43 protein-coding genes and 1 tRNA gene (1 of these 44 only partly in view) are annotated in these 57,671 nt (G+C 67.6%); 10 read left to right on the top strand and 34 right to left on the bottom strand.

All coding sequences use genetic code 11. The features are described from left to right. Positions 1-1,485, top strand: partial view of a DUF6020 family protein gene (locus GFD21_RS04125; RefSeq protein WP_225431646.1) — the 3' portion only. It extends 729 nt beyond the left edge of the window; 1,485 of the gene's 2,214 nt are visible here — the last part of the coding sequence; its start codon lies beyond the left edge, outside the window; its stop codon occupies positions 1,483-1,485. Positions 1,486-1,542: 57 nt separating this feature from the next. Continuing rightward, a complete protein-coding gene (locus GFD21_RS04120) occupies positions 1,543-2,349 on the top strand; it encodes a PucR family transcriptional regulator (protein ID WP_163196674.1) in 807 nt (268 codons plus the stop codon). A gap of 144 nt (positions 2,350-2,493) precedes the next feature. Here GFD21_RS04120 and rplA read toward each other — a convergent pair whose 3' ends face one another. The 8 genes from rplA to GFD21_RS04080 form a co-directional block, all read right to left on the bottom strand. Continuing rightward, positions 2,494-3,186, bottom strand: a complete 693-nt coding sequence (gene rplA / locus GFD21_RS04115; RefSeq protein WP_163196673.1) for a 50S ribosomal protein L1 — start codon at positions 3,184-3,186, stop codon at positions 2,494-2,496. 15 nt (positions 3,187-3,201) lie between these two features. After that, positions 3,202-3,633, bottom strand: a complete 432-nt coding sequence (rplK, locus tag GFD21_RS04110; RefSeq protein ID WP_163196672.1) for a 50S ribosomal protein L11 — start codon at positions 3,631-3,633, stop codon at positions 3,202-3,204. Positions 3,634-3,967: 334 nt separating this feature from the next. Continuing rightward, positions 3,968-4,303: a hypothetical protein gene (locus GFD21_RS04105; protein ID WP_163196671.1), complete on the bottom strand. Its 336-nt coding sequence runs from the start codon at positions 4,301-4,303 to the stop codon at positions 3,968-3,970. A 49-nt stretch (positions 4,304-4,352) separates the two neighbouring features. Continuing rightward, the gene (locus GFD21_RS04100; RefSeq protein ID WP_163196670.1) at positions 4,353-6,104 is read right to left on the bottom strand and encodes a sodium:solute symporter family protein; all 1,752 of its coding nucleotides are present in this window, start codon (positions 6,102-6,104) and stop codon (positions 4,353-4,355) included. 612 nt (positions 6,105-6,716) lie between these two features. Next, the gene (gene nusG, locus GFD21_RS04095) at positions 6,717-7,598 is read right to left on the bottom strand and encodes a transcription termination/antitermination protein NusG (protein ID WP_163196669.1); all 882 of its coding nucleotides are present in this window, start codon (positions 7,596-7,598) and stop codon (positions 6,717-6,719) included. 44 nt (positions 7,599-7,642) lie between these two features. Further along, positions 7,643-7,870 (bottom strand): preprotein translocase subunit SecE, encoded by a 228-nt coding sequence (gene secE / locus GFD21_RS04090; RefSeq protein WP_163196668.1) that lies wholly within the window; start codon positions 7,868-7,870, stop codon positions 7,643-7,645. Positions 7,871-7,904: 34 nt separating this feature from the next. Beyond that, a tRNA-Trp gene (locus GFD21_RS04085) sits at positions 7,905-7,980 on the bottom strand. 221 nt (positions 7,981-8,201) lie between these two features. Continuing rightward, positions 8,202-9,410 carry a pyridoxal phosphate-dependent aminotransferase gene (locus tag GFD21_RS04080; RefSeq protein WP_163196667.1) on the bottom strand — a complete coding sequence of 403 codons (1,209 nt, stop codon included), beginning with the start codon at positions 9,408-9,410 and terminating at the stop codon, positions 8,202-8,204. Positions 9,411-9,661: 251 nt separating this feature from the next. Between GFD21_RS04080 and GFD21_RS04070 the strand changes: the two genes are divergently transcribed. Then, positions 9,662-10,981, top strand: coding sequence for an immunoglobulin-like domain-containing protein (locus GFD21_RS04070; protein ID WP_225431643.1), 1,320 nt, complete (start codon positions 9,662-9,664; stop codon positions 10,979-10,981). Between the two features lie 80 nt (positions 10,982-11,061). Here the strand turns inward: GFD21_RS04070 and proB are convergent, their stop codons facing one another. From proB to dapE, 6 genes are all read right to left on the bottom strand, one after another. Then, the gene (gene proB / locus GFD21_RS04065) at positions 11,062-12,195 is read right to left on the bottom strand and encodes a glutamate 5-kinase (protein ID WP_163196665.1); all 1,134 of its coding nucleotides are present in this window, start codon (positions 12,193-12,195) and stop codon (positions 11,062-11,064) included. 46 nt (positions 12,196-12,241) lie between these two features. Continuing rightward, the gene (obgE, locus tag GFD21_RS04060) at positions 12,242-13,906 is read right to left on the bottom strand and encodes a GTPase ObgE (RefSeq protein ID WP_163196664.1); all 1,665 of its coding nucleotides are present in this window, start codon (positions 13,904-13,906) and stop codon (positions 12,242-12,244) included. A gap of 113 nt (positions 13,907-14,019) precedes the next feature. Further along, positions 14,020-14,271 (bottom strand): 50S ribosomal protein L27, encoded by a 252-nt coding sequence (gene rpmA, locus GFD21_RS04055; RefSeq protein WP_163196663.1) that lies wholly within the window; start codon positions 14,269-14,271, stop codon positions 14,020-14,022. A 39-nt stretch (positions 14,272-14,310) separates the two neighbouring features. Next, entirely contained in the window at positions 14,311-14,619 is a 309-nt protein-coding gene (rplU, locus tag GFD21_RS04050; RefSeq protein WP_163196662.1) for a 50S ribosomal protein L21, read from the bottom strand. Between the two features lie 170 nt (positions 14,620-14,789). Continuing rightward, entirely contained in the window at positions 14,790-17,810 is a 3,021-nt protein-coding gene (locus tag GFD21_RS04045) for an Rne/Rng family ribonuclease (RefSeq protein ID WP_163196661.1), read from the bottom strand. 264 nt (positions 17,811-18,074) lie between these two features. Further along, complete coding sequence (gene dapE, locus GFD21_RS04040) at positions 18,075-19,280, bottom strand: succinyl-diaminopimelate desuccinylase (RefSeq protein ID WP_163196660.1); 1,206 nt, start codon at positions 19,278-19,280, stop codon at positions 18,075-18,077. A gap of 141 nt (positions 19,281-19,421) precedes the next feature. Here dapE and GFD21_RS04035 point away from each other — a divergent pair, with 141 nt between their 5' ends. After that, on the top strand, positions 19,422-20,366 hold the full coding sequence (locus GFD21_RS04035; RefSeq protein WP_163196659.1) for an AEC family transporter: 945 nt from the start codon (positions 19,422-19,424) through the stop codon (positions 20,364-20,366). A gap of 341 nt (positions 20,367-20,707) precedes the next feature. Then, positions 20,708-23,488, top strand: a complete 2,781-nt coding sequence (locus GFD21_RS04030; RefSeq protein ID WP_163196658.1) for a coiled-coil domain-containing protein — start codon at positions 20,708-20,710, stop codon at positions 23,486-23,488. A gap of 133 nt (positions 23,489-23,621) precedes the next feature. Here the strand turns inward: GFD21_RS04030 and GFD21_RS04025 are convergent, their stop codons facing one another. The 3 genes from GFD21_RS04025 to GFD21_RS04015 all read right to left on the bottom strand — a co-directional run bounded on the left by GFD21_RS04025 (position 23,622) and on the right by GFD21_RS04015 (position 27,538). Further along, positions 23,622-25,097 (bottom strand): Maf family protein, encoded by a 1,476-nt coding sequence (locus tag GFD21_RS04025; protein ID WP_163196657.1) that lies wholly within the window; start codon positions 25,095-25,097, stop codon positions 23,622-23,624. Positions 25,098-25,184: 87 nt separating this feature from the next. Continuing rightward, positions 25,185-26,222, bottom strand: coding sequence for a homoserine kinase (locus GFD21_RS04020; RefSeq protein WP_163196656.1), 1,038 nt, complete (start codon positions 26,220-26,222; stop codon positions 25,185-25,187). Continuing rightward, positions 26,222-27,538, bottom strand: a complete 1,317-nt coding sequence (locus tag GFD21_RS04015) for a homoserine dehydrogenase (RefSeq protein ID WP_163196655.1) — start codon at positions 27,536-27,538, stop codon at positions 26,222-26,224. The genes GFD21_RS04020 and GFD21_RS04015 overlap by 1 nt, the downstream gene beginning before the upstream one ends. A gap of 370 nt (positions 27,539-27,908) precedes the next feature. Between GFD21_RS04015 and nagE the strand changes: the two genes are divergently transcribed. Further along, positions 27,909-29,456, top strand: coding sequence for an N-acetylglucosamine-specific PTS transporter subunit IIBC (gene nagE / locus GFD21_RS04010; RefSeq protein ID WP_163196654.1), 1,548 nt, complete (start codon positions 27,909-27,911; stop codon positions 29,454-29,456). Between the two features lie 252 nt (positions 29,457-29,708). Continuing rightward, positions 29,709-30,218 (top strand): PTS sugar transporter subunit IIA, encoded by a 510-nt coding sequence (locus GFD21_RS04005; RefSeq protein ID WP_163196653.1) that lies wholly within the window; start codon positions 29,709-29,711, stop codon positions 30,216-30,218. Positions 30,219-30,495: 277 nt separating this feature from the next. Here GFD21_RS04005 and GFD21_RS04000 read toward each other — a convergent pair whose 3' ends face one another. The 4 genes from GFD21_RS04000 to GFD21_RS03985 form a co-directional block, all read right to left on the bottom strand. Further along, positions 30,496-31,317: a fumarylacetoacetate hydrolase family protein gene (locus GFD21_RS04000; RefSeq protein ID WP_163196652.1), complete on the bottom strand. Its 822-nt coding sequence runs from the start codon at positions 31,315-31,317 to the stop codon at positions 30,496-30,498. A 10-nt stretch (positions 31,318-31,327) separates the two neighbouring features. Then, on the bottom strand, positions 31,328-31,717 hold the full coding sequence (locus GFD21_RS11415) for a hypothetical protein (RefSeq protein WP_191996845.1): 390 nt from the start codon (positions 31,715-31,717) through the stop codon (positions 31,328-31,330). 580 nt (positions 31,718-32,297) lie between these two features. Further along, positions 32,298-33,521 carry a SpaA isopeptide-forming pilin-related protein gene (locus GFD21_RS03990; RefSeq protein WP_163196651.1) on the bottom strand — a complete coding sequence of 408 codons (1,224 nt, stop codon included), beginning with the start codon at positions 33,519-33,521 and terminating at the stop codon, positions 32,298-32,300. Between the two features lie 219 nt (positions 33,522-33,740). Continuing rightward, a complete protein-coding gene (locus GFD21_RS03985) occupies positions 33,741-36,062 on the bottom strand; it encodes a DUF7604 domain-containing protein (protein ID WP_163196650.1) in 2,322 nt (773 codons plus the stop codon). Between the two features lie 359 nt (positions 36,063-36,421). On the opposite strand from GFD21_RS03985, the gene GFD21_RS03980 reads away from it, so the two are divergent. After that, the gene (locus tag GFD21_RS03980) at positions 36,422-36,973 is read left to right on the top strand and encodes a type 1 glutamine amidotransferase domain-containing protein (protein WP_163196649.1); all 552 of its coding nucleotides are present in this window, start codon (positions 36,422-36,424) and stop codon (positions 36,971-36,973) included. A gap of 36 nt (positions 36,974-37,009) precedes the next feature. Here the strand turns inward: GFD21_RS03980 and GFD21_RS03975 are convergent, their stop codons facing one another. From GFD21_RS03975 to GFD21_RS03930, 10 genes are all read right to left on the bottom strand, one after another. Next, positions 37,010-37,336, bottom strand: a complete 327-nt coding sequence (locus GFD21_RS03975; RefSeq protein WP_163196648.1) for an acylphosphatase — start codon at positions 37,334-37,336, stop codon at positions 37,010-37,012. Beyond that, entirely contained in the window at positions 37,336-38,124 is a 789-nt protein-coding gene (locus tag GFD21_RS03970; protein WP_163196647.1) for a YggS family pyridoxal phosphate-dependent enzyme, read from the bottom strand. The genes GFD21_RS03975 and GFD21_RS03970 overlap by 1 nt, the downstream gene beginning before the upstream one ends. Before the next feature lie 106 nt (positions 38,125-38,230). Continuing rightward, positions 38,231-39,364, bottom strand: a complete 1,134-nt coding sequence (locus GFD21_RS03965) for a LacI family DNA-binding transcriptional regulator (protein WP_163196646.1) — start codon at positions 39,362-39,364, stop codon at positions 38,231-38,233. A 98-nt stretch (positions 39,365-39,462) separates the two neighbouring features. After that, positions 39,463-40,491, bottom strand: a complete 1,029-nt coding sequence (locus tag GFD21_RS03960; protein ID WP_163196645.1) for a LacI family DNA-binding transcriptional regulator — start codon at positions 40,489-40,491, stop codon at positions 39,463-39,465. A 317-nt stretch (positions 40,492-40,808) separates the two neighbouring features. Further along, complete coding sequence (locus tag GFD21_RS03955) at positions 40,809-42,230, bottom strand: MFS transporter (protein WP_163196644.1); 1,422 nt, start codon at positions 42,228-42,230, stop codon at positions 40,809-40,811. Between the two features lie 171 nt (positions 42,231-42,401). Then, on the bottom strand, positions 42,402-44,399 hold the full coding sequence (locus GFD21_RS03950) for a glycoside hydrolase family 127 protein (RefSeq protein WP_163196643.1): 1,998 nt from the start codon (positions 44,397-44,399) through the stop codon (positions 42,402-42,404). A gap of 842 nt (positions 44,400-45,241) precedes the next feature. Further along, positions 45,242-46,270 (bottom strand): LacI family DNA-binding transcriptional regulator, encoded by a 1,029-nt coding sequence (locus tag GFD21_RS03945; protein WP_163196642.1) that lies wholly within the window; start codon positions 46,268-46,270, stop codon positions 45,242-45,244. A gap of 394 nt (positions 46,271-46,664) precedes the next feature. Next, complete coding sequence (locus GFD21_RS03940) at positions 46,665-47,549, bottom strand: carbohydrate ABC transporter permease (RefSeq protein WP_163196641.1); 885 nt, start codon at positions 47,547-47,549, stop codon at positions 46,665-46,667. Beyond that, positions 47,546-48,466, bottom strand: a complete 921-nt coding sequence (locus tag GFD21_RS03935; protein ID WP_163196640.1) for a carbohydrate ABC transporter permease — start codon at positions 48,464-48,466, stop codon at positions 47,546-47,548. The genes GFD21_RS03940 and GFD21_RS03935 overlap by 4 nt, the downstream gene beginning before the upstream one ends. A gap of 189 nt (positions 48,467-48,655) precedes the next feature. Then, entirely contained in the window at positions 48,656-50,005 is a 1,350-nt protein-coding gene (locus GFD21_RS03930; RefSeq protein WP_225431642.1) for an ABC transporter substrate-binding protein, read from the bottom strand. A gap of 421 nt (positions 50,006-50,426) precedes the next feature. Here GFD21_RS03930 and GFD21_RS03925 point away from each other — a divergent pair, with 421 nt between their 5' ends. Together GFD21_RS03925 and GFD21_RS03920 are read left to right on the top strand one after the other, a co-directional pair. Continuing rightward, a complete protein-coding gene (locus tag GFD21_RS03925; protein WP_163196639.1) occupies positions 50,427-52,634 on the top strand; it encodes an alpha-galactosidase in 2,208 nt (735 codons plus the stop codon). 106 nt (positions 52,635-52,740) lie between these two features. Beyond that, entirely contained in the window at positions 52,741-53,130 is a 390-nt protein-coding gene (locus GFD21_RS03920; RefSeq protein ID WP_163196638.1) for a type II toxin-antitoxin system HicB family antitoxin, read from the top strand. A 644-nt stretch (positions 53,131-53,774) separates the two neighbouring features. Here the strand turns inward: GFD21_RS03920 and GFD21_RS03915 are convergent. From GFD21_RS03915 to GFD21_RS03905, 3 genes are all read right to left on the bottom strand, one after another. Next, positions 53,775-54,737, bottom strand: a complete 963-nt coding sequence (locus GFD21_RS03915) for a hypothetical protein (protein WP_163196637.1) — start codon at positions 54,735-54,737, stop codon at positions 53,775-53,777. Positions 54,738-55,088: 351 nt separating this feature from the next. Then, positions 55,089-57,089, bottom strand: coding sequence for an ABC1 kinase family protein (locus GFD21_RS03910; protein WP_404801555.1), 2,001 nt, complete (start codon positions 57,087-57,089; stop codon positions 55,089-55,091). A 71-nt stretch (positions 57,090-57,160) separates the two neighbouring features. Next, positions 57,161-57,451: a phasin family protein gene (locus tag GFD21_RS03905; protein ID WP_163196635.1), complete on the bottom strand. Its 291-nt coding sequence runs from the start codon at positions 57,449-57,451 to the stop codon at positions 57,161-57,163. Positions 57,452-57,671: the final 220 nt, after the last annotated feature.

Below are 57,671 nucleotides of genomic sequence, written 5' to 3'. Positions count from 1 at the left end.
TACATCGGCTTCTTCTCGTTCGCCCCGATGGACATCTACCCCACCGCGCACTACCTGTGGCCGGCCGACCCCACGTACCTGACCGACCAGCACAACATCGTGCTCACCCTCTGGTACGGCTCGACGATGGCCGCGAGCCGCCATCTGACCGGCTCGAACGACTGGGGCGTCATCGTGCTCGCGGCCGTCCAGTTCCTGTTCGCCGTCTGCTGCACGGCCGCGACCGTGCACCGCTTCCTCAACCTGCCGTGGCTGCGGCGTTGGGACGTGCGCACGTCGCGCGACGATTTCGCGCATCCCGAGCGCGGCCTGTCCGTGCGGCCGCGGCGTTTCGCGCACCCGGAGATGGGCACGCGCCCGGCCCTGCCGCCGCAGGCCGCGCATGCCGGCGTGCGTCTGGCGGTCCTGCTGTTCTTCCTGGTCTGCCCGCTGCCCGTGTTCGCGACCATCTCCCTGACCAAGTCGCCGCTGTTCGCGTTCGCGTTCCTGTGGGCGTTCGGCATCTGGTACGAGCTGTACGCGACGGGCGTGCTGTCCGGTTCCCGCCGCACCGTGATCCGTCTGCCCCGCCGCACGTTCGCCGCGTTCGCCGCCGCGAACTGCGTGATGCTCATCTCCGCGAAATACGCGTGGTACGTGCTCGTGTTCGAATTCGTGCTCGCGATCCTCGCCGACCGTCGCCGCTGGGCCACGTACGTGGCCGCGCTGCTGCTGCCCACCGTGCTCATCCATGGCGGCATCTCGCTGGCCGTCTCCTCGGGCCGGATCATCGGCGGCGACCCGATCGAAAGCCGCGGCGTGCAATTGCAGATGATCGCCCGCGTCGCGCAGCGCGACCCCGATTCCATCCCCGATTCGGCGCGCGAGGAGCTCGCGCCGGTGTTCAACCTCGACCAGATGGCCGACGCCTACTTCCCGCAGGACGCCGATCCGGTGAAGTCCTCCGGCATCCAGTCGAAGAAGGTGAGCTACCGCTGGCGTTCGGTGAAGCCCGAGGACATGAAGGGCTTCAACCAGGCGTGGCTGGAGATCGTCAGGGCGAACCCGGTGGTGGCGATGGACGCGCTGATGGCGAAATGCTACGGCTACTTCGACATCGCCGACCTGCCGTACGTGTCGATGGACTACTACGTGAACAGCGACTACGTGCAGCACAATTCCACGTGGATCAAGTACGTGAACCACGATTGGCGCGACTGGGTGGCGTGTGTCGCGAAGTCGTGGGGTTCGATCCCGGTGCTCGGCTGGGTGACGCACGGCAACTGCTACGTGATCGCGACGCTGCTCATCGGCGCGGCCGAGGTGGTCCTGCGCCGTTGGCGCGCATTGGCCTGGCATCTGCCGCTGCTGCTGCTCATGGGCGTGATGATCACCGCCCCGGCGAACGACTTCGAACGCCACATGCTGCCGGTCGCGTTCTGCTTCGCCTTCCTGTGTCTGACGTTCCACCGCGATTCGCGCAAGGCGGCGGACGGCGACCGCTGACGGGTTTCCGGGTTCCGACCGTCCGCATCCCGAGCCCGGGTTACTACACTGGGGGCCATGACTGATTTCCTGGACCTGCTGACGCGCGACGCCTCCGCCGCGGACGACGACGGCGCGGCCGCGCGGCTGGCGAAGGTCGCGTTCGAATGCCTGGCGTCCGGCCTGTCCGACGACCGCGTGGCGTCGTTGCTGCGCGCGCTCGGCTTCGACGGCGCGTTCGCCTGTTTCGCGATCGCGGGACTGCCGGCGGCGACGGTCGAGGCGACGTCGCGCGACGTGACGCGCGCGGTCGTCGATCTGGGCGGCGACAAGCCGCTGATCGGGGTGCGCGACGGCGTCGTCGCCGCGCTAGTCCGCGTGGAGGCCGCCGCGAGCCCCGAGGTGACGTGCACGTCGGTCGCCGCGGCGTTCGACACGACGTCCACGCCGATCTGCCTCGGCCCGGTCCGTCACGGCGTGTCCGGCGCGGTCGCGACGCTGGGCGCCGCGTTGACGACGCTGCGGGCGGCGCCGGCGATGCCTCCCCGCCCGCGCGCGGCCACGCCGTTGCGCGCGGAGGAGGCGCTGCCGGAACGCGCCTTGCTCGGCGACGCGGACGCCCGCCGCGAACTCGTCGACGTGGTCTACGGTTCGCTCGCCGGCGACAATCCGGACGATCCGACGATGCTCACCGTCTCCACGTTCCTCGCCTCGGGGGGATCGCTGGAGACGACGGCGCGCACGCTCAACGTGCATCCGAACACGGTGCGCTACCGGTTGAAGCGCGCGGCCGACACGACCGGATGGGACGCGACGAACCCGCGCGAGGCGTACGTGCTCACCACGGCGATCGCGCTGGGGCGGATCCATGCGGCCCGAGGATGAGGGGGCGAACGAACGTTTGATGGATATGCGAAGACCCTCGGTTCCTTCGCGGAACCGAGGGTCTTCTGTGCGGCTTATGCGCAACGAGCTACGCTCGCGACGCTATCGCTGCTCGCTATTACACAAAGCCCACCGGGCTTTGCGTCAGGCGATCACGGACGGATCGACCGGGATGCCGGGGCCCATCGTGGAGGTGATGGTCGCCTTGGTGATGTAACGGCCCTTCACGGTGGCCGGCTTGAGGCGCTTGACCTCTTCGGCCACGGCGTGGAAGTTCTCGTCCAGCGCGTTCTCGGCGAAGGAGGCCTTGCCGATGAGGAAGGAGAGGTTGCCGTTCTTGTCCACGCGGAACTCGATCTTACCGGCCTTGATGTCCTTGACGGCCTTGGCGACGTCCATGGTCACGGTGCCGGTCTTCGGGTTCGGCATGAGGCCACGCGGGCCGAGCACGCGGCCCAGACGGCCGACCTTGCCCATCATGTCCGGGGTGGCGACGACGGAGTCGAAGTCGAGGAAGCCGCCCTGCACCTTGGCGATCAGGTCGTCGTCGCCGACGATGTCGGCGCCGGCCTCGGCGGCCGCGGTGGCCTGCGGGCCACGGGCGAAGACGAGGACCTTGACGGTCTTGCCGGTGCCGTGAGGCAGGCTCACGGTGCCGCGGACCAGCTGGTCGGCCTTGCGCGGGTCGACGTTCAGGCGGAGCACCGCTTCGACGGTCTCGTCGAAGTTGCGGGCCGGCATGCTCTTGAGCAGCGCGATGGCCTGGTCGGGGGTGTACAGGTTGTTACGATCGACCTTCTCGGCCGCTTCGCGGTACTTCTTGGAATGCTTAGCCATCTGTCCTTCTCCTTATCAGTCGGTCACCGTGATGCCCATGGAACGGGCGGTGCCTTCGATGATCTTCATGCCGGCTTCGATGTCGCGGGCGGAGAGATCGGCCATCTTGGTCTCGGCGATCTCACGGACCTGCGCCTTGGTGACGGAACCGACCTTGTGGGTCAGCGGGTTCTCGGTGCCCTTGTCGATGCCCGCGGCCTTCTTCAGCAGCGCGGCCGCCGGCGGGGTCTTCAGGATGAAGGTGAAGGAACGGTCTTCGTACACGGTGATCTCAACCGGGATCACCTGGCCCATCTTGTCCTTGGTCTTGTCGTTGTAGGCCTTGCAGAAGTCCATGATGTTGACGCCGTGCGAACCCAGCGCAGGACCCAGCGGCGGGGCCGGGTTGGCCTTGCCAGCCTGAATCTGCAGCTTGATCAGCGCGGAGACTTTCTTCTTGGGAGCCATGTTATGGTTCTTCTTTCTATAACGCGGTGCAGCCGGTCGCCGCCCGTCCGCTCGCATCCGCGACGGAACGCGCACGGTCGCGCGGTCTCCTCCCGCAACTTATATTGCTGTGCTGTGCTAGCGGGTCTCCCCTCCAGACACAAGCTTTCCCATTATGCCGAGCCACCACGACAAGGCCGCGCGTCCGTGCCGCCGGCGCGCCGCGGCGCGGGCGGACGCGAAAGGGGCCGCCAGGAGGAACTCCCGACGACCCCTCAGAACCGCTTTCCCGCGCGCCGTCACGCCATGCCGTCAGACGCCATGCATGTCACGCCGCCGCGCGGTGCCGGTCATCTCACTTCGAGCCTTCGTGCTGGACCTGCGCCTTGCGCACGGACTCCTCGGCGGAGGCGATGATGTCCTCGGCCGACAGCGGCTTGAAGCGGCACCACAGCTCGAACGCGATGCCGATGACCAGCATGACGATGCCGGTCCACAGGTTGATCGCGATGCCGTTGGTGTCGGCGCCGTTCATGTTCGGCGCGACGATGCCCACGATCGTGACGATCACGCCGTAGATGATGAACAGGATGGCGATGAGCCGGCGCAGATCGTTGTTGCGCGCCGCCTTGACCGCCTGGTCCTTCTCGGCCTGAGTCAGCAGGTCCTTGCCCTGAGTCTCTTCTGCCATTGCAAACTCCTTAAGACGTTCCTACGTACTATGGGTCAACCCGACGGGTTTAGAAGAACGGGATGTAGAAGACGAGGCCGAGCACGAAGATCACGGTGCCCAGGATGAGCGGCTTCTTGTACCACGGGACCTTCACGGTGGCGACGTCCTTTCCGGCTTCCTTCGCGGCGCGCTTGGCGTCCTCGAGCTCCTCGGCGGAGGCCTCCTTGAAGTACTTGATGCCGTTGGTGCCGAAGGTCAGGCCCTCGAGCTCCTTGTCGGACTTGGCCTTGGTGAACGGCGTGAGCACCGCCGCCACGATCCAGGTGGCCAGGCAGGAGATGATGGCGCCGTACCAGGTCTCGGCGGTGGCGGAGCCGAAGATCGGGCTGCCGGCGGCGACGGACTGCAGGTACAGGATGTAGGTGATGAGCGGGGCGATGATGCCGCACACGTAGCCGACGGTGCCGGCGACGTTGGAGACGCGCTTCCACACCAGGCCGAGGATGAACACGGCGAACAGCGGGGCGTTGAAGAAGCTGAACAGCGTTTGCAGGTACGTCATGATGTTGCCGAACTGCGACGCGATCCACGCGGTGAACACGGAGATGAAGACGCCGATCACGGTGATGATGCGGCCCATGTTCAGGTAGTACTTGTCGTTCTGGCCGGGCTTGACGTAGTCCTGCCACAGATCGTAGGTGAACACGGTGTTGAACGAGGAGACGTTCGCGGCCATGCCGGCCATGAAAGAGGCCATCATGCCGGTGATGGCGACGCCAAGGACGCCGTTCGGCAGGTACATCTTGAACAGGTACGGGATGGCTTCGTTGTACTGCAGGACCGGGTGGTCGCCGGCGAACAGGTTGCCGACGGTGGCGGCCGCGATCATGCCCGGGATGATGATGATGAGCCAGATGACCATCTTCGGGATGGCGCCGAGGATAGGCGTCATGCGGGCGGCGGTCATGCTCTTCGCGGCGAAGGCGCGCTGCACCTCGGTGAAGTTGGTGGTCCAGTAGCCGAAGCCGAGCACGAAGCCGAGGCCCATGAGGATGGAGAACCAGTCGCCGCCGACCGGGTTGGTCACGTTGCCGAGACCGGTGCCGGCCCAGGCGTGGATGGATCCGGACCAGCCCTGCATGCTGTCGAGCTTGGCGGTCAGGCCGCTCCAGCCGCCCACGTGGGACAGGCCGATGACGGTGACCGGGATGAGGGCCGCGACGATGACGAAGAACTGCATGACCTCGTTGTAGATGGCGGAGGTCAGGCCGCCGAGGGTGATGTAGGCGAGCACGAACACGGCGGACACGATGATGGCGGTCCACTGGCTCCAGCCGAGCATGGCCTGGAGGATCAGGGCCATGGCGTACAGGTTGATGCCGGCCTGCAGGATGGTGGACACGGCGAAGCACAGCGACACGATGATGTGCGCGCCCTTGCCGAAGCGCTGGTACATGAACTCAGGCACCGAGCGCACGCCGGAGCCGTAGTAGAACGGCATCATGAAGATGCCGAGGAACACCATGCCCGGCACGGCGCCGATCAGGTAGTAGTGGATGGTCGGCATGCCGATCTGGGCGCCGTTGGCGGCCATGCCCAGGATCTCGGTGGCGCCCAGGTTGGCGGCGCAGAACGCGAGGCCTGCGATCCAGGCCGGCATCGAACGACCGGCGAGCAGGAAGTCCTCGGAGGACTTCTGCTGCTTGTGGATCGAATATCCGATCCAGACGATCATGGCGAAGTAGATGATGAGGATAAGCCAATCCACCCAGCTCAGCGACAGGCGAATCGCGGATTCCCCGGCAGCAAGATCAATCATGCCGCTCCCTCTTTCCTAGAGTTGTTCTTCCTCGAACACAGGCACCGGCGATCAATGCCGATGTTTGCGTTAGCGAGATGCAATATAGGTCCGTCGATACGATTTTGCAACTCGAATCGAACATTTTTATAGGCCAAAATAACATTCCCAAACAAAGTAAAACCATTTGAGAACATTCCGGTTGTTCATTTCGCGCATCCCGCTTCACGATGATTACGTAATCGGGTATTCCCCGCGTATCCGTGGAACCGTTGCCGCGTGGGGCGCATCGCGCGGCGCCGCACCGCACGCATGCGGTCCGCCCCGCGCATCGGCATGTGCGCCGCGTCACATTCGGGCGACCCCCACGGTGTGCGGAGTACCCCGCGCGCCGTCACAGCCGGCCCCCGGATGTCCTCCATCAACCACCCAAAGCAATATGAAACGTTCCACCCCGGCGTGTCGCGCCGCCCCCGCCCGCATACGAAAAATCCCCGCCATCAAGGCGGGGATTCCCAAAGCATTTCGGTTACTGACGTGCGATAACGCGTGTGTCGGCAAAGCGCACCGAGGGAAGGCGTACGAAGGTACGTCGACCGAGGGGCAATGCCGCCGACACTCCGTTAGCGTGCGTCAGTCGAGGCGCTGGACCTGGTTGAAGCCAAGCTCCACCGGCGTATCGCGGCCGAAGATGGACACGAGCACGGTGAGCTTCTGGGTGGTGGGCTCGACGTCGGAGACGACGGCGGCCATGGTGGCGAAGGGGCCGTCGGTGACGGTGACCTGGTCGCCGATGGCGTAGGAGACCTCGACGGTGCGCTTCTTGGCGGCGGCGGGCTTGTCGCCGGCCTTCTTGAGCGCCTCGGAGGCGATCATCGGGGCCATCATCTGGACGACTTCCTTGCGGGAGAGCGGGGCCGGGTCCTTGGTGGGGCCGACGAAGCCGGTGACGCCTTCGGTCTCGCGCACGATGCGGCGGGCGTTCTCGTCGGGCCACATGCGGATGAGGACGTAGCCGGGGACGCGCACGCGGGTGATGACCTTCTTGCCCTTCTCGGTGTGCTTCTCGACCTCTTCCATCGGCACTTCGATCTGGAAGATCTTGTCTTCGAGGCCGAAGGACTGGATGCGGGATTCGACGTTGGTCTTGACGCGCTTCTCGTAGCCGGAGTACGTGTGGAGCACGTACCACTTGCCTTCGAGGGTGCGCAGCGACTTGGAGAACGCCTCGACGGCGGCCTGGCCGGCGTCGGTGGCCTCGGCCTGTTCGGATTCGTTGGTCTCGGTCTCCTCATCGTCGTCGAGGGAGAGCGGGGTTTCGTCGTCGAGGGACGCGACGGGGGCGGCGACCTCGACATCGGAGGTGTCGGCGGCGGGCGCTGCAGCGGTCTCGGGGGTCTCGGCGGCCTGGGATTCGTCGGCGGCCGGTGCGGTGGCGGCGGGGCCTTCGGCCGGCTCGGTCTCCGGCAGGTCGGGCAGCGCGTCGAGGTTCTCGAGATTCACTTCATCACTCATGCGTTATTCACCTTCGGGTTCGTGCGTTCGCTGTAACGGATGGATCAGCCGAACACCCACAGCGTGAGCTTGCTCAGACCGTAATCCATGCCGGTCACGAGAGCCATCAGCAGCAGGACGAAGATGAACACGGCCAGCGACCAGAAGAAGAGTTCCTTGGCGGTCGGGGTCACAACCTTGCGAAGCTCGTCGATGATCTGCTTGATGAACAGACCGATCTGCATGAAGACGTTCGGCTTGACGGCCTTTTCGCTCTTGCTAGCCTTCGCCATATCCATCCTTCGCTTAGGGGTATCCGGAGAAACTTGGCAGGGAAGGCGGGACTCGAACCCACAACCTACGGTTTTGGAGACCGTTGCGCTACCAATTGCGCCACTTCCCTAGGTGAACTTCACCTCGGTTCCGCGTCCCTAGAGAACGCTTCGCCACGGCGAAAACCGCCAAGCAGATATAGTAGCGACTCCCCGGGATTTCGTCAATTCATGGTGTCCATATACGGGAAATCCCGTGGCAAAACCACGGGATTCCAACGAAATCACGGCATGTCGCGCATCACGCGGATCACGCGGATCACGCCGACGCGCACGGGGCGACCGGCTCCGGTCACGCCTCGACGTAGGCCTTCATGCGGCGCATGCCCTCGGCGAGCTGGTCGTCGGCCAGCGCGTAGGAGAAACGCAGGTAGCCGGGGGCGCCGAACGCCTCGCCGGGCACGGCGGCGACGTGCGCCTCGTCGAGCAGGGCGGCGGCGAACTCGGAGGAGGAGTGCGACACGGTGCCGTTCGGGCCGAGCGGCCTGCCGAGCAGCGCGGTGATGTCGGCGAACGCGTAGAACGCGCCGGTCGGCGTCGGGCAGTTCACACCCTCGATGTCGTTCAAGGCGGCGACGATCGCCTGGCGGCGCACGTCGAACGCCTCGCGCATGCGGTACACGGCGTCGAGCGGGCCGGAGACGGCGGCGATGGCGGCGCGCTGGGAGACGTTCGCCACGTTGGAGGTCATGTGGCCCTGCAGCTTGGCGGCGGCCTTGGCGACCGGCCCGGGCGCGATGAGCCAGCCGACGCGCCAGCCGGGCATCGCGTAGGTCTTGGCCACGCCGTTGAGCACGATGAGCTGGTCGCGCACCTCGGGCACGGCGGCGCCGATGTACGTGGTGCGCGCGTCGTCGTAGTTGAGGTGCTCGTAGATCTCGTCGGAGACGACCCACACGTGGTGCTCGATCGCCCACTTGGCGATGCCTTCGATCGTCTCGGCGCTCCACACGGCGCCGGTCGGGTTGTTCGGGGAGGTCACGATGATCGCCTTGGTGCGTTCGGTGCGCGCCGCCTCGATCGCGGCGAGGTCCGGCTCGAAGCCGCGGTCGGCCCCGGCGAACACCTCGACCGGCTTGCCACCGGCGAGCTTGACGGCCTCCGGGTAGCTGGTCCAGTACGGGGTGGGGATGATGACCTCGTCGCCCTCGTCGAGCAGGATCTGGAACGTCGAGTAGACGGCCTGCTTGCCGCCGTTGGTCACGACGACCTGCTCGGGGGCCACCTCGTAGCCGGAGTCGCGCAGCGTCTTGTCGGCGATGGCGCGGCGCAGCTCGGGCAAGCCCGGCGTGGGCGTGTACTTGTAGTTCTTCGGGTCGCGGCAGGCGGCGGCCGCGGCGTCGACGACGTAGTCGGGCGTCGGGAAGTTCGGTTCGCCGGCGCCGAAGCCGATGACGTCGAGTCCGGCGGCCTTCATGGCCTTCGCCTTGGAGTCGACGGCGAGCGTGGCGCTCGGGGTCACGTGATTGATACGGTCGGAGAGAGTCTGCCAGTCAGCCATAGTCATGGCTCCCACAATAAACCCGACGCGCGAGAAGCGCCATACCCTCACGGGTCGCCGCACCGCCCACCGCATCACCCGCCGAAGCGCGTTCCGCATCGCCCGCAGCATCGCCTCGCACGCGCCGCCGCGGAACGCGCCGGACGTGCACGGCACGTGGTGAAATGGAGGCGGTAACCGGACACCGTCCGCCGGGATGTCGCAGGGCGCGGGGTGACCGCCGACGCCGTGGGAGACACCGAGGAGACGAGATGACCACACGAAGGGGTTCCGAAGGCAGGCGCGCGCCGTCGCGACGCGCACCGCGCACGGGCGACGGCGCGCACGAGGGCGTCATCGGCAACCGCATCGCCGCGGCCGGCGCGGAACACCGCCGCACCGCGGTCGCGGCGGAGGGCGCCGCCGCCAACATCGGCATGCACGTGAGCCGCAGGTCGCGCCGCGCGCTCGCGGCGGCACGCGCGCGGCGCATCGCCCTGGCGGCGCTGGCCGTGGTCGTGTTCGTCGCCGCCGTCGCGCTGCCGACGCTCGTCGTCCCCGCCCTGTCCGGCACGGGCGCGACGACCGCCGCCTCACGCGCCGCGACCGGCGCAACCGCCGCCTCCCCCGCGCACGGCGCGCTCGCGCGCAAGGCCGTGCCGGCGAACGATCCGGGCGACATCGTCATCGGCGTCAACGGCAGCGCCGTGACCACCGTGCTCAAGGGCGAGGCGTACGTGGAGGGCGGCGCGCACGCCATCGAACCGGAGGACGGCGTCCTCACCGGCGCGATCCGCACGAGCGGCGACGTGGACACGTCGCGCGCGGGCGACTACCCGGTGCGCTACACCGTGCGCGACTCGCACGGGCACGTCGCGTCCACGGTGCGCACGGTGAAGGTCGTCGACGCGATGGACCCGCAGACCGGCGGCCTGCCCGTGCTCATGTACCACTACATCTACGATCCGGCGAACCCGCCCGCGGACCTCAACGCGAACTACATCGCCGCCGACGCGCTCGAAAAGCAGCTGGAATACCTCGCCGGACACGGCTTCTACCAGCCGTCGTGGCCGGAGGTGCGCGCGTACGTCGACGGCACGCACACGCTGCCCGCGCACAGCGTCGTGCTCACGTTCGACGACGGCGAACCCGGGTTCTTCACGAACGGGTGCCCGCTGTTCACGAAATACCGGGTGGCGGCCACGTCGTTCGTCATCACGAGCGACGGCAACGCGCCACAGCGCATGAAGGACTGCAAATCCCCCTATCTGGAATACGAATCGCATTCGAACGACATGCACCGGGCCGGCGGCACCGTGGGCCACGGCGGGCGCATCAGCGCGATGAGCCGGCAGGAGATCGTCGACGACCTCGCCGCCTCGAAGCGCGTCACCGGATCGCTGCAGGCGTTCGCCTACCCATTCGGCGACACCACGGCGGACGCGCGTGCGGCCGTGAAGGACGCGGGCGCGCTCGTCGCGTTCACCACGCAATACGGCAGGGCGCAGCCGGGCGACGACCCGATGGACCTGCCGCGCGTGCGCGTGCAGGGCGACGAATCGCTGGACGCGTTCGTCGCGGCGGTGTCGTGAACACGTCCCGACGGCTTCCGGGCACAGCTTCCCGGGCACGTCATTCCAAGCACATCGGGGAACGACGCCGTCGGACCGCGTCAGACCAGCACGAGGTTGTCGCGGTGGACGAGGGGGTGGGCGTACTCCTCGCCGAGGATGCGCTTGAGCTGCGTGGTGTTGCGCCCCAGCATCTGCGGCACCTCCTCCGAATCGTAGCCGGCGAGGCCGCGCGCCAGATGCGTGCCGTCCTCGGCGTCGACCCACACCGGGTCGCCCGCGGAGAACGCGCCGCGCACCTCCACCGCGCCCGCGGCGAGCAGCGACGCGTGGCCGCCGCGCACGGCCTTCGCGGCGCCCTCGTCCACGATGATCGTGCCGCGCGGCTCGGCCGCGAACCCGATCCACAGGCGGCGCGTCGAGCCACGCTGCTTGACCGGAGCGAACACGGTGCCCACCGGGTCGCCCATCAGCGCCGGGCCCGCGAGGCCCGCGCGCGTGAGCACCGTGGGGATGCCGGAGACGGCCGCCACGCGCGCCGCCTCCAGTTTCGTGACCATGCCGCCGGTGCCGACCTTCGAGCCGGTGCCGCCGACCTTCACCTCGCCGAGCGCGTTCACCACGTTCGGCACATAGCCGATGCGACGCGAGCCGGGTTCGCTCGGCGGCGCCGTGTACAGCCCGTCCACATCGGTGAGCAGGACGAGCGCATCGGCGCGCACGAGGTTCGCGACCAGCGCGGACAGCCGGTCGTTGTCGCCGAAACGGATCTCGTTGGAGGCAAGGGAATCGTTCTCGTTGATGATCGGCACGACGCCCAGGTCGAGCAGGCGGTCCAGCGTGCGCTGCACGTTGCGGTACTGGGTGGCGCGGATCGTGTCCTCCGCGGTGATGAGGATCTGCCCCACGCGCACGCCGAAACGGCCGAACGCCGCCTCGTACTGCGCCATGAGCAGCCCTTGGCCGACGGCCGCGGTCGCCTGCTGCGTGGCCACGTCCGTGGGCCGCGCGTCGAAGCCGAGCGGGCCGAAGCCCGCCGCGATGGCGCCCGAGGAGACGAGCACGACGCGCGCGCCCATGAGATGCGTGGCCGCAAGCGCGCCGACCAGCGCGTTGAGCCTGTCGGCGTCAAGGTGGCCGCCCGCCTGCGTGAGCGAGCTCGAACCGACCTTGACGACGACGGTCTCCGCCTCCGCGATGCGCCTGCGGACCTGGCCTTCCGATGGTGTGGACATGGCTACCGTTCTACCGCCTTCGTATTTCCGATTCCCGCCCGACGGCTCACTCGCCGCGTCCGAACAGGCTCTTCTCGTCGTGGCGGTCGTCGTCGATGGAGGGGTCGGCCCAATGGCCGGCCTTGCGTTCGGCCATCATCGCCTCGCGGACGGCGGCCTTCGCGTCCATCATCTCGTGGTATTCGCGGCGGCGCTCCGCGTTCGTGCGGCGGCGGGCGCGGCCCTCGTCCTCCTCGAGGCGCAGGTCCTTGCCGCGCGCGCCCAGCGGCGCGTCGTCGAGACGCTCCGCGCCGGCGGCGATGGTCGGATCCCAGTCGAACGCGACCGCGCGGTCGCCCTTGCCGATGCGCACCTCGTCGCCCGGCTTGGCGCCCTTGCGGCGCAGCTCGTCCTCGACGCCCAGCTTGGCGAGACGGTCCGCCAGGTAGCCGACGGCCTCGTCGTTGTCGAAGTTGGTCTGCTGCACCCAGCGTTCCGGCTTGCGGCCGGTGACCTCGAACCAGAACTCGCCCAGGCCGTTCTCCTTGCGTTCGATGGAGAACTCGAGCGCGTTGCCGCCCTCGTCCGCCACGCGGCGGCGACGGGCCTGCCGTTCGAGCGGCTTGATGACCACGCGGGCCTCCTCCTCGGCCTGCTCGCGCCTGGCGACCTCCTCGCGCATCTCGGCGACCATTCCGGCCAGCGCGAAGTTGAGCTCCTTCAGGCCCTCGTGCGAGGCGGTGGAGATGATGAACGTCCTCATGCCCATCTTCTCGAATTCGGGCTTGACGAACTCGGCGAGCTCCTTGGCCTCGGGCACGTCGGCCTTGTTGAGGATCACGATGCGCGGGCGCTCCGGGATCGGGATGGCGCCGAGCGGCAGCTCCAGCGAGCCGGCGTATTCGGCGAGCTCGTACTCGAGCGCCTCGTAGTCGCTCATCGGGTCGCGGCCGTCCTCGAGGGTCGCGCAATCGATGACGTGCGCGATGATCTCGGTGCGCTCGATGTGGCGCAGGAACTCGAGGCCCAGGCCCTTGCCCTGGGAGGCGCCCGGAATCAGGCCCGGCACGTCGGCGATGGTGTAGCGGCGGTCGCCGGCGACGACCACGCCGAGGTTCGGCACGAGCGTGGTGAACGGGTAGTCGGCGATCTTCGGCTTGGCGGAGCTCATCGCGGCAATGAGGCTCGACTTGCCGGCGGACGGGAAGCCCACCAGCGCCACGTCGGCGATGGACTTGAGCTCGAGGATCACGTCGCGCTCCTCGCCGAGCTCGCCGAGCAGGGCGAAGCCGGGGGCGCGGCGCGTGCGGTTCGCCAGCGCGATGTTGCCCAGGCCGCCGGCGCCGCCGGCCGCGGCGACGAAACGGTCGCCCTCATGGCGCAGGTCGGCGAGCTGCTCGCCGGGGTGCTTCGGCCTGCCCTGGGGGCCGCGCGCCTCGAAGATCACGGTGCCGCACGGCACGGGCAGGATCAGGTCCCGCCCCTTGGTGCCGTCCTTGTTGTCGCCCAGGCCCATCGTGCCGCCGGGCGCCACGCGGTGCGGCATGAAACGGTAGTCCAGCAGGCTGGTCGCGTTGCGCGTCGCCTCGAAGATGACGGATCCGCCGTCACCGCCGTTGCCGCCGTTCGGGCCGGCCAACGGCTTGTACTTCTCGCGGCGGATGCCGGCCGAACCGTTGCCGCCGTCGCCGCCCTTCACATGGACGGTCACTCGATCCACAAAATCACTCATAACCCTTAACCCTATCCTGACCCTTGGTTCATGGTTTCGCCGGATACGAAAAAGCCGCGTCCTTGCGGGCGCGGCTTTCCGAAACGCTTGTCGCTGAGATCTCAGCTGGTCGCTCAGGCGGCGACGACGTCGACGACCTTGCGGTCACGACGGACGCCGAACTTCACGGAGCCGTCGGAGAGGGCGAACAGGGTGTGATCCTTGCCCATGCCGACGTTGTGGCCCGGGTGGAAGTTGGTGCCACGCTGGCGGACGATGATGTTGCCGGCGACGACGGCCTCGCCGCCGAACTTCTTCACGCCAAGGTACTGAGGCTGTGAATCGCGACCGTTGCGCGAGCTGGACGCGCCCTTCTTATGTGCCATGATCTGTTCCTTTCGGTCCTGTTAAGCTGTGGCGAAAACTCAGGCGATCGCCGTGACCTTGACGGCGGTCAGCTTCTGGCGGTGGCCCTTGCGACGGGCGACGCCGGTCTTGTTCTTGTACTTCTGGATGTTGATCTTCGGGCCCTTGGCCTCGTCGTCAACGACCTCGGCCTTGACGGACACCTTGGCCAGATCAGCGGCGGCCAGCGTGACGTTGGCGCCATCGACCACGAGCGCGACCGGGAATTCCACGGTATCGCCCTTCTTGGCGTCGAGACGGTTGACGAGGATGACGTCGCCGACCTCGACCTTTTCCTGATGGCCACCGGCCTTCACAATCGCGTACATAATCGTTCCTTTATTGAATTGGCAAGCTTCTTGCCTGACTCACCCGGATATGCCGGGCTCGCGGTCAGACACCAGCAATCAAACGTACACCGACGCGCGGACTAACGCAACCGTGTTTCGTCCGCGTGTCTGTGCCGCATATGTTATAGGGCCGGGGCGGGCCGGGCGGCTCAGTCCTCGTTGCCGGCGGCGACGGCCGCGGCGGCGATCTGGGCGAGCTTGGCCTTCACGTCCGGCGTGGAGCCGGCCGGCTCCGGCGCGGGAGTCGTGCCGCGGCCGTGCTTGTTCGTCTTGACGAACGGGTCGCCGCCCCTGAGCGCGTACGGGTCGTCGTATTCGGCGGACACGACCGGCTTGTCGTGCAGGATGAAGCCGCGGCCCTTGCAGGTCGGGCACTCCTCGGAGAACGCCTCCACCAGGCCCTGGCCGATGCGCTTGCGCGTCATCTGTACGAGGCCCAGCGAGGTGACCTCCGCCACCTGGTGCTTGGTGCGGTCGCGCGCCAGGCATTCGACGAGACGGCGCAGCACGAGGTCGCGGTTGGCGGGCATCACCATGTCGACGTAGTCGATCATGATCATGCCGCCGATGTCGCGCAGGCGCAGCTGGCGCGCGATCTCCTCGCTGGCCTCCAGGTTGCATCGGGTGACGGTCTCCTCGAGCGACTTGCCTCGGCCGATGAAACGGCCGGTGTTCACGTCGATCGTGGTCATCGCCTCGGTGCGGTCGATGACGATCGAGCCGCCGGAGGGCAGGTACACCTGACGCTCCATGCCCTTCCTGAGCTGCGAGTCGATCTGCCACTTGTCGAACACGTCCTTGCCCTCGTGCTCGGACGGGTCCCACTTCTCCAGCTTGTCCTTGAGGTCCGGCGCCATCGTGTCGAGGTACTCCTCGATGCGGTCGTACACCTTGTCGCCCTCGACGATGAGCTTGGTGAAGTCGTCGTTGAAGATGTCGCGCACGACGCGGATCGCCACGTCCGGCTCGCCCTGCAGCAGCTTCGGGCGCTTGCCGTGCCAGAACTCCTCGCGCTTGGCGTTGATGCGCTCCCACTGGCGCACGAGGCTTTCCAGGTCCTTGACGATCGCCTCCTCGCTCGCGCCCTCGGCGGCGGTGCGGATGATCACGCCCATGTCCTTCGGGGCGATCTTCGAGACGATGTTCTTCAGGCGGGAGCGCTCACGCTCGCTCAGCTTGCGGCTCACGCCGGTCATGCCGCCGGACGGCACCAGCACGAGGAAACGGCCCGCGAGCGTGACCTGCGAGGTCAGACGCGCGCCCTTGTGGCCGATCGGGTCCTTGGTGACCTGCACGAGCACCGGGTCGCCGGACTTGAACGCCAGCTCGATGCGGCGCGGCTGGCCCTCGAGGCGGGCGGCGTCCCAGTTCACCTCGCCGGCGTACAGCACGCCGTTGCGCGCCTGGCCGATGTCCACGAACGCGGCCTCCATGCTCGGCAGCACGTTCTGCACGCGGCCGAGGTACACGTTGCCGACGGTCTGCACCTCCTGGATGTCGGACACGTAATGCTCGACGAGCACGTTGTCCTCCACCACGGAGATCTGCGTGTGGTGCTCCTTCTCGCGCACGACCATGAGACGCTCGACGTTCTCGCGGCGCGCGAGGAAGTCCTGCTCCATGAGCTGCGACTGGCGGGAGCGTTCGCGGCGGTTGTCGCGGCGGCGCTGCTTCTTGGCCTCGAGTCGGGTCGAGCCCTCCACGTCGGTGATCTCGTCGATGTACTGCTGCTTGCGCGAGCGGCGCGCCACGACCTGCTCGTCGTCCGCGGACTTGCCGCGGCGGCGACGGCGGCGACGCGTGACGGTCTCCTCCTCGTCACGGTCCTCGCGCGCGTCGCGCGACTGCGAATCGCGGTCGGGGTCATGCTCCTCGGATTCACGGGAATCACGGCGCTCCTCGCCGGACGATTCGCCGGACTTGGCGCGCGAGCGGCGGCGGCGACGACGCGTGCGCGTCTCCTCGCCGGACGGCTCGCCGGATTCCTCCTCGTCGATCGGACGGTAGGAGATGTCGTCGAGCTCGAGGTCCTCCTCGATCTGCTCGACCTCGGCGGCGGCGCGGCGCTCCTGTGCGTTCAGGCGGCGGTTGCGGCCCCGGCGGGAACGGGTGGAGACGGACTCGTCGTCCTGCGCGTCGCGACCGGCGTCGTCACGCGCGTCGCGGTCGTCGTCGGCATCGCGGTTCCGGTCGTCGCGCTCGTCACGCCCCTGATCGTCGCGGTCCGCGCGCTCGCCGCGGCGACGGCGACGGGAACGCCCGCGACGCTCCTCGCGCGCCTCGTCGTCGCGGTCGTCGCGATCGTCGCGGGAACCGCGCCCGCGAACGGACTCGTCGTCGGCATCGTCCTCATCGTCGCGGTCGTCGCGCGTGCGCGCCGGGCCGACGGGAAGGACGGGCTCCTGGAACAGCAGGGAGGTCATCGGACGGGAACGGCGGTCGCCGCGGTCCGCGCGCTCGTGCATCGGCAGGCCGTCGAGCAGCTCCTCGGCGCGCTCAAGCTCGTCGTCGTCATCCTCGTCGCGGGGGACGCGGCGGGAACGGGAATACCGGTCGTCGAAATCATCGCGGTCGTCGCGCAGGGCCGAACGGCGGCGGCGCGAACGCACCGGACGGTCGTCCTCGTCATCGTCGTCACGGACCGCACGGCGGGAACGGCGCGGGGCGCGCGGCTCGTCGTCCTCCTCGTCGTCGGCGACACGGCTGCGACGGCGGCGGGTGCGCACGGGCATATCGTCCTCGTCGTCGTCATGGGAGTCGGCGCGGCGGCGGCGCGAACGCGCCGGACGGTCCTCATGGTCGTCACGGGCCTCGCGGTCGTCGTCCCCGCGGCCGACGGAATCGGCGGAGGGGGTCGCGGGCTCGTCGTCGAGGTCTTCGGCGGCATCCGCGGGAGAGGCCGGCAGCTTCGGTTCCTCGAACATCGGGGCGGCATGCTCCGAGACCTTCAGCTCGAGCGAGACGCCGGCGGCGCCGGCGCCACGGACCACGCGGCGGCCGCCACGGCGGCGGCGGGCGGGAGCGGACGGCTGCGCGGCCGGGGCCTGTGCCGGATCGGCGGCGTTCGCATCCTCGGCGGATGCGGCGGACTTGGGTACGTTGATGTTCTGGGCGTCGACCTCGTCGACCCCATCGTTGTTCACAGCGGGCACGATGCTCCTCGCCGGCATGCTGCATCATGCCAGCCTTACTCAGGCTCGCTGCGGCTGTCACACCACGCTCTCACCGTGGCCGCGCATCGATTGCGCCCGCAGAAGCAATTCCAGTCAAAGTCTGTGCGGCTCGGACGGCGGACACCGGCGCTCGCGCGGAAGTTCGGGAGAAACCCGATGCGAGGGGATCGACGCCATCTGGCACGTCGGCGGCTTGCAGAACCGCCGTGTTCCAGTATGCCACAACTTTGACGCGGCGCGTTCACCCTCGCGACACTTGATTCAGACGAGCCACGCCTGGAGGATGTCGGCGAGGAGGGTGAGGTCGGAGGCGGGGAGCTGTTCGTCGTGCTTGTGGGCGAGCAGCGGATCGCCGGCGCCGAGGTTCACCGCGGGGATGCCCAGCTGCGAGAAGCGCGCAACATCCGTCCAGCCGAGCTTCGCCAGGGGCTCGCGGCCGGTGCGTTCGCGCACGAGGCCGGCGAGCGAGACGGCGAGCGGCGCGTCCATGCCGGGGCGGGCGGACGGCGATTCGTCCTTCATCTCGATGCCGTATCCCTCGAACACGCCGCCGGTGGCGGCATGCTCGCCGTTGCCGAGCTCGGCGCCCGCGTCCGCGCCCATCATGAGGGCCTTGGCCTCGGCCAGCGTCTTGTCCGGGGCGAAGCGGTAGTTGACGTGCACGCGGCATTCGTCGGGGATGACGTTCGTGCCCTTGCCGCCGGAGATGAGCGTGGCGTTGAGCCCCTCGCGGTAGGTCAGGCCGTCCACCTCGACGTCAGCCGGCTCGTATGCGTTGAGGCGGTCGAGGATGCCCGCCGCCTTGTGGATGGCGTTCTCCCCCATCCATGCGCGGGCGGAGTGCGCGGCCACGCCGTGCGTGACCACGTCGAAGCGGATCGTGCCGTTGCAGCCGCCCTCGATGCCGCAGTTGGTCGGCTCGCCGATGATCGCGAAATCGCCCTGGATCCAGTCCGGGTGGGTTTCGACGACCTTGCGCAGGCCGTTCTTCTCGGCGGCGACCTCCTCGTGGTCGTAGAACACGTAGGTGAGGTCGACCTTCGGTGTGGCGGCCGGCGCGGAGCCGTCGAGCGTGGCGGCGAGGTGGAGCATGACCGCGTCGGAGGCCTTCATATCGGTGGCGCCGCGGCCCCACAGCACGCGTTCGCCGGGGTGCGCGGCGGCCACATCCTCGCGGATGAGCGGATCGCCGGGTTCGAGCCACTTCGGCGGGAAGTTGTCGATGACCGGCACCGTGTCGATATGTCCGGCGAGGATCACGCGGCCCGGCCTGCCGAAGGAGGTGGAGGCGACGACGGTGTCGCCGTGGCGGCGCACGTCGAGGTGCGGATAGGCCTTGAGGAACGCCTCGACGTCGTCGGCGAGCGCGGTCTCGTCGTCGCTGACGGAGTACACGTTCATGATCTGGTCGAGCAGGGATTCGAGCCGCGCGTCGCGCGCGGCGGTGGTGTCGAGGGAAATCGTCATGGCTTCATCCTAACGAAGGCGCGACGGGGACGGCCCGCACTACCATTGGGTGAGATTTCGGGGCGAGCGGCGGGGCGTTGTGCCACACTCGTGGTGACGATTCATTCATGTGGGACATATGGAAGAGGGGCTTGTTCGGGTATGCCGGGTCTGTTGAGCGCGATGCAGGGGTTCTGCGTCATCGGCATCGTGATTTTCGTGGGCTATGTTGCGGCGCGCATGCGCATCGGCGGCCCGAGCGCGCAGATGGTGCTCAACCGTTTCTCGTTCTTCGTGTCGAGCCCGTGCCTGATGTTCGCGATCCTGTCGAAGGAGCCGATCTTCGACATCTTCCACCCGTCGATCATCGTGGCGTTCCTGTCGGCGCTGCTCGTCGGCCTGGTGTTCCTCGCGCTCAACCGCATGTTCTTCCATCTCAAGGCCCCGGACGCGACGATCGGCGCGTTGAACTCGCTGTACCTCAATTCGAACAACATCGGCCTGCCGGTGGCCACGTACATCCTGGGCAACGGCGCGCTGGTGGCGCCGATCCTGGTCATGCAGCAGGCGCTGTTCACGCCGATCGGACTGACGGTGCTCGACGTGACCACGAAGGGCAAGGTGTCCCTCAAGGAGATCGCGAAGCAGCCGCTGCACCAGCCGCTGCTCATCGGCTCGCTGCTCGGCATCGTGGTCTCGGCGCTGAACGCGAGGCTGGGCTGGTTCCCCGTGCCGAACTACATCTACGACCCGATCAACATGATCGGCGAGTCCGCGGTGCCGATGATCCTCATGGCGTTCGGCATGTCCCTGCACGGCACGAAGCCGTTGCAGCAGAAGGGCGACCGTCCGGCGATCTTCACGGTGGCGGCGTTGAAGAACATCGTTATGCCGGTCATCGCGTTCCTGCTCGCCTATTTCATGATGGGCTTCCGCGGTGCGGAGCTATACGCGTGCGTGGTGCTCGCAGCATTGCCGACCGGCCAGAACGTGTACAACTACGCGGCCCGCTACAACGTGGGCCTCACGTTCGCCCGCGACGGCATCCTGATGAGCACGATGACCAGCCCGATCTTCATCGCCGTGATCGCGGCGTTGCTGAGCTGACGGCGGCGTCCTTCGTCGTCTTGGCGACGGCTCATCTCATTGACGGACTGTCCACCGTACGGACACCGAGCGGGCATCCGACGGACACCGGGCCATCCGTTCCGCGTTCGGCATCGCGGCCGTCGCGGTGCCGCCAAACCGAGTTCGGCATGCCGCATATGCGGCTTCGCGTGCGTGCGTACCCCCACGAAAAAGGTGGTATACCCCCTTGAGTACCCTATCTCGTGTCAATGATCCGGAACACCGACCCTGAACGGCAGGCCATATGTCATCTACGGCCCCGTAGATGACATGGACACATCGACAACCGGATCACCACCATGGAAGCGAAGAAGGTCCCGATGATGGAGAACACCCCTCACCACGCCAATACGTCGCCCGACGCCCTCAAGCGGGAGCACCGCAGGACCGTCCTTGCCAAGGGCGGCAGGAGCGTCGCCGCGCTGACCGTCGCAGTCGGCCTGTCGATGGCCCCGATGATGCAGACCGCCGCCTTCGCGACGGAGCATCAGGGCATGGACGCCGACCTGTACAACCGGTGCGCCGCCGGCGACCGCAGCGCGCTCGCCCAGTGCGAGGCCAACGTGAAGGCCGCCAAGCAGGCCCTCGACGAGGCCCGCGGCAACGCCGACCAAACCGCCAAGCAGGCAGCGGACGCCAAGACCGCGTTGGACGACGCCCAGCAGCGTCTGACCGACGCCGAGCAGGCGAAGGCCGAGGCCCAGGCCGCCTACGACGCCGCCCTCCAGGCCAAGAACGAGGCCGAGCAGGCCGCGAACGACGCCTCCGACGCCCAGGCCCAGGCCCACGTGACGCTCAACAACGCCCAGGCCGCCGCCGATGAGGCCGCCGCCAAGCTGGCCACGGCCACCGATGCCTACGACACGGCGAAGTCCGAGTTCGACAAGGCCCAGGCCGCGTATGAGGCCGCCGAGCAGGCCGCGAAGTGCGCCCGCGATCTCGCGGCCGCCGCCAAGGCCGTCTACGAGACCGCCCGGAAGACGTACGAGGCGCTGCAGGCCATCGCCGACGGCATCGATTCGGCGTACAACAAGGCCGTGGCGAACTACAACGCCGCCGTCAGCACCCAGCAGAAGGCCGGTCAGGTCCGCGACAACCTCCGCCAGGCGTATCTGACCGCCGTCGAGGTCAACCACAACGCCGGCGTCAAGTACAACGAGGCAAAGGCCGCGCTCGAGGCGGCCCAGGCCAGGCTGGACGCGCTGGAGGGCGAGCAGTCGGCGCTCCAACAGAAGGCCGACGAGACGAAGGCCTCTCACGAGACGGCCCTCAAGGCCAAGCAGGACGCCGACGCCGCCTACGCGCAGGCGAAGGCCAAGGCCGACGCCGCCCGGCAGGAGGTCGACGATCTCAACGCGAGGATCGCCGATCTCGAGGCGCAGATCGAGCAGGCCGGTTCGGCGGACGTCAACGAGCTTAAGTCCCAGCTCGCACAGGCCGAGGCCGATCTCAAGGTGGCCGACGACAAGGTCGAGGCCGCGAACGCGATGGTCGCCGAACTCCAGCCCGAGTACGACGCGGCCGCCGCGACGCTCGACCAGGCGACCGCGCTGTACAACGCCGTCGTCGACGCGCAGTCCAAGCTCGACGAGTCGGTCGACGCCCGGAACAGGATCGACGCCGCCAAGACCGCTTGGGACCAGGCCAAGGCCGAGGAGGCCGCCGCCCAGGCCGCCTACGACGCAATCCCGAACGACTTCTGGCACGCCGCGCAGAAGGCCGCCGCCCTGGCGAAGCTGGGCGCGGCCAAGACCAAGACCGCGGCGACCGAGGTCGCGTACAACGGCGCCAACACCCTCTACGGCCCGGCCGCCGCCGACAAGGACAACCGCCAGGCCGCGCTGGACGCCGCCAAGCAGGCGTACGCCGACTTCGGCACGACGCTTGAGGACGCGAAGGACGGCTTCAACAACATCGCCGGGCAGCTGGTCTCCGCGAAGCAGCAGGCCGACGAGGCCGCCGCCCGGCAGTCCCAGCTCAAGGAGACCGTCGCCTCCCTCGAGCAGCAGATCGGGAACGCGGAGAACGTCGACGAGCTCAGGCGGCAGCTCAGGGACGCGAAGGACGCCCTGCCGGGCAAGGAGGCCGCCGCCAAGGACGCCCAATCCGCGGCCGACGCCGCCAGGCGGCAGGCCGACGAGGCCTCCGTCGCCGAGCAGAACGCCAGGCAGGCGGCCGACGCCGCGGCCAAGGCCCTCAAGGAGTGGCAGGTCAGGAACACCGTCGCCTTGGGGTTGGCCAAGGCGGACGTCGCGACCAAGAAGATCATCGCCGACAGCGCCAAGGGCGCGTTCGACGCCACCACCGCGCTCAAGCAGACCGCCCGCAACGCGTGGCTGGCCGCCGAGGGCGCCTACGTGCTCGCCACCGGCAACGTGGTCGCCGCGAAGGCCGCCATGGACGGCCTCGGCGTCGCCAAGGACGCCGCGGACCGCATGGCCGAAGCAGCCCGCAAGGTGGCCGAGGCCGCCAAGGGCAAGAGCGACGATCTGCTCGACGCCGCGCAGCGCGCCGAAGCCGAGGCCCAGGCCGCCAAGGCCCTGCGCGACCAGAAGCAGGCCGAGGCCGAGGCCGCCAAGCAGGCCCTCGACCAGGCCGCCGCCGAGAACGAGACCGCGCAGCGCACCCTCGCCGAGGCCCAGGCCGCATGGGAGGCCGCCCGCGACAAGTCCGCGGAACTGACCCGGGCCTACTCCAAGGCCGTCGCCGCCTTCAACGCCGCGCAGCTCGCCCTCGCCAAGGCCCAGGGCGTCTACGCGGACGCCGAGCGCCAGGTGGAGGTCGCGCAGTCCGACTACGACGCCGCCCTCGAGGCCGACGAGCAGGCCAGGCAGGCGCTGGCCGACGCCCAGGCCGCCTACGAGAAGGCCGTGCGCGACTACAACACCTGCAAGGCCGTTGTGGACGCCTACGAGAAGGCGCAGCAGGACAAGAACAACCAGTCCTCGGACAAGTCCGACGCGGCCGGCAAGGCCGACAAGGACACGCTCGCCGCGACCGGCGACTCCTCCGAGTCCATGGCCTTCGCCCTGGCCGCCGCCAGCGCCGCGATGGGCGCCGTCGCCTTCGCCGGCTCCCGCGCCGCCCGCAGGCGCGGCTGACCGAATCAGACCGGTCCGACCAAAGAGGCCGTGTGTCGAGGAATCACGATGGATTCTTCGGCACACGGCCTCTTGCCATCTCCATGCGCCCGATACGGTCACACGGCATATGCGTTACGACCGCCGACCCGGCCTACCGTCCCCGCTTCGCCGCGTCCGCGGCGAGCGCGCGCAACCGCGCGTCGAAGCGCGGCCAGTCGGTCCTCATCGCGGTGAGGAGTCTGCGGTTCGGCACCTCGTCGATCGGCACCCATTCGATCTCGAGGCTTTCGTCGTCGTTGGCGCGCGGGTGCACCTCGTGCCCCGGCTTCTCGAACGCGAACACGGTGGTGTACGCCCACGGGCCGTGGTCCTCGCGGTAGGAGCCGACCACCTCGATGTCCTCGGGGGTGATGTTCGCCTCCTCGAAGCTCTCGCGCAGCGCGCCCTCGATCGGCGATTCGCCGTCGGCCGTGGCGCCGCCGGGGATGCCCCACGTGCCGCCTTCGGCGCTCCACACCGCGCGGTGCTGCATGACCACGTGCGTCACCTCGCCGCTCGTCCCGTCGCGGCGGGCGAGCAGCACGCCAGAGGCGCCGTTGACGCCCCAATGCTTGCGCCCGCACGCGCAGTCCACCCAGCCGTCGCCCGGCTGGTGCACGTTCTCCGTGGGCGGCAGCTTGTCCTTGCCGGCGGCGGCGATGCCCGCCGCGTCGGCCGCCTCGGGCGCGAGCTCGCCGCGCACCATGTTCCACAGGTCCGTCCACTCGACGCCGAGTTCGCCGACGAGCCTGCGCAGCAGCGGCAGGCTGATGCCGATGATGCCGTGCGGATCGCCGTCGATCGAATCGATGAACGCGCCGCCGAAGCCCTCCAGCGTGAACGAGCCGGCCACTTCGAGCGGCTCGCCTGTGGCGATGTAGCGTTCGATGTCGCGGTCGGTGAAGTCGCCGAACCGCACGGTGGCGTGGCTGGCGCCGCGCGCGACGCGCCCGGTCGCGAAGTCGATCACGCAATGCCCGGTCCACAGCTCGCCGACGGCCCCGCGCATGCGGCGCAGGCGTTCGCGCGCCACCTCCACGCTGTGCGGCTTGCCGTAGCATTCGCCGTCGAGCAGGAACATCGAGTCGCAGCCGACGATGAGCGGACCGACGGTCGAGCGCGTGAGCCCCGGCTGCATGGCGATGATGTTGGAGATCGGTTCGGTGACGGTGGGCATGTCCACGCCGGAGAAGTCGCGCGTGGTGGCGATCTCGTCCTTCGAATAGTCGATGGCGGCGGCCCCTGCGTCACCGGCGTCGACACCCGAATCGGCGCCGGCCGCGTCCTCGCCGTCCACACCGGCCGCGCGCAGCGGGTACGCGATGACGCGCTCCCCCGTCGCGGCGGCGGCCGTGGCGGCCACGTCGCGGTAGGCGCGGTGCACGGCCTCGGCCTTCGCGCCGGCGAGGATCGTCACGCGCCGTTCGATGGTGAGGTCGTCGACGGCGACGCCGGCCTCGCGGGCCGCGGCCTCGAGCGCGGCGGGCTCGTCGACGTGCGAGACGCGGATGGTCGGGCACACGCCGGCCGCGACCAGCACGTCGCGGCGCGGCCTCGACTTGGAGGCGAGAATCAGCGGAATGGACATGGGGCTCCTTGGATTCCTTGAAATGACCTTGAGGAAATGACCTTGAGATGACATTGCCTCCCTGCACGCAGGGAGGCAATCGATGGTTCAGGCGCGTTCGATCTCCACGCCGGCCGTGTTGATGGGCAGGTGGAGGACCTTCCAATGGCCGGAGGCAAGCTGTTCGGCCGCGATCTCGTCGATGGCGGCGCGCGCGTCGCCGTAGTGCAGCACGAGCACGCACGGGCCGGCGCCGGAGACGGCCGCCGCGTAGCCCTTGGAGCGGAACAGCGCGATGAGCTCGGTGCTCGGCGGCATGAGGCCGCCGCGGTACGGCTGGTGCAGCCTGTCCTGCGTGGCGGTGAACAGCAGCGCGTTCGCCTCGTGGCCGGCGTCGCCGGATCCTTCGGCCGCGGCCGCGCCGCCGGTCGTAGCCAGCACGGACGGGTTCATCGCGGCGGGCAGGAGGCCCACGCGCGAGACGTTGTACACGGCGTCCTTGTACGGCAGTTCGGCGGGCAGCGCCCGGCGCGCCTTCTCGGTGGACAGCTCGTAGTCGGGCACGAACACGGCGGCGGTGATGGCCGGGTCGACCGGGTAGTTGACCGTGTGGAAGCCGCCGTGCAGCGGGTCGCCGCCGGGGATGGCGACCGAGCCGACGCCCTCCGCGGTCTCGAAGTCCCAGGAGACGGTGAGGCCGCCGAACACGGCGGGCGCCACGTTGTCCGGGTGGCCTTCGATCTGGGCGGCCATGTCGAAGATGGCGGGGCGGTTGAGCGCGCCGGGCTGCGCGAACGCGGCGGCCGCGGCGATGCCGGCGACGATCGCCTCGGCGGACGAGCCCATGCCGCGCGCCTGCGGGATGTTGTTCGTCGCCTCGAGCGTGAAACCGAGACGGCCGAGGCCGAGCGTGGCGCACGCGCGGCGGAACGTGGAGACGACCAGATGCGTCTCGTCGCGCGGCAGCGTGTCCTCGCCCTCGCCGTGGATGACGACGTGCGCGACGCCGTCCGCCGGGTCGTCGTTCAGCGTGAACGTGAGCTCGTCGTGGTAGTCGAGCGCGAGACCGACGGTGTCGAAGCCGGAGCCGAGGTTGGCGCTGGTGGCCGGCACGCGCACGCGCACCTGGTTGCAGATGGGGGCCATCAGTTCAGCACCCTCAGGATGGACGGGTCGCCGGTGACGAAGTCGAGCTGCTGGACGGCCTTGACGGTCGCGCGCAGGGTCTCCTCGTCGGTGGCGTGCGTCACGACGCGCAGCTGCTGAATCTCGCCGTCGTAGCCCGGGTCGGTGAGCGTGGGCTTGAGGTCCTGGTTGACGCCGTTGATGGACACGCCGTTCTTCGCGAATTCGGTGGCGATGGCGGCCAGCACGCCCGGCTTGTCGTGGATGAGGAAGCGCACGGCGAACGCGGCCTTCGTGGCGCTGGCCGGGGCCTTCTTCAGGTCCTTGTACAGCGGGATGGACGGGCCGGTGCAGCCGGCGGCGATGTGGCGCGCCACGGTGACGACGTCGCCGACGACGGCGGAGGCGGTCGGCGCGCCGCCGGCGCCGCGGCCGTAGAACATGAGGTCGTCGGCCGCCTCGGCCTTGACGAACACGGCGTTGAACGAGCCGTGCACGGAGGCGAGCGGGTGGTTCTCGTCGATGAGCGCCGGGTAGACGCGCGCGGAGACGCCGGCCTCGCCGTTCTCGACCACGGCGAGCAGCTTGATGACCTTGTGCTCGGCGGTGGCGGCGGCGATGTCGTCGGCGGTGATCTTGGTGATGCCCTCGACGGACACGTCGTCGATGGTGACGGAGGTGTGGAAGCCGAGCGTGGCCATGATGGCGGCCTTGTTGGCGGCGTCGTAGCCCTCGATGTCGCCGGTCGGGTCGGCCTCGGCGTAGCCCTTGGCCTGCGCGTCCCTGAGGACGTCGTCGAACTGGAGGCCCTTGGTGGTCATCTCGTCGAGGATGTAGTTGGTGGTGCCGTTGACGATGCCGAGCATGCTCGTCACCTTGTCGCCGACGAGGGATTCGCGCAGGGGGCGCAGGAACGGGATGGCGCCGCCCACGGCCGCCTCGAAGTAGATGTCGACGCCCTTGGCCTCGGCGGCCGCGTAGATCTCCGGGCCGTACTTGGCGAGCAGCGCCTTGTTCGCGGTCACGACGGACGCGCCGGATTCGATGGCGGCGAGCACGAACGTGCGCGCCACGGTGGTGCCGCCGATGAGCTCGATGACGATGTCGGAACTCGTGGCCACGCCCATCGTGTCGGTGGTGACGATCGCCTGGTCGATCCACGGGAAGCGCTCGGTCTCCTTCGGGTCGAGGCAGGCGACGCCGGTCAGCTCGATGGGGCGTCCGATGCGGGCGGCGAGCTCGTCCTTCTGCTCGACGATGAGACGGGCGGTCTGCGAGCCCACGGTGCCGGCGCCCAGAAGTCCGACGCGGATGGGGGTTTCGTTCTTGAAGGCCACGGGAGTTCCCTTCTGATTGATGGTTGGTACGACCGATCTTGCGTCCCATCCTACGGAACCTTTTCGACACGCCGGCAGGAAACCTTCTTTACGAATTTGTGCGAAACCCCTGTCGCACCGGGAAGCGAGACACCAGTAGCGGTCAGCGGTTCCAAGGGTTTCGCCGCCATGCCCGATTAACGCATAGTGACTTAACGAAGTGATTGCAGCGTATGTTGCCGGTGACGTACCATGGCACATGAAGCGGTGCTGCTTGACTCTCGAAGACCACGCGGCGGACCAACGGCGGTTCGGCGCGGCACAAGAAAGGAAACCTGCAGTTCGGATTCCCCCACCGCTTGGACACACCTCAATGGAGGAGGTAGGAGAAATGAAAGCGTATATCCAGCGACTAGGACGCGCGCTGATGCTGCCGGTGGCGTGCCTGCCCGCGGCCGCGCTCTTCCTGGGCATCGGCTACTGGATCGACCCGAGCGGCTGGGGCGGCGGCAACGTCATCGCCGCGTACCTGTGCAAGACCGGTTCGGCGATCCTCGACAACCTGGGCCTGCTGTTCGCGGTCGGCGTGGCCGTGGGCATGGCCCGCGAGCGCGACGGCGCGTCCGCCCTGTCCGGCCTGGTCGGCTTCATGACCGTCACCACGATCATGGGCTCGGCCGCGATGTTCCTCGGCTTCGACGCCGAGAACCCGCCGGCCGCGTTCGCCCCGGGCGCCATCGGCAACAAGAACGTGTTCTTCGGCATCATGGTCGGCTGCGTGGCCGGTGCCCTGTACAACAAGTTCCATAAGACGAAGCTGCCCGACTTCCTCGCGTTCTTCTCGGGCCGCCGCTGCGTGCCGATCCTGACGGCCGCGATCATGTCGGTGATCTCGCTGATCCTGCTGTTCGTGTGGCCGCTGGTCTACAACGGCCTGGTCACCTTCGGCGAGGCCCTGATGGGCATGGGCGCGGTGGGCGCCGGCATCTACGCGTTCTTCAACCGCTTGCTCATCCCGACCGGCCTGCACCACGCGCTCAACAACGTGTTCTGGTTCAACCTGGCCGGCATCGACGACATCACGAAGTTCTGGAACGGCGTGGGCGGCCTTGACGGCAAGACCGCGGCCGTGGTCGCCACCGGCGGCTTCCACCCGTGGGGCCAGTACGTCACCGGCATGTACCAGGCCGGCTTCTTCCCGATCATGATGTTCGGCCTGCCCGCCGGCGCGTACGCCATGTACCGCCAGGCGAAGCCGGAGAACAAGAAGGCCGTCGGCTCCCTGATGCTGGCGGGCGGCCTCGCCGCGTTCCTCACCGGCGTGACCGAGCCGCTCGAGTTCTCCTTCATGTTCGCCGCGTTCCCGCTGTACGTGGTGCACGCGCTGCTCACCGCCCTGTCGGTGTTCATCGCGGCCTCGTTCCAGTGGATCGCCGGATTCAACTTCTCCGCCGGCTTCATCGATTGGTTCCTCTCGCTGCGCGTCCCGCAGGCGCACATGCCGTGGATGCTCATCGTGCAGGGCCTGGTCTTCGCGGTCATCTACTACTTCGTGTTCACGTTCATGATCAAGAAGTTCGACCTCAAGACCCCGGGCCGTGGCGATGACGACGACGAGGGCGCCGCCGCGGCGGCCGCGATCCTCGACACGGGCGCCGGCGCCGGTTCGGCCGCCAAGGCCGCCTCCGGCGACAAGGAGGGCGTGCTCGCCGCGAAGCTGTACGAGCTGCTCGGCGGCAAGGCCAACGTGGTCGACATCGAGAACTGCGTGACCCGTCTGCGCATGGGCGTGCAGGACACCTCCAAGGTGGATGTGGACGCGATCCGCAAGCTCGTGCCCGGCGTCAAGGTGCTGGACGCGAAGAACATCCAGGTGGTGGTCGGCACGCAGGTGCAGGCCGTGGCCGACGCGATGGAGGAGATCCACCGCAAGTCGTGACCCCCGCGCCGGGGTCGCGGGTCGCAGGCCGGAGCCTCCGGGCGACGCCCCCGGGTTCCACGGCCCGCGACCCCGGCATGACCCCTGATCCGTGATGGCCGTCCCTCCCGGCCGTGACGCCGCCGCGATGACGCGGTGATGTCGCGGCCGAGGCGGGCGGCCGTCATGGTGTAGCGTGGGTTGCGATCGCCGGTCCGATCCGGTCGGGCCGGCCATAGTCAGACATCCGTCAAGCAATCAAGGAGGATCGCCATGGGATTGTTCTCTGGCCTGTTCCATAAGTCCGAAGCGCCCGCCGCGCCCGAAGCCGTCACCATCGTCGCGCCGGTGGACGGCGTGTACAAGCCGGTCGAGGAGGTGCCCGACGAGACGTTCGCCGCGAAGATCCTCGGCGACGGCTTCGGCGTGGAACCGTCCTCCGGCGTCGTGGTCGCGCCGGTGGCCGGCAGGGTGACGACGGTCGCCGACGCGAAGCACGCGGTGGGCATCACCACCGAGGGCGGCGTGGAGGTGCTCGTGCACATCGGCGTCGACACGGTGCAGCTCAAGGGCGAGCCGTTCGACATGCTCGTCGCCGCCGGCCAGGACGTGGCCGCGGGCACGCCCATCGAACGCGTGGACCTCGCCGCGGTGAAGGCCGCCGGCAAGCCCACCGACGTCATCGTCGTGTTCACGAACCCGGCCGCGATCGCCTCGCTCGACCTGACCGCCTCCGGCACCGTCGCCGGCGGCAAGCCCGTGGGCACGATGACCGTGAAGTGACGCAAGACGGGCCCGGGCGGCCCGTGAAGCGGCCATGCGCGGCGCCGGGATCCCTTTCCCTGCTCGAACCGCCGGCATACGGCACGCATGGCCACCGGAACCCGTCCCATCAGCGATGAACCCCTCCGCATCCACGGAGGGGTTCATCATATGCGGCCGCGGATTGCCCGTCTTACGCCCGCGGTCACGGACTTCGCCGTGCGAAGGCCGTATCCCGCCTCACGGCCGCCGCCGCTTGGTCGGGGATACGGGCAATCCACCGGATTGCCCGTCTTACTTACGCCCTGACGATCACGTTGCGCAGGTCGCCGATGCCTTCGACGTGGACGATGGTCTCGTCGCCGGGGTCGAGGTGGCCGGACGCGTTCGGCGTGCCGGTCATGATCACGTCGCCGGGCAGCAGCGTGGAGAACGAGCTGATCGCGGCGATCTGCTCGGGGATGCCGTGGATGAGGTTCGCGGTGGTGCCGGACGCCATCGGCACGTCCTCGCCGTTGAGCGTGAACGAGATCCTCGCGTCGCGCCAGTTCAGGTCGTCGCGCATCACGATCCAGGGCCCAAGCGGGCAGGAGGTGTCGAAGCCCTTGGCGCGCGTCCACGTGGGGTCGAGGCCCTGCAGGTCGCGCAGCGTCACGTCGTTGACGCAGGTGAAGCCGAGCACGTAGTCCATCGCCTTCTCGACGGGCACGTTCTTCGCGACCTTGCCCATGACGACGGCGACCTCGGGCTCGAAGTTCATGTCCTTCGAACAGGCGGGGTACACGATCGGGTCGTCGGGGCCGATCACCGAGGTGGACGGCTTGGTGAAGATGACCATGTCCTCCGGGGCGTGGCCGATCTCGGAGTGGCCGGCCTCGTGCATGAACTGCGCGTGCGCCTCGTAGTTCTTGGCCAGGCCGTACACCTTCGACGGGATGACCGGGGAGAGCAGGCGCACGCCGTCGGCGTCGAGCGCGTAGCGCTTGCCGGTGGGCGCGACCTGGCCGCCGAGCAGCGGGTGGCCGTCGAGTTCGACGAGATAGTCCTTGCCGTCCTGCTCGTCCTTCTGCACGAAGGCGTAGCGCGGCGAATCATTGAGCGAAAAACGTGCGATTCTCATGCTCACCAGTCTAGCCCCGGTCGGTCGGTTCGTCCGGCGGGGTCGGCCGGTTCGGTTCGTCCGTCTCGCCGGAATCGTCGGGGACCGCGAACAGCGCGGCGGACGCGCGTTCCATGTCGGCGGATTCGCGTTCGTCGTCCAGCCGTGTGCCGAGCTGGCGCGCACGTTCCTTCCACCTCGAGAAGCTGCGTTCGATGCGTTTGTACCCGATGAGGGCCGGGTCGAGCCCGGCCTCGCGGAACAGTTTGACGGGAGATTCGCCCGCAAGGTACCGCTTGAGGCTTTCGCGCTTGAACGACTCCGCGTACGTGATGCGGCTGCGCGTGACGTTCGCCACGGCGGGCAGACGCTTGAGATATCGCACTTCCTCGGCACTGAACGTGCCGCCCTGTTTCGCCATGTGAGCACACTTCCTCACAGGGGCGTCATCCGGCTGTCGGTGCGATGACTACGCCATGACGAAGCGTGTCATCGCGCCTCGGGCGCGGAATGACGCCCGATGAACACCCTTTACGGGGGAAAATACGCCCGATTCGTCCGTGACGCGTTCCCCCTATACGGGGCAATGACGTAGTCGCCGGCCTTGACGCAAGGCATATCCTGCCACGGGGCGGGGTGTGTCCCCGTCCCGGTTGGCCGCGGGGTACGTTATTCCCGGCCAACCGCCGGACAGCCGGGGATAACGTACGCGGCCCCACCTGCCCGGATACGTTGTCTCCGGTTACCCGGACCGGAACCGGAGATTCCGTACGCGCGGGCGGTCGAACCCGTACGTTGTCTTCGGCTTCCCTGTGTAAGCCGGAATTTTCGTACCGGCACATGGAGACGACAAGGGCCGGCCCCTCCGCAAAGGAGGGGCCGGCCCGGAAAATCGGGGCGCCGTCATCCGATGACGCCCCTAGGCGGTCGGTCCGTCAGCCGATCAGGCGCTGATAACCCCTACGTCCGACTCCGACCAATGGAAGGAAACCGTCATCCGATCAGGCGTTGATGGAACGCTTGACGGAACGGGACTTCGCGAACACGGTGGCCGCGGCGCCGCCCAGCAGGGCGGCCAGGGCCACGAACAGCGCGATGCCCGCGGCACCGGTCTTCGGCAGCTCGATGATGTTCTTGACGTTCACCACGGTGATGGCGCCGGTCTTGGCGTCCTGCGCGGCGAGCTTGAGCGCGTCGGCGGTGAAGCCGGTCACGTGGCCGTCCTTATCCACGGTGAAGGTGAACTCACCCTTGAAGTTGCCGTTGTAGCCCTTCGGGGCGGTCTTCTCGGCGACCTTGTAGGTGGCGCCGCGCTTGAGGCCGAGGAGCTGGAACTTGCCCTTGGCGTTGGCGGTGGTCAGGTCGGTCACGGTGGTGCCGGTCTCGTTGGTGTTCGGCAGACGGTAGACGCCGTCACCGGTCTTGACGAAGGCGACCGGGGCGTCGGAGGCCTTGCCGTCGACGACCTCGTACACGTTGAACACGGCGCCGTCGAGGCCGTTGGTGCGGGTCTTGTCGGTCTTGGTGAAGACGACCGGATCGGCCTTCTGGGTGTCCTCATGGTTGCTCTTGAGATCGACCACGCCGGCCAGGATGGTGCCCTCGGCGTTGCCGACGGCCGGGTCGGCGTTCGCAATCGCGGTGCCGGCGAGGATCGGGGCGTTGCCGTCCCACACGAGCTTGTGGTTCTCGTTCTCCTCGACGATGACCTGGCCGCTCTGGTCGACGATCAGGTACAGGCCGCCCTCACCGAAGGTGAAGGTCTGGGTCTTGCCGTCGGCGGAGGCGGTCGGGGTGGTGTCGGCCGTCGCGAGGCCCTTGAGCTCATTGACGAAGCCGGTGGTCTGCGCAGCGGTCAGCGTGGTGTTGCCCAGCCAATCCCACTTGGTCAGGTAATCGCCCTTGGTGGCGTCGCTGTAGCCGGCGGCGGTGAACGCGGCGTCCACTCCTTCGGCGCCATCGACGAGGCCCTGCAGCTCGACGCCGCTGTTGCCGTCGGAGACGTACTTGGCGAGCTCGACGTACTTGAACTCACGCAGGTTGTTCTGCGGGTTGGCCGCGTCGAACGGCTTGGTGTAGAACTGGTTGGCATCCGAGGCGGTGACCGTGATGGTCGTGCCGGAGATGTCGGCCTCGGCCGCGGTGGCGGTGGAGGCGCCGAGCGCCAGGCCGCCGAACAGCGTCGCCGCAGCGGCGACGCCGGCGAAAAGCTTCCTCAACTTCATGGGAAAACCTCTTCCTTAACTACTACTTGTACTTCTTCTTGCAATCGCGGAGGCCGGGGCCGTCCGCCGGCGCTCCTCAATGGCGCCGCCGGGGTACGGCCCCCGCGATCCGCAAATCCTGTGAATTGTTTCGGGAACGGCCGGGACGTCCGAAGGGTCCGAATCGGACGCCCGCGCCCGTTCCCGAAGAGCGGTCCCGCCGGGAGGCGGGGCCAAGTGTCAGATCAGGCGACGCCTGCGCGTCACGCCGTATCCGGAGGCGGCGAGCACGGCGATCACCGTCAGGACGCTGCCCGCGACCATCCACGTGCGGCCGGTCGTGCCGCCGGTCAGCGGCAGCGCGGAGATGGCCACGTACTGGTTGGTGAACTTCGCCGGATCGCCGGCAACGGCCTTCCACTGCCCGTCGTCGCCCTTGCGGATGGTCACGGTGACGGTCTTGGCCTGGTCGTCGTACTTCCAGCCGGGCAGCTTGGAGCCGGTGTCCTCGGTGACCTCGAACCGGTAGGTCAGGGAGTCGCCGGTGGTGGGCACACGGAACTTGAGGTCCTTGCCGGCCGCGCCGAACGCGACGGTCGCGTCGTTCGCGCTCGCCTTGAAGTCGGAGGCCTTCACCTGCGCGGTGAGCCTGCCGCCCTCGTCCAGGCCGCTGACGTCAGCGCACTTGCCGTAGCCGTTGCCGTCCTTGCACTGCAGGGTGAAGGAGAACGCCTGGTCGCCGGAGAGCCGCTTGCCCCGGATGGTCTTCGTGACCTTCAGGTCGGTGGAGGGCAACGCGACCGCGGCCACGCTGTTGGTGACGGTGAAGGCGCCGGCCTGGGCGGGCAGGCCCTTGAGCTCGAGCTCCGCCTTGTCGACGGTGGAGTTGTAGCCGGGCACGTTCACCTCGGTGACCGTGTACTTATGGCCCTCGGGGCCGGCCGGCACGGCCACGTCCCGGGTCCACTTGTTGTCCGCGTTCAGGGTGATCGGATCGCCGTAGTCCTTGCCGTCCTGCTTGAGCCGCACCGTGACGGAGCCGCCGGCGTGGTTCTCGTTGCCGTCGGCCCACTGCTTGGTCACCGTGATCTTCGAGACGGGCAGCGTGGCGGTCGGCTGGTTGTAGTCGGCCCGGCCGGGCGTGACGACGTCCTCCTTGCCGGTCTCGGACTTCACCTTGTCGTAGCTGATGGAGGCGCCGTCGTTCGTGTAGAAGTTGTTGTCGCCTTCGGCGTTGGGGTCGTCCTTGTGGTTCCGGGCGGCGCTGTCGTATGCGGCCTGCGTGCCCTTGACCGTGAAGCTCACGGTGTAGGTCACGCCCTTCTCGAGCTTGCCCAGGCCGCTCAGGTCCCAGGTGAACGTGCCGTCGGCGTTCGGTGTGACGGTGGTGTTCGCGCCGTTCCAGTTCGGATCGTTGCTCTTCGTGTACGTGAAGCCCGACGCGTCCGGGACGCCCGCGTCGCCCGCGGACGGCGTCACCGGCACGAACCAGCCGGACAGCTTGTCCGTGATCTTCACGTTCTGGTAGGTGGCCGACTTCTTGATGTCGTCGATGATGGCGCTGAACGCCTGGTTCAGCGAGTCGGTGTTCGTGGCGCTGTAGTACTTGCCGTTGACGCTGGCCGCGAAGGAGTTCATCTTGGTGGCGTCGCTGGAGACGCCGACCGAGTACAGGGTGGCGTCGCCGCGCTTGTTGGCCTCGGCGACGGCGGAATTCAGGTTCGCGCCATACGAATCCTTACGTCCATTGCCATGCACACCGGACGGGATATCGTTATAGTCGTTCTCGTCCTGATCGTAGATAGGATTCCCCCGCCAATCGGTACCGGTCTGCACGCGGGAGAGACGGTACGTCGGGTCGCCGTCGGAGAGGAACACGATGTACTTCTTGGCGTTCGCACGGCCGCTGGTCGCGGCGTTCGCCTGCTTGAGCGCGGCCTCCCAGTTGGTGCCGCCGTTGGCGTCGAAGCCGTTCACCGTGTTCGAGACCGAACCGGCGTTGGCGGTGAAGCGGGTGGCGGAGCTTGCCTTGGTGGCGAAGCTCACTACCGACATCTGGATCTGCTGGCCCACGGGCAGCTGCGCGTTCGCGTCCGTCAGCAGGCTGTTCGCCATCGACGTGATGGCGTTCTTCGCGATGGACAGGCGGGAATTGTCGCACTCAACCTGCTGCCGCCCCGACCAGTCGGTGCATTCATTGCCGTCCATGTCTTCGTTCATCGAACCGGAAGTGTCCGCCACCACGACGATGTCGATGGGCTGGCGGGTCTGCTCGCTGGACTCCTGCGAGTCGCCGGTCACGTTCAGCGAGATCGTGTAGGTGCCGTCCCCGTTGGCCTTCACGGTCTTGCTGTGCGCGGGCACGCCGAGTTCGGCGTCCGTGGCGGCAGCCGTAGCGGTCCCGCCCTGTGCGTCGGCCGTATCGTCGTCGGCCATGGCGGTGGCGCTCACGCCGGCGACGCCGCCGAGCATGGCGACGGCCGCCAATACGGCCACGAACCTGGTACTCCCCTTGCTCGCCGCACTCCCTACCGCGGCGAGCCATTGTGAAATCTTCTTCATAACGTCACCCATCTCGAGTTGCCGCGTAGGGCGGTCGTTCCACCACTACGCCTCACATTGGGCGACGCTAATCATGTGCGTTTTGTGCCGTATTGCCCCTATTCGGGGGGATTTCGCGGAGCCTGGGAACGGTGCGACGCCTGTGCCGGCGGCGTTTGCGCATTCACCCGTGATGACCCCGAACCGTAGGTGTTAATTCTCCTTGAACATTCCGTCATCCGGCGCGTCGGACCCGGATGCGCGATACCGGCCGCCCGCGAGGGGGTGGACCTGTTCCATGGGTGTGAGCGCGCGCATAATAGAGGTGGCAATGCAGTTTCGAACCACGCCGCATACCAACCCATATCCGAGGAGGAATCATGGCCATCGAGGACAAGAAGGTGCTCATCATCGTCAACAACTGGGGCATCGAGGAGACGGAGCTCACCCGTCCGCTGCGCGACCTCAAGGCCGCGGGCGCGCAGGTGACGCTCGCCGCCACCACGCTGGACCCGTGCGAGACCGTGCAGCACGACCGTTACGAGGGCGAGACGCTCACCCCGGACGCGAAGCTGTCCGACGTGCAGGCGGCCGACTACGACCTGCTGGTCGTGCCCGGCGGCACCTGCAACGTGGACCGCATCCGCGTGAACGAGGATGCGATCACGCTGGCGCAGGAGTTCGCGCATGAGGGCAAGCCGATCGCGACGATCTGCCATGGCGCCTGGCTGCTGGTGAACGCGGGGCTCGCCGCCGGCAAGACGGCCGCGCCGTGCCGCTACATCGCGGCGGACATCGAGAACGCGGGAGGCCATTACGTCGACGAGCAGCTGCACGTGGACGACGCGAACGGCTGGAAGCTCATCTCCTCGCGCAAGCCGGCCGATCTGGACTACTTCGTGGGCGCCATCAAGGAGACGCTCGAGGCCTGACCGGCCCTTCCGATCGGGCGGATTCCGCGAGCGCCCTTACCGGGTGACGCGGAACTCGCCCTCCCCCGGGTCCACGTCGATCTCGTCCACGGCGACGGCGTCGACGTGGCCCCACCGGGGGCCGACCTTCAATCGGGAGACGAACGCGGCGACGTCGCCACGCGTCCCCTGCGCCTCGGCCTCCACATCACCGTCCCACAGGTTGCGCACCCAGCCGGTCACGCCGGCGTGGCGCGCCTCCTGATAGGCGAAATACCGGTACCCGACGCCCTGCACGAGCCCGCTGACGCGCACATGCACGCGCAGCAACGCACGGGCGTCGCGGGCATCCCGGGCATCGTGCGCCCCGGCCGCGGCTCCCATCAGATGAACGCCCTCGGCCCGAAGATCGCGGTGCCGACGCGCACGATGGTCGAGCCTTCCTCGATGGCGATCCCCATGTCGTGCGTCATGCCCATGGACAGTTCCACGCAGCCGTCGACGCCCTCCGCGCCGGAGGCGAGGATCTGGTCGCGCGTGCGGCGCAGGCGGGCGAAGCAGTCGCGGATCCTCGCCTCGTCGTCCACGTGGGAGCCGATGGTCATCAGCCCTTCGAGCCGCAGGCCGCCCATCGCGCCGATGCGCTTGGCGAGGTCGATGGCGTGGCTCGGCGGGCATCCGGACTTCGATTCCTCGCCGGATTCGTTCACTTCGAGCAGCACGCCGACGATCATGTCGCGCATGACGGCGCGGCGCGCGATCTTCTCGGCCAGTTCGATGGAATCCACCGATTCGATGGTGTTGACGACGGGCAGCACCTTGCCGATCTTGTTGGACTGCAACTGCCCGATGAGGTGGAACGGCACGTCGCGGCCGAGTTCGAGCCCGCGCGCGTGCAATTGCCGCGCCAATCCGTCGGCCTTGGCTTGCACCTCCTGCGGCCGGTTCTCGCCGATCATGCGTACGCCGGCGTCGACGGCGGCCATGATCTCGCCCACGTCGCGCGTCTTCGTGGCGGCGAGCAGCCTCACCGAGCCGGCCTTGCGACCGGCGCGCGCCTCCGCCTCGGCGATGCGCGCGAGCACGCCGCGCACGCCGTCGGCGATTTGCCGCGCGCGTTCCTCGTCGATGGTTTCGTTGCCCAGGTCCTTGTGGTCCATGTACGCCGTCATCCCGCGTCGATCCCCCGTTCCGTCCGATTCGTCCGTATGCCTACTGTACGCGCCCGGCGCGCCGCGGGTCGAGCCGTGGCCACGGCCATCCGCGGCAGGTCCGGTCTCACGCGTTCTGCCTCGCGAACATGCGTTCGCTGCCCTCGAGCCCGGTGCGCCTGCCCACTTCGGTGGATTCGCGCACGATGAGCGGGCATTCGACGCTGACGACGCCGTGGTGAGGGTGCCCGTTGATGGCGTCGATGAGGCATTTCGCGGCGGTCTTGCCGATGAGCGCGATGTTGTTGTCGAACGTGGTGAGCGTGGGGTGCACGTTGGTGGCGAACACGAACCAGTTGTCGTGCCCGACGACGGCCACGTCGCGCGGCACGTCCCTGCCCATGGCGCGCAGGCCGCGCACCGCGCCGCGTGCGATCTCGTCGCTCAGGCAGTAGACGGCGTCGAGGTGCGGGTGGCATTCGACGAGCAGCCGGGCGGCGCGTTCGCCCCAATCCTCGCTCCACGAGTCGAACAGCACGTCGACGGGCTGGAAGTCGTAGAGGGTGAAGGTGCGTTGCGCGCCTTTCGCGCGGTCGCGGGCCGCCTGGAAATCCTCGGATCCGGCGATGATCGCGATGTACCGGCGGCCGAGGCTGAGCAGGTATTCGATGGCCTGCGCGCCGGCGCCCACGTTGTCGCAGATGATGCTGCAGTCGCGCGGGTCGCGCGAGGGGTCGTACGTGTAGACGACGGGCAGACCCATCGTGGTGCGCGCGTCGAGCGGCGGGCGCGGATTGGTGGTGTCGCCCACGACGATGAGCCCGTCGACGCCGTATGCGGCGAGACGGTCGATGTGGCTGCGTTCCAGCGAGGGACGGCCGTGCGAGCTCATGAGCAGGGCCGCGTGGTTGGAGGCGCCGAGCGTGGATTCCGCGCCGGTGAGCATCGGCAGGGAGAATCGTCCGTTGTAGTCGGAGGTGATGAGGCCGACGAGGCCGGAGCGTCCGCGTCGGCCGGCGCGCGCAGCGGAGGCCCCCGCGGCCGTGCCGGCGACGGTCGCCGTGGCGTCGGCAGCGCGGTCGACGGGCCGCCGGTAGCCGAGCCGTTGCGCGGCCATGCGCACGGCGCGCTGCGTCTCGGCGGAGATGCGGTCGGTGCGGCTCAGCGCCTTCGACGCGGCCGACACCGACACGTTCGCCTCCCGCGCCACGTCGGCGAGGGTGACCTTATGCGGCCTTCCCGATGATGTGTTCGCGCTCACACCGTCAGGGTATGCGACACGGCCCGCGGCCGCAACATCCCGATGCCGGTCCGGCGTCCGGCGGACGTCGCGTCCGCAGGCGTCCGGCGGACGTCGCGTCAGTCCAGCGGACGCGTCGACTCGTGCTGCACAAGATGGCACGGCACGTAGTCGACGCCGTGGCGCACGCGTCCGTCGATCGCGTCGAGCAGATAGCGCGCGGACTGCCGCCCGATCTCCACGCCGCCGTTGGCGATGCTGGTGAGCGTGGGGCGCGAACCGAGCGTGTAGCCCTCGCGGTTGTCGTGGCCGATCACCGCCACCTCGTCCGGCACGTTCACGCCGTGCTCGCGCAACGTGTCGAGGCAGCCGCGCGCGATCGGGTCGTTCTGGCAGACGACCGCGTCGAACGGTTCGCCGCTGTCGAGCAGGCGCAGCGTCTCCTCGCGCCCCCACGATTCGTTCCACGTGCCGTAGCGCACCGGCAGCACCGGCTCCAGGCCGATCTCGGTGAGCGCCTCCGTCGTGCCCTTGAGCCGGTCGACGGCCGCGATGAACGCCTTGTCGCCGGCGATGACGGCGATGCGGTGGCGCCCGCAGGCGATGAGGTGGTTGACGGCCATGCGCCCGGCCTCCAGGTTGTCGCAGGTCACCGAGCAGTCGAGCGGATTGGTGGAGGGGCCGTACGCGTAGACGATGGGCACGCCCCAGTCGTCGCCGAGCGCCGGGTGTGGGTTGGTCTCGTCGTGCACGACGATGAGACCGTCGACATTCATGGCCAGCAGGCGTTCGACCTGGTTCGGCTCCATCGAGGCGTCGCCGCCTGCGTTGCCCAGCAGCATGCCGATGCTGCGCGAGCTCAGCTCCTGTTCGATGCCGGCCAGCACGGGACCGGTGCAGTGGGCGCGCATGTTGTAGGTCACCACGCCGATGAGGTCGGTGCGCCCGCGGGCCAGCGACTGCGCCGACTTGTTGGGCGAGTATTCGAGCCTCCGCGCCGCGTCGAGCACGCGCCTGCGCGTGGCCTCGCTGATGCGCGGGCGGTGGTGGAGCGCCTTCGACGCGGTGGACAGCGACACGCCCGCCGCCGCGGCCACGTCCTCGAGGCGGGCGCCGCGCCGGGACGCCCCGTTCGATGCGAAGCTCATGGAATCGTCATCCCTTCATGACCGTTCATGACTGTGCGTATATGTTCATGCTAACCCGGCGCCGCGCGCATGCGCCGCCGCGATCGCGCGACGCGAACGTCGGCCCGATACGGCCGTGCCCCGGCGGAATCGGTGGGGATTCCGCCGGGGCACGGCGTTGATGGAAGGAGAAAGGTCAATGGATGACCCGTCCCGGCGCCGTCCGTCCATCCCTTGTGGGATCCGGCGGACGGGCGGCGCCGGAAGTCTTGGCGGGCCGGCCGGAGCCGGCCCGGGTGCTGGTCCGGGTGCTGGTCCAATCGGGCGGATCAGGCGGATCAGGCGTTGGCCTGCTCGGCCTTCAGCTGGGCCTCGTGGCGCTCGGCCAGCTCGGCCTTGATCTGCGGCTCCATCTTCTCGAACTTGCGGTAGAAGAGCATGATCACGGCGACGATGATGTAGACGATCACCGGCAGCCAGATGAAGCAGAAGCTGATCGCGTCGAGCGCGGACTGCGGCTGGGTCTTGAGGTTGGCGTCGAAGCCGGCGGCGCCCATGATCTCGAGCGGGAGGAAGGCGCCGAAGCCAGAGCCGACCTGGATGCAGAAGGCGGAGCCGACGGCGGTGAGGAAGCCGGCCGCGTGGATGCCGGTCTTCCACTCGCCGTAGTCGACGGTGTCGGCCAGCATGCCGAACGGCATGCCGCAGGCGATGGCGGCGCCGAAGACGCCGATGGTCCAGAAGACGACCGCGAGGACCACGGAGTCGCCGGCGAGCGGCATCAGGGTCTGGCCGACCATGCCGGTGACGAGGCCGATGATCATGGTCAGGGTCTTGTTCTTGGTCTTGTTCGCGATGATCGGCATGGCGATGGTCGCGAGGATGCCGAGCACCTGGACGCCGTTGAACAGGGAGGTCAGGTTGCGGTTGTCGAGGATGTACTGCGCGTAGTAGGTGGACACGCCGTTACGGGTGGACTGGGCGACCCAGTAGATCACGAAGGCGACGACGAGGATGATCCACGGCCAGTTGCCCTTGGCGGCCTTGAGGGAGTCCTTCATCGGGATCGGCTTGTTGAGTTCCGGGTGGTAGTTGCGCTCGTTGAGGTTCTTGAAGGAGAAGAGGAGCAGCGCGATGGCGATGAGGCCCCAGATCGCGGTGACGATCATGAAGCCGGTCTTGTCGCCGCCGCCCACGAGGGTGCCGAAGAAGCCGACCAGCGGGATGGTGAAGGAGGAGGTGATGAAGGAGCCGATGGAGCCGCCGCACATGCGGAAGCTGTTGGCGTTCATGCGCTCCTCCGGGTCGGAGGTGAGGTTCGGCAGGATGGCGGTGATCGGCGTCTGGATGCCGGTGTACACGGCGCCGGCGGCCAGGATGTAGGTGATCAGCGCGTACCAGAACTTCGGGGCGCCGTCCGGCACGGACGGGGCGGTGAAGGCGATCCACACGGTGACGGCGAACGGGATGCACAGCCACAGGAACCACGGGCGGGACTGGCCCCACTTGGTGTTGGTGTGGTCGACGATGGAGCCCCACACGACGGCGGAGATGGCGTCGGCGAAGCGGGCGACCAGGAGGATCGTGCCCGCGCCGAGCGCGCCGGCGGCCGGGATGTGGAACACGTTGGTGTAGAAGTACATGATGTACGACGAAATCGTCACGTACAGCAGGTTGCCTGCCATATCGGTGAAGGAGTAGGCGACCTTCTCCTTGACCGACAGCTTCACGGCGGAAGCGTCCTGAGTTGCAGCGCTCATTGGTTTTCCTTCTTCGTTGAGTTGTTGCGATTGGTACAACAGTTGTGGTGTGGTGGCGCGGGCCGCCCCGACGGACGGGATGGATGTTGGCGTACCTCCTCGTGGGGCGGCCTGCGTCGGTGGAAATAATCGGGGATGACGGATGTCGGGTGGCGGGTGGACGGCCGGGGATCAGAAGTCCGAATCGAACCAGACCTGCATCTGGCCGACCTGGCGGTTCGCCCACGCGTAGTACGGGATGAGCTTGAGGTCGTAGGACTTCTCGCCGACCGGGTGCTCCTCGACGTCCGCGTAGAGCGGGAAGGACACGTCGTCGTGCGTGCGCTTGGTCGCGGGGATCGTGATGACCTCCACGCCGTCCAGCTCGCCGAAGTGGTACTCGGCCTTCGCCTTGGAGGCGTCGTGGCTGCCGATGTGGTAGTTCCACAGCGGGGCCGAGTTGTCGGCCTCCTCCGCGCAGAACACGATCGGGCCGCGCATGACGGCGATCTTGCCGATGTCGTGGCGCACGACGGTCTTGGAGCGCATGAACTTCACGGCCATGTCGAGGTCGAGCGTGATCGTCGTGGTGCCCGGGGTCACCTCGATGGTCACGAAGCCGTCCTCGACGGGCAGGCGGCGGGCGTCCTCGCCGTTGACGGTCAGCTCGTGCTTGTACGCGGACCAGGACGGGATGCGCACCAGGAACTTCACCGGGTCGACGCCTTCCGGCACGTCCACGGTGAACTCGATGTGGCCGTCCCACGGGAAGTTGGACTTCTGGGAGACCTTCACGCCGTCGAAGAACTCGGCGTCGTTCGCGATGAACTGGTGGGCGACGATCTCACGGCGGTCCTCGTGCACCGTGTACAGGTAGCGGTCCACGGAGGCGATGAGGCGGGCGATGTTGGCCGGGCAGCAGGCGCAGCCGAACCATTCGGCGCGGTGCATGAGCACGTGGTAGCGGTCCGGGTTGTGCTCGGTGGCGGTCGGGTCGGCCTCGAGCGCGTTCACGTAGTAGAAGTGCTTGCCGTCGAGCGCGATGCCGGCGATGGAACCGTTGAACAGCTCCTTCTCGAGCACGTCGGCGTATTCGCCCTTGGCCTCGATCTCGAGCATCTGCCTGGCGAGGAAGCTCATGGCCACGGAGGCGCAGGTCTCGCCGTACATGGTGTCGTTCGGCAGGTCGTAGTCGTAGGTGAACGCCTCGCCCACGTGCGTGGAGCCGACGCCGCCGGTGATGTACATGCGGCGGGTGACGATGTTCCTCCACAGGCGCTTGGCGGTCTCCTCCAGCTCCTTGTCGCCGGTCAGGCGCGCCACGTGGGCGACGCCGGTGAGCATGTAGCCGACGCGCACGGCGTGGCCCTCGGCGGTCTGCTGCTGGCGGATCGGGCGTGCGGTCTGCGTGTACTCGTGCGTCCAGCCGCGCATCTGCGGGAAGATGTCGGTGGAGCCGTCGCCGATCTTCTCGTTCTGCTTGTCGTAGAAGCTCGGGTCCTTGCCGCGCACGTCGATGAAGAACTGCGCGAGCTTGAGGTACTTCTCCTCCTTGGTGACCTCGTACAGGCGGGCGAGCGCGAGCTCGATCTCCGGGTGGCCGTCGGCGCCGGGGATCTTGCCGTCCTCCTCGCCGAAGTTGGCGTCGAGGCAGGCGGCCATCTTCTCGGCGACCTCGAGGGCCTGCTGGTTGCCGGTGACCTCGTAGTACGCGACGGCGGCCTCGATGTAGTGGCCCATCACGTACATCTCGTGGGACTGCTGGATCTGGGTGAAACGCTCGCGGTCGGCGAAGGCGCCGGACTTGATGATGTACGGGGTGTCGAGGTAGCCGTCCTCGCGCTGGGCGCGGGCGATGAGGTCGACGAGCTTGTCGCACAGCTCCTTGAGCTGCTCGTCCGGCTCGTAGGCGAGGGAGTAGGCGGCCTCCTCAAGCCACTTGTAGACGTCGGAGTCCTGGAAGACGAAGCCCTTGAACTCACCCTCCTCCTCGCCGGCGGCGATGCGCAGGTTGCGCACGGCGCGGCTGTAGTGGTAGTCGATGTCCTGCTGGGCGCCCGAGGGGTCGCGCGGGATGTCGATCTTCTGCTCGTCGTTGATGACCGCCCACTGGTAGGGGATCACCTCCTTGGCGACGTTCTCGCGGTATCGCTTCCAGAATGGCGACGTCACCGTGACTTTCTGGCTCATGCCTCGTCCTTTCCGCTCCTGGCCGGCACGGTCCGATCCGCGCCCGTCAAGGTTCCTGCTGTACTGCCTGCCGCACTGCTTGGCCGGAGGAGCGTGCCTCTGCGCAATCGATTCCATGCTCTTCCGAACGGCTTCATCAAGCAGTGTATGGGCGATGCTTGCGCCCCATCGGCGGGACGTATGGTTGCGAAATTTTTCGCACGGCGACGGCGTGGCGCGGCCAAAACACTGGTGCGACACCCCTTTCGCACATCCTTTCGCAGCGGTTTTCGCACATCCTTTCGTACGTCTTTTCGCGCATCCTCTCGCGGCGGTTTTCACAGGCGTCCCCATGCGGAATTCGCCACGGAATCCCTACGAGGAATTCGTACGGCATTCATCATTGGATTCGTCGCAGGAATGCACCATGGGGACCACACAGGCGCCCGGTTCCCCAATACGAAAACCCGGTTCCACCCCAAGTAACCGGAGTCTTCGTACACAGGCGCCCCACTCCCCTACGAAAGTTCCGGTTATCCCGGGAGTGACCGGAACTTTCGTACGCGGGCATGGTGCAGATGCACGAAAACCCCGGTTACCGCGGGGATGACCGGAGTTTTCGTATATCCACGGCCTTCTCCGGATACGAAAGTTCCGGTTCCGCCGCCGGTAACCGGAACTTTCGTACATGGACATGGGCGTGGATATACGAAAACTCCGGCCAGACGTGATCCAGCCGGAGTTTTCGTACTCAGGAAATGTCCCGGAGATGTCCCGAAGACAGTCGCACCGCCCCGCCCCGGGACAACCGGACGGGGCGGGAAGGCCGCGGACGGTTACAGGCGCCTTTTCAGTCGCGGGGCTCAGTCGCGGGGCGGGGCGGCGGAGGAGCGTTCGACCAGCGCGCCCTGCAGCTCGACGAAGCGCGGCGGAAGCTCCTCGCCCTCCTCGCGCGCCTTGAGTCGGGAGAGCAGCAGCTGCACCGCGCGGCGGCCGGCCGCCGGGAAGTCCTGCCGGTAGGTGGTCAACGGCGGGTCCCACACGCAGGCGAGCGGATGGTCGTCGAACCCGATGACGCTGATGTCCTCGGGCACGCGCCGCCCCTCGTCCTCGATGCCGCGGATCAGGCCCATCGCCACCTCGTCGTTGCCGGCGAACACGGCGGTGAGCCCGTCGATGTGGGCCACGCGGTGGCCGAGCTCGCGCGCGTCGGAGGGCGCCCACGAGCAGTGCATCATGTCCGGGATCGGCTTGTCCTCGGCGCGCAGCTGCGCCTCCCAGCCGGCCGTGCGGCTGTAGCCGCCGCCACCGCCAGGGATGGTCACGTGGAACACGTTGCGGTGGCCGAGCCCCAGCAGGTAGCGCGTGATCTCACGGCCCGACTGGTTCTCGCGCAGGTCGACCTGATCGAGGTCGGGCTCGCGGTCGCCGGCGATGACCACCTTGGTGACCGTGTCCGGCAGCAGCTGCAACGCCTGCGCGGCGAGCGCGTCGTACTTCATCACGATCACGCCGCTCGGGTTCTGGTCCGTGACCATCGTGATCGAGGCGCGCAGACCGTCGGTCGAATCGTCGGCGAGCTTGGAGATGCTCACCGGGTAGTTGTTGGCGCGGGCCTCGTCCTCGATGCCCTGGATCGTCATGGCGGAACCGTACAGCGTGGTGTTGCTGGTGAGCACCACGATGGACTTCATCGCCGAATTGACCAGGCCGCGGGCCACGCGGCTCGGATGGTAGTCCAACAGTTTGATGGCGTGCGCGATGCGCTCCCGGCTTTCGTCGCTGATGCGGGGCGAATCGTTCAGGTATCGGGACACCGTCGACACCGATACGTTGGCGAGCGCGGCGACGTCCTTGATCACCGGCGCGCGCTTTTCCTTGGGCCTTGGCATATGTACCTGTCTATCTTCCATACCGCCTCAGTATAAGGAAAGGGCTTGCCCGGGCGGCATGGAGGTCGATGTTGCGTGTAGCGGGAACGCCCCGGCGCCCCTGGCGAGGCGCGGCCTGCACGGGGATCCGGGGCGTTCCCTAGGAGAAGGAGAAAGAAAAGAAGGAGAAAGGGATTGGCGGAGAGGCTTGGGCCTCCTTTCCTAGTTCGTTCCGCCTGCGAGCGGACTGTTTGTTTACGGCTGGTTGTTTCACGGCTGGTTGTTTCACGGCCGTTTCTTCACGGCCGTTCACTTCACAGCGCCGTCCGGCGATTATGGACTCGCCTGCGGTGGCCCATTGTTGCCTCGCGGCTGCCGCCGCTCGGCGGCGCCTATGAACAGTCCACTGGACTGTTCACTTCACGGCGCCGCCCGTGATGCCCGAGATGATCTTGCGCTGGCCGATGATGAAGACGATCAGCAGCGGGAGGGTCATCAGGATGATGTAGGCGAAGATGAGGTGCCAGTTGTTGAGGTACAGGCCCGCGCTCGCCACGTTGTAGAGGTTGAGCGGCAGGGTGCTCATCTTGCCGGAGAGGATGAACAGCGAGTAGAAGATGTCGTTCCAGATGTAGAGCACCACCAGGATCGTGGAGGAGGCGAGCGTGGGGGCGAGCAGCGGGAAGATGATCGTGAAGAAGATCCTCATCGGGCTGGCGCCGTCGATGCGGGCCGCCTCCTCGAGGGACGGCGGGATGGTGCGGATGAAGCCGGTGATGAAGAAGATCACCACGGACAGGTAGATGCCGATGTACACGCAGTTCATGCCGATGGCGGTGCCGGACAGGCCGATCATCTTGAGCAGCATCATGATGGTCACGACGGACGGCGGCAGGATGACGCCGGAGATGAACAGCGCGTAGAGCATGGCCACGCCCTTGGAGGAGCGGCGGCCGAAGATCCATGCGGCCATCGAGCCGAAGAGCAGGCAGATGCACACGCTGGGCACGGTGACGAGCAGGGAGCCGATGAGCGCGGGGAACACCTTGCCCTGCACGATGACGGTCTGGATGTTCTCGATGAGGTGCCACTTGGTCGGCAGCGCCATGCTCGGGACCACGGCCTCGGCCTGGGTCTTGCCGGCGGTGACGATGAGGATCCAGAACGGCACGGCGAGGAAGACGAGCATGAGCAGGATGACGATGGCGGCGTGGATGATGTCGCCGGCCTTCGACTTCTTGCGCACGACGGTGAGGCTGTTGGTCTTGACGCCGGATTCGCTGTAGGATGCGCTACTCATAGGATCTTCTCCTCACGCTTACGCAGGTAGATGACGAGCGGGATGGCGATGACCATCACCATCACGAAGAGCACGAGGCTCATGGTGGTCGACTGGGAGTACAGGCCCTTGCCGAACGTACGCCAGATGAACAGGTTCAGGATCTCGGTGGAGCCGCCGGGGCCGCCGTTGGTGGTGGCCTGGACGATGTCGAAGGAGTTCATGGAGCCGAGCAGCGCGGTGGCGACGTTGAAGGTCACGGCCGGGGCGACCAGCGGGAACTTGACCTGCCAGAAGGTCTGCCAGGCGTTGGCGCCGTCGATGGAGGCCGCTTCGAGCACTTCGGAGTCGATGGTCTTGAGGCCGGCGAGGTAGGTGAGCATCGCGAAGCCCATCCACTTCCATCCGTGGATGATGGTGACGACCACGATGGTCCAGGTCGTCGAACCGAGCCACTGGATGTCGACGGTGTGGCCGGCGAAGAAGCTCAGGATCTGGTTGACGACGCCGTCGGTCTTGAGGACGGCCTGCCAGATGTAGCCGGCGCCGAGGGCGGACATGATCACCGGGATGAAGAACATGGTGCGGGCGAAGCGGTTGAGCGGCGTGTCCTTCTCGAGGAGCACGGCGAGCGCCAGGCCGAAGACGTTCTGGAAGAAGGCCACGAGAATCGCGTAGATGAGGGTGACCTTGATGTCGGCCATCAGGGTGCCGCTCTCGAAGAGCTGTTGCAGGTTCTCCAGGCCGTTGAAGTCGATGGTTTTCTTGAACGCGGACCAGTCGGTGAACGCGTAGACGAAGTTCATTACCGTGGGCAGGAAGAAGAACACCAGCAGCATTACGCCCGCGGGAACGACGTAGCGCAACGGGTAGTTCTTGCGCTCCAGAGTCCGGGTGCCCCTGACGGGCCTGCCGGGCTGCGAGACATGTGACGTCATGTGATTCGTTTCCTTATTGTGTGTGGCTCACCGATTCGTAAGCCCGGAGCGGCGGGGCGGACCTGCCGCCCCGGGCGCGTATCGATCGGGGTCGGCGGCACGTGCGGGGCGTGCGGCCGGCCGTTCATCCGACCGGACGCTCGTTCGGGGCGGCCGGCGGATGGTGGATGGGATGGTCGGGTGCCTGGATCAGAATCCCTTGACGCCCTGCGCCTTGGCGATCTGGGCGAACTGGTCCTGGGTGGTTTTCGCGACCTGCTCCGGGGTCTGGGTGCCGTTGACCATGTTGGCGAGGTTCAGGTAGAGATCCGGGTTGGCGACGGCCTGGGACTGCATGGAGCCGACGGCGTTGGAGAGGGCGTCGAAGGCGTCGAGCTGGGCCTGCGGCACGGTGTCCGGGGTCTTGACGTCCTTCATGATGGACACGAGGTTCTGGTCCTTGATGAAGGTCTCGTACTCGGAGCCGAGCCAGAACTCGATGAACTGGCGGGTCGCGGCCTCGCGCTTGGAGTCGCCGGTCTTGAAGGCGACGACCGAGTTGCCCTGCTGCGGGATGGAGGTGGCGATGTTGCCTTCCTTGGAGATCGGGAAGAAGCCGATGGTGTCGTCCAGCTTGGCCTTGTCGCCGTCGGCGAGGGCGGAGATGGCGTTGAACATCGAGTTGGTCTGGATGATCATGCCGGTCTTGCCGTCGAGCAGGGCCTGGGCCTGGTCGGTGTCCTTGGCGGAGCCGGCGTCCTTGTTGTACAGACCGTCGTCAAGCATCTGCTTGTACTCCTTGATGGCGCCGAGGATGTCCTTGCCCTCGAAGCTGTCCTTGTTGGAGTTGACCTTGTCCCACAGGCCGGCCTTGGCGGCCTCGGCGAGCTGGACCTGCACGGCCCACTGGGTGCCCCACTGGGAGCCGGCCATTTCGAAGAGCGCGGAGTCGGCGGCGCCGGAGCTCTTGATCTTGTTGGCGGCGGCGATGAATTCGTCCCAGTTCTTCGGGGTCTCGGTGATGCCGGCCTTCTCGAAGACCTGCTTGTTGTACCACACGCCTTCGGTGTCCGGGGCGGAGACGAGGGCGCCGTAGTAGGTGTCCTGGTACTTGCCGCCGGCGTCGGCGATGCCGTCCGCGTAGTTCTTCAGCCACGGGGCGTTGTCGAGCTTCTGCAGCTTGTCCTGGGCGACGAAGCCGGCCAGGGTGGACGGCACGGCCTGCCAGAACATGAGGTCCGGGGAATCGCCGGTGGTGATCTTGGTCTGCACGTTGGACTCGTAGTTGTCCGGAATGGTCTGCAGGTCGATCTTGGCGCCGGTCTTGGACTCGAAGTCCTTGATGACCTTCACCGGGATCTTGTTGGAGTTCTGGGCGGCCCAGAACGTGAGCTTGACGCCGTCGAGCTTGGTGTCCTCGGCCGGCCAGTAGTCGGCGGAGGAGGTGTCGGTGCTGTCGTCGCTTCCGGCGGCCGCGGGGTTGCCGCAGCCGGCGAACATCATGCCCATGGCGGCGACGCTGGCAATGACGGCGGTCGCTTTCTTCCAATTCCTCATCATTGAGCCTTTCCTTATGTGGTTCCTCGACCCGCCCTCCAGCGGGACGAATCCATCGGCGGTTGGCGGGGCCCGACGCCCGTCACTGCGGCGCCGCAACCCCGGAATTTCCGATGGCTCCATTGTAGGTGGTATCGATTCCACGTCAACCATATGCGGCGTGTCGTTTTGCGAAAACGCTTGCGCGTTTCTTGCTGCGTAGAACGATAGATGTATTGAAAAATAAGGGTTTACACAGCATTTCAACCTCGATGACAACGTGGTCATTCCCCATTGCGATTTTGTGGTACCGATTCCACGATGTATTCTCTTTGGTATCGATTCCCTGTGGCGGTGACACCCCTCGAGCGCATGCGCGGGGCCGCACGGTCGCACACCGAATACACATCGAGACCATACGAATACATCGAGGTATGCCATGCACATGAACGCCGTGACCATCACCCAGCCGACCCCCGCGCCGGGCGCCGGGCGCCCAGTCCGGCTCACCGTGGGGTTCGACGAGGGCCGCCTGCCCCACATCGTCTCCGTCACCCGGTCCGCGGCGCCGGACGCGGCCCCCGCCGCGGCGGCGTCCACCTCCCCGTCCGCCACGCCCGCCGCCGTCCTCCCGGATGTGGACCCGCAGTTCCCGCAGACACTCGACGCGGGCCTGTCCGTCAGCGAATCGCCCACCATCCTGCCCACGCAGGCGGAAGGATGGACCGGCACGCCCGCCCTGCAGGTGAGCCGCGGCGGCGTGGAGGTCTTCCCGCGTCTGACCGTCACCGGATCCTCCCACACCGCCGGTTCGCTGTCCTTCGACGCGGCGGACGACACCGCCGGCGTCGCGATCGCCGCAACCGTCGCCATCGGCGCGGAGGGACTCATCCGCATCGACACGGCCCTGACCAACACCGCCGCCACGCCGCTCGTCGTCTCACGGTTCACCCCGGTCGTGCCGCTGCCGCCGCAGGTCGGCGAGATCGAGACGTGCACCGGCCATCACCTGCGTGAACGCGCGTTGCAGCGCCAGCCGCTCACCGACGGACTGTTCGAGAAGAACTCGCGCATGGGCCGCCCCGACTTCGACTCGGCGACCCTGCTGAGCGCAGGCATGCCCGGATTCGGCTTCGAGCACGGGCTCGTCCTCTCCGCGCACGTGGCGTTCAGCGGCAACAGCACCGTCTTCGCCGAACGCACGCCGTACACGCACGGCGTGATCGGCGGCGGCGAACTGCCCTACGCCGGCGAGATCGAGCTCGCGCCCGGCGGGACCTACCATGCACCGCGTCTGCTCGTCGCCGTGGGCGACGGCCTCAACGAGGTCTCCGCCCGCTTCCACGCCTACCTGCGCAGTTTCCATCCGGAGCTCGCCGACCCGGGCCGCCCGCGCCCGGTCACGCTCAACACATGGGAGGCCATGTATTTCGGCCAGAGCGAAGAGAAGGTAATCGCCCTGGCGGACGCCGCCGCCGCAGTGGGCATCGAACGCTTCGTCATCGACGACGGCTGGTTCACCGGCCGCCGCGACGACACCAAGGGCCTGGGCGACTGGCAGGTGGACAAGGACGTGTGGCCTGACGGCCTGACCCGCGTGGCCGACCACGTGCACGGGCTCGGCATGGAGTTCGGCCTGTGGTTCGAGCCGGAGATGATCAGCCCCGATTCCGACGTGGCGCGCGAACACCCCGACTGGATGCTCGCGCCGAACGCCTCCCGCCTGCCGGTCGAGGCGCGCAGCCAGCAGGTCATCGACCTGACGAACCCGGCCGCCGCGCGTTACGTGGAGGGGTGCATCGACGCGTTGGTGGGCGAATACCGCATCGACTACATCAAGTGGGACCACAACCGCTTCCTCACCGAACCGCTCTCCCCCGCCTCCGGCCGCCCGGCCGTGCACGGGCAGACCGAGGCGTTCTACGCGATCGTCGACCGGCTGCGCGCGAAGCACCCCGGACTGGAGATCGAATCCTGCTCGTCGGGCGGCGGCCGCATCGACGCCGGCGTGCTCACCCGCTGCTCGCGCGTGTGGGCGTCCGACTGCACCGACCCGGTGGAGCGCGCGGACATCCAGCGCGGCACCTCGCTCATCGTGCCGCCGGAGATGATCGGCGAACACATCTCCGAATCCCCCAACCACGCCACCCGCCGCACCACCACGCTCACCACGCGCGCGGCGACCGCGTTCTTCGGCCATCTCGGCATCGAATGGAACATCATGAAGCTCGACGACGACGGCCTCGCACGGCTCAAGCGCTGGATCGACCTGTACAAGGAACGCCGCACCGCGATCCCGCAGGGCGATCTCGTGCACGTCGACTCCACGGACCCCGCCGTGCGCGTCGACGGGCTCATCGCCCCGGACCGTTCGCGCGCCGTGTTCCGCTTCGCCGCCGTGGCCTCGTCGCGCGAATACCCGTACGGCCTCACGCGCTTCCCCGGATTGGACGAGTCGGCCGTGTACCGCGTGCGCCCGGTCGGCGGCGTCGCGCTGTACGAGGGCGAGCTGAGCCCGAACTGCCGCACCGCACTCGACTGGTGGAGCGACGAGGGCATCGCCGTCGACGGCGCTACGCTCGCCCAATGGGGCATCCGCCTGCCGCAGCTCGCCCCCGAGCACTGCCTGCTGGTCGGACTCGAACGCCTGTGACCGATGGGCGGGGTCGTGGCCCCGCCAGTCACCGCGCACATGTCGGTTTGATTTCGACACCCCATCCGCACGGCCGTGGGACCATATCGTCGATATCATTACCGCTATGAGCGATTCCTCCAAGACCACTTCCGAAATTGCTTCCGAGACCGCCGCCGGAGCCAAGCCCGTCGACATCGGCCATTACGCCTACCGCGTGCGCTGGGAGGCGGCGAAGAAACGCTTCGTCGCTTCCTGCGCCGAAATGCCGGACGTCACCTACGACAGCGCCTCCCAGCTGGACGCGTTCGTCGGCGTGAGGGACGCCGTCGAGAAAGCGGTCGCCCGGCTGCACGCCGCCGGAAAGGAGGCTCCCGAACCCCTGTCGGAACGCAGCTTCTCCGGTCGCATCCTCGTGCGCATCCCACCGGAGCTGCACCGCGCCCTGAGCATCGAGGCCGCCGAACAGCACGTGAGCCTCAACCGCCTCATCTCCAACCGCCTCGCCGGCGAGTGAACCCTACCCCGTACGTTTGTTCCGGCTTGGGAACCACACACCGGAGAAAACACACTCGGAGGATTCCTCCGCATACGTTTTCTCCGGCTCCCGGCTTGGCAACCGGGAACAACGTACTTGGAAACACCGAGTCTCATACGTTTTCTCCGGTTTCGAACCCTCAAGCCGGAGAAAACGGAATGAAGCAATCTCCTCGCATACGTTTTCTCCGGTCACCCGCTGCCAAACCGGGGCGAACGTACTCCGCCATGCCCGGCATCGCACGTTTCTTCCGGCTACCCATCATGGGACCGGAGCAAACGGACTCGACCGCACCAGTCTCCATTGCCTTCGGTCGTCAAAACGTCCAACCTTTTCGTCCCACACCTCCAACCGGAAGAAACGCACTCCGACATGCCCGGCATCGCACGTTTCTTCCGGCTACCCATCATGGAACCGGAGCAAACGTAGTTCGGCGGATTCCCCGAGTCCATTCGTTCCGGTTTCCACGCCATAGGCCGGGATGACCGTACTCAGAACATCACCCGACTTCGGTCCGCCGGGCCCGCGCAGCCTCGCAGGATGCCTCCGCCGTCTTCTCCACCTCGCGGGAGACCTCCACCGTCCCCACGCCGATATGATCATGCGACAACATCCATCCGCCCCTAGCCGTCGAATCGGGGGACTCCGGCATCCAGCAGCATCCGTACCAGCGGCCCCTGCATGAACACATCGTCATAGGTGCAGTGCAGCACCGTGGTCACGCCGAATTCCGCCAGGGCACGGTCCCTCGCCAACTGGTCGCCCACCACCTGCCCGACCGTCTTCCGTCCGGCCATGGCGGGGTCCACGTATTTGCGCATGCCGTCGTATTCCAGCACCACCGTGCGGCCATCCGACAGCCGCCACAGGAAATCCACGCGATACGTGCGGCCGGAGGACCTGAACTCCTCCTGGAATTGCGGGACGGGGAACCCGTTCTCCACGATCACCCCGTACACCAACGACTCACCGCCGTTCTCGCACTTGCCGTTGGCATACCGCAGCACCCGGTCCACGGCGGAGCAGTCCCGGCGCAGCGACCGGCACAGCCCGCGCACCTGTTCCATATCCGTCCCCTTGCGGATCGCGGCGTCAAACATCGGCAGGGACCGTAGGAACGGAACACGCGTCGCGCAGTCGACCAGCACCCATTCCGCCGGCGCGACGGGGATGCCGGCCAGCGTCACGGCGTCGACCGGCGGCATGTACGCGCGTCTGAGCGCATACCCCTCCTCGCCGCGCGCGGGGCGACCGGAGCCTCCTTCGGGATCGGCGATCGTCACCGTGCGGTCGTGGACCGCCCATGGGTGGTCGAAATCATGGGCGTCCAATGCCGTCTCGCCGGCGAACACCCAATCCGGGTGTCTGGCGTGCAACGCACGCGCCACGCACAGCGACCGCTGGCAGGCCGTCAGCCCCTTCCAGTATTCGGCCCGCGCGTACACGTTGCGGTAGGGCGACACCAGTTCGCCCCTGAGGTGCCGCCGCCTGAGCGCACGGCGCAGATGATCGTCGGCCCCGTACATGCACCGATGCTGCCGTTCGGTCCGTTCGATCAGTTCGTCCACCGCCTTGTGCCGTCTCATCCCTCCACCGTAGAGGGGAACCGTCGCCATCCGCCAATCGGGACGCCTATCGGACGGTTCCTGTGCACGACGGTGGACGACGCCGTGGATATCCAAGCCGGCCGCGGACCCCTGTGGACAGCCGGCCCGCGCCCCGCACAACCGGAGCAAGCGGACTCGAGAGACCATCAGGAGTACGTTCTCTCCGGCTGTCAACCGTCGGACCGGGGAAAACGGACTCTAGGGAATCCTCCCACGTACGTTGTCCCCGGCTCCGAGCCTGCAGACCGGAACAAACGGACTCGAGGAATTCACCAGAGTCCGTTCGCTCCGGTTCCAAACTGGGCAGCCGGAGAAAACGGCCACGGCGGCTTAGCGGCGCTTGGTCTTGCGGCCTTTGAGGTAGATGTCCACGACGATCCAGCAGCCGAGGACGAAGGCCACGATGTAGCCCATGAACCCCACGATGGGGATGCCGAAGATGATCGGCTTCATGCCGGCGTAGTACACGATCGACGAGCCGATGAACAGACCCACCACGATCATCGCCATCGTCAGGCGGTTCACCATGTCGGAGAGCATGCGGAACGGCTCCTCGGAGCCGACGAGCTCCATGTTCGTGCGCAGCTGGCCGCGGGTGAGCATCCTGGCGGCCACGTTGAGCTCGCTCGCCGCCTCGAGCAGGCTGTGCAGCGCCGCATGCCCCTCCACGCCCAGCGATTTCAGCTCGTCCTTGGCCACGTCCTTGGGGGCCTTGGAGGTGGCGATGTGCTTCGAGATAATCTCGATCATGTTCACATCGGGGATGAACTCGTCCAGCAGGCCCTCGAGCGTGACGAGCGCGCGCCCCACCGTGGTGACGGTGCTCGGCACCTCGATGCCGTGGCGTGAGGCCAGCTGCGTGAGCGAGGTGACGAACGCGGCGATGTCCAGGTCGGCGAGGTCCACGGTGCCGTATTCCTTGACGATCACGTCGAGGTCGGCGAGCAGCGAGGGGTAGTCGGCCGGGTCGGCCTCGGCGCCGGCGAAACGCAGCAGCCCGTCGGCGAGCGCCGGCGAGTCCTGTTTGGCGACGGCGAAGATCATCTCCTTCATCACGGCGCGCGTCTTGGCGTCGAGGCGGCCGGTCATGCCCAGGTCGATGAGCACGATCTGCCCGCCGCGGATGATGATGTTGCCCGGGTGCGGGTCCGCGTGGAAGAAGCCGGCGTCGAGGATCTGCGTGGCGTAGTTGTCGACGAGTTTGGTGCCGATGTCCTTGAGGTCGTATCCGGCGGCGACGAGCTGGCCGGGGTGGGACACGGAGATGCCGTCCACGTATTCCATGACGACCACGTGTTCGGTGCACAGTTCCGGGTACGGCGTGGGGCAGTCCATGTAGCGGAAGGGCTCGGAGAACCGTTTGAACGCGGCGAGGTTGCGCGCCTCGACGAGGAAGTCGGTTTCGGATTGGAACGTGTCCCACAGCTCCTCGACCACGCCCTTGAGGTCGACGATCTGGGAGGAGCCGATGACCCTGGTGGCGGCGCGGGCGATCGAGCGCATGATCGAGACGTCCTGCGCCATGGTCTCGCGCACGCCGGGGCGTTGCACCTTGACGGCCACGTCCTCGCCGGTGACGAGCGTGGCGCGGTGCACCTGCGCGAGCGAGGCGGAGCCGAGCGGCTTGGGGTCGATGTGCGAGAAGATCTCGTCGACGGACCTGCCGTATTCGTCGCTCAGCACGCCGATGACGGTGTCGTAGGGCATCGGGTCGGCGTCGGCGCGCAGTTTGGCGAGTTCGTCGCAGAAGGCGGGCGGCAGCATTTCGGAGCGCATCGACAGGATCTGGCCGACCTTGACGAAGGTGGGTCCGAGCGCCTCGCACATGAGGCGCATCTTGACGGGCGTGAGGCCCTTGAGCGCGTCGAACTGGTTGACGATGCGCACGATGTGCGCGAGGCGTTTGGCCTTGCCCCAGCGTGTGAGGTGGTAGCGGGCGGAGAAGTCGTCGCGGCGCGGGCCGAACAGGCCGATGGTCTCGGCGTAGACCGGGTAGGCGCCCATCGGGTAGGAGTCCGTGGGTCGCGGCCCGGGGTGCGACGCGGCCGCGTCCGTTCCGGCCGTTCCGCCCGCACCAACGGCCGATGCCGCGGATCCGGCGCCACCGGCCGACGGTGCGGGATCCGCAGGATTCGTCGGCGGATCCGTCTGCCGCGAGGTCGAGGCCGACGCCGGGCCCGCCGGCGTCGCGGCCGCCCCGGACGACGGCGAGCCGGCCCCATCACATACGGATGGGGCCGGCTGCCGTGCGTCGTCTTGCGTCGTCTGTGCGGGTGTCGTCACGCGAATGTCCGTTCGTTCGGGTCGTTCAGGTCGGGCGTTCGGCCCAATCGGTCAGATCGGCCCAATCGGTCAGATCGGCTCAATCGGCCCGTTCGGACCAGTCCGTCCGATCGGACCGGTCAGGCCTCGGCGGGCTTGTCCGCGTCCGAGGATTCACCGGCGTCGGCCGGTTCGACGGCGTCCGCCTTGGCGGCGCGCTTCTCGTCGTCCTTGTCGGCGTCGTTGACGAGCGATTCACCGACCTTGCGCTTGAGTTCGGTGTTGAGGCTCTTGCCCTGTTCGACGGTCAGTTCGCCCTTCTTCACGAGGTCGTCGACGATCTCGCTGCCCTTCTCGTACCCGGTGGCGAGGGCGCCGATGCCCGCCAGCACGACCTTGCGCAGGCCATCACCCAGATCGAAACCAGCCATGATAACCCCTCCTTGTGAGGTATGGCGCGGCCCTGTCGCCGCGCGCCCGTACCTCCAAGGGTACTCCCCCGTGGGCGCGCGGTTATTGTGCGACACCGGCCGCGGACGTCCGGTTCCGTAAGCCGGGCTTTCCGTTCCGGCGGGGGCGGGCGGCCGCCCTCCTCCGGTGCGTCCTCCCGTCCCGGACTCCCGTCCCGGACTCCCGTCCCGGACTCTCGTC

This window comes from Bifidobacterium platyrrhinorum (assembly GCF_010667645.1).
Lineage (GTDB): Bacteria > Actinomycetota > Actinomycetes > Actinomycetales > Bifidobacteriaceae > Bifidobacterium > Bifidobacterium platyrrhinorum.
The sequence above is the reverse complement of the archived record's forward strand: the minus strand, read 5'-3'. Positions and strand labels throughout refer to the sequence as shown.

Coding starts and splice junctions, on each gene's coding strand:
- GFD21_RS04070 (WP_225431643.1), top strand. CDS start 9,662: ATGACCACACGAAGGGGTTCCGAAGGCAGGCGCGCGCCGTCGCGACGC.
- GFD21_RS03975 (WP_163196648.1), bottom strand. CDS start 37,336: ATGGGAGCCGCGGCCGGGGCGCACGATGCCCGGGATGCCCGCGACGCC.
- nusG (WP_163196669.1), bottom strand. CDS start 7,598: ATGAGTGATGAAGTGAATCTCGAGAACCTCGACGCGCTGCCCGACCTG.
- GFD21_RS04080 (WP_163196667.1), bottom strand. CDS start 9,410: ATGGCTGACTGGCAGACTCTCTCCGACCGTATCAATCACGTGACCCCG.
- nagE (WP_163196654.1), top strand. CDS start 27,909: ATGAAAGCGTATATCCAGCGACTAGGACGCGCGCTGATGCTGCCGGTG.
- GFD21_RS03960 (WP_163196645.1), bottom strand. CDS start 40,491: ATGAGCTTCGCATCGAACGGGGCGTCCCGGCGCGGCGCCCGCCTCGAG.
- GFD21_RS03950 (WP_163196643.1), bottom strand. CDS start 44,399: ATGAGCCAGAAAGTCACGGTGACGTCGCCATTCTGGAAGCGATACCGC.
- GFD21_RS04035 (WP_163196659.1), top strand. CDS start 19,422: ATGCCGGGTCTGTTGAGCGCGATGCAGGGGTTCTGCGTCATCGGCATC.
- rplA (WP_163196673.1), bottom strand. CDS start 3,186: ATGGCTAAGCATTCCAAGAAGTACCGCGAAGCGGCCGAGAAGGTCGAT.
- GFD21_RS04020 (WP_163196656.1), bottom strand. CDS start 26,222: ATGGCCCCCATCTGCAACCAGGTGCGCGTGCGCGTGCCGGCCACCAGC.
- GFD21_RS03955 (WP_163196644.1), bottom strand. CDS start 42,230: ATGAGCGCTGCAACTCAGGACGCTTCCGCCGTGAAGCTGTCGGTCAAG.
- GFD21_RS03940 (WP_163196641.1), bottom strand. CDS start 47,549: ATGAGTAGCGCATCCTACAGCGAATCCGGCGTCAAGACCAACAGCCTC.
- GFD21_RS03930 (WP_225431642.1), bottom strand. CDS start 50,005: ATGATGAGGAATTGGAAGAAAGCGACCGCCGTCATTGCCAGCGTCGCC.
- GFD21_RS04105 (WP_163196671.1), bottom strand. CDS start 4,303: ATGGCAGAAGAGACTCAGGGCAAGGACCTGCTGACTCAGGCCGAGAAG.
- GFD21_RS03945 (WP_163196642.1), bottom strand. CDS start 46,270: ATGCCAAGGCCCAAGGAAAAGCGCGCGCCGGTGATCAAGGACGTCGCC.
- GFD21_RS03980 (WP_163196649.1), top strand. CDS start 36,422: ATGGCCATCGAGGACAAGAAGGTGCTCATCATCGTCAACAACTGGGGC.
- obgE (WP_163196664.1), bottom strand. CDS start 13,906: ATGAGTGATTTTGTGGATCGAGTGACCGTCCATGTGAAGGGCGGCGAC.
- rpmA (WP_163196663.1), bottom strand. CDS start 14,271: ATGGCACATAAGAAGGGCGCGTCCAGCTCGCGCAACGGTCGCGATTCA.
- GFD21_RS03935 (WP_163196640.1), bottom strand. CDS start 48,466: ATGACGTCACATGTCTCGCAGCCCGGCAGGCCCGTCAGGGGCACCCGG.
- GFD21_RS03925 (WP_163196639.1), top strand. CDS start 50,427: ATGAACGCCGTGACCATCACCCAGCCGACCCCCGCGCCGGGCGCCGGG.
- GFD21_RS04000 (WP_163196652.1), bottom strand. CDS start 31,317: ATGAGAATCGCACGTTTTTCGCTCAATGATTCGCCGCGCTACGCCTTC.
- GFD21_RS03970 (WP_163196647.1), bottom strand. CDS start 38,124: ATGACGGCGTACATGGACCACAAGGACCTGGGCAACGAAACCATCGAC.
- GFD21_RS04045 (WP_163196661.1), bottom strand. CDS start 17,810: ATGCCGGCGAGGAGCATCGTGCCCGCTGTGAACAACGATGGGGTCGAC.
- proB (WP_163196665.1), bottom strand. CDS start 12,195: ATGTCCACACCATCGGAAGGCCAGGTCCGCAGGCGCATCGCGGAGGCG.
- GFD21_RS03990 (WP_163196651.1), bottom strand. CDS start 33,521: ATGAAGTTGAGGAAGCTTTTCGCCGGCGTCGCCGCTGCGGCGACGCTG.
- rplU (WP_163196662.1), bottom strand. CDS start 14,619: ATGTACGCGATTGTGAAGGCCGGTGGCCATCAGGAAAAGGTCGAGGTC.
- GFD21_RS04120 (WP_163196674.1), top strand. CDS start 1,543: ATGACTGATTTCCTGGACCTGCTGACGCGCGACGCCTCCGCCGCGGAC.
- GFD21_RS04005 (WP_163196653.1), top strand. CDS start 29,709: ATGGGATTGTTCTCTGGCCTGTTCCATAAGTCCGAAGCGCCCGCCGCG.
- rplK (WP_163196672.1), bottom strand. CDS start 3,633: ATGGCTCCCAAGAAGAAAGTCTCCGCGCTGATCAAGCTGCAGATTCAG.
- secE (WP_163196668.1), bottom strand. CDS start 7,870: ATGGCGAAGGCTAGCAAGAGCGAAAAGGCCGTCAAGCCGAACGTCTTC.
- GFD21_RS04025 (WP_163196657.1), bottom strand. CDS start 25,097: ATGTCCATTCCGCTGATTCTCGCCTCCAAGTCGAGGCCGCGCCGCGAC.
- GFD21_RS03905 (WP_163196635.1), bottom strand. CDS start 57,451: ATGGCTGGTTTCGATCTGGGTGATGGCCTGCGCAAGGTCGTGCTGGCG.
- GFD21_RS03915 (WP_163196637.1), bottom strand. CDS start 54,737: ATGAGACGGCACAAGGCGGTGGACGAACTGATCGAACGGACCGAACGG.
- GFD21_RS03920 (WP_163196638.1), top strand. CDS start 52,741: ATGAGCGATTCCTCCAAGACCACTTCCGAAATTGCTTCCGAGACCGCC.
- GFD21_RS03985 (WP_163196650.1), bottom strand. CDS start 36,062: ATGAAGAAGATTTCACAATGGCTCGCCGCGGTAGGGAGTGCGGCGAGC.
- dapE (WP_163196660.1), bottom strand. CDS start 19,280: ATGACGATTTCCCTCGACACCACCGCCGCGCGCGACGCGCGGCTCGAA.
- GFD21_RS04030 (WP_163196658.1), top strand. CDS start 20,708: ATGATGGAGAACACCCCTCACCACGCCAATACGTCGCCCGACGCCCTC.
- GFD21_RS04100 (WP_163196670.1), bottom strand. CDS start 6,104: ATGATTGATCTTGCTGCCGGGGAATCCGCGATTCGCCTGTCGCTGAGC.
- GFD21_RS11415 (WP_191996845.1), bottom strand. CDS start 31,717: ATGGCGAAACAGGGCGGCACGTTCAGTGCCGAGGAAGTGCGATATCTC.